The sequence below is a fragment of the Gilliamella sp. wkB108 genome (assembly GCF_001690195.1).
GTDB classification, from domain to species: Bacteria; Pseudomonadota; Gammaproteobacteria; order Enterobacterales; family Orbaceae; genus Gilliamella; species Gilliamella apicola_L.
Genome location: NZ_LZGM01000032.1, coordinates 1 through 49,673 on the forward strand (window position 1 = coordinate 1; position 49,673 = coordinate 49,673).

General features: G+C 33.0%; 33 protein-coding genes and 1 tRNA gene. 19 read left to right on the plus strand and 15 right to left on the minus strand.

The features are described from left to right. Positions 1-163 precede the first annotated feature (163 nt). The 4 genes from A9G11_RS04115 to cmoA all read right to left on the minus strand — a co-directional run bounded on the left by A9G11_RS04115 (position 164) and on the right by cmoA (position 9,232). Positions 164-6,187: an alpha-2-macroglobulin family protein gene (locus A9G11_RS04115; protein WP_065618261.1), complete on the minus strand. Its 6,024-nt coding sequence runs from the start codon at positions 6,185-6,187 to the stop codon at positions 164-166. Between the two features lie 597 nt (positions 6,188-6,784). Further along, positions 6,785-7,153 carry an MmcQ/YjbR family DNA-binding protein gene (locus A9G11_RS04120; protein ID WP_065618262.1) on the minus strand — a complete coding sequence of 123 codons (369 nt, stop codon included), beginning with the start codon at positions 7,151-7,153 and terminating at the stop codon, positions 6,785-6,787. A 358-nt stretch (positions 7,154-7,511) separates the two neighbouring features. Next, the gene (cmoB, locus tag A9G11_RS04125) at positions 7,512-8,480 is read right to left on the minus strand and encodes a tRNA 5-methoxyuridine(34)/uridine 5-oxyacetic acid(34) synthase CmoB (protein ID WP_065618263.1); all 969 of its coding nucleotides are present in this window, start codon (positions 8,478-8,480) and stop codon (positions 7,512-7,514) included. A 26-nt stretch (positions 8,481-8,506) separates the two neighbouring features. Next, a complete protein-coding gene (cmoA, locus tag A9G11_RS04130) occupies positions 8,507-9,232 on the minus strand; it encodes a carboxy-S-adenosyl-L-methionine synthase CmoA (protein ID WP_218056037.1) in 726 nt (241 codons plus the stop codon). A gap of 78 nt (positions 9,233-9,310) precedes the next feature. Between cmoA and A9G11_RS04135 the strand changes: the two genes are divergently transcribed. Continuing rightward, positions 9,311-10,450, plus strand: coding sequence for a metallophosphoesterase (locus A9G11_RS04135; protein ID WP_065618265.1), 1,140 nt, complete (start codon positions 9,311-9,313; stop codon positions 10,448-10,450). Between the two features lie 27 nt (positions 10,451-10,477). After that, on the plus strand, positions 10,478-11,593 hold the full coding sequence (gene rnd, locus A9G11_RS04140) for a ribonuclease D (protein ID WP_065618266.1): 1,116 nt from the start codon (positions 10,478-10,480) through the stop codon (positions 11,591-11,593). Between the two features lie 233 nt (positions 11,594-11,826). Here the strand turns inward: rnd and mtnN are convergent, their stop codons facing one another. Continuing rightward, positions 11,827-12,534 (minus strand): 5'-methylthioadenosine/S-adenosylhomocysteine nucleosidase, encoded by a 708-nt coding sequence (gene mtnN / locus A9G11_RS04145; RefSeq protein ID WP_065618267.1) that lies wholly within the window; start codon positions 12,532-12,534, stop codon positions 11,827-11,829. A 98-nt stretch (positions 12,535-12,632) separates the two neighbouring features. Here mtnN and A9G11_RS04150 point away from each other — a divergent pair, with 98 nt between their 5' ends. Both A9G11_RS04150 and A9G11_RS04155 read left to right on the plus strand, forming a co-directional pair. Then, complete coding sequence (locus tag A9G11_RS04150; protein ID WP_065618268.1) at positions 12,633-13,403, plus strand: SDR family oxidoreductase; 771 nt, start codon at positions 12,633-12,635, stop codon at positions 13,401-13,403. A gap of 37 nt (positions 13,404-13,440) precedes the next feature. After that, positions 13,441-14,310 (plus strand): co-chaperone YbbN, encoded by an 870-nt coding sequence (locus A9G11_RS04155; protein WP_065618269.1) that lies wholly within the window; start codon positions 13,441-13,443, stop codon positions 14,308-14,310. 247 nt (positions 14,311-14,557) lie between these two features. Here A9G11_RS04155 and map read toward each other — a convergent pair whose 3' ends face one another. Next, on the minus strand, positions 14,558-15,346 hold the full coding sequence (gene map / locus A9G11_RS04160) for a type I methionyl aminopeptidase (RefSeq protein ID WP_065618270.1): 789 nt from the start codon (positions 15,344-15,346) through the stop codon (positions 14,558-14,560). A 213-nt stretch (positions 15,347-15,559) separates the two neighbouring features. On the opposite strand from map, the gene rlmC reads away from it, so the two are divergent. From rlmC to A9G11_RS04190, 6 genes are all read left to right on the plus strand, one after another. Further along, positions 15,560-16,705 (plus strand): 23S rRNA (uracil(747)-C(5))-methyltransferase RlmC, encoded by a 1,146-nt coding sequence (gene rlmC / locus A9G11_RS04165; RefSeq protein ID WP_065618271.1) that lies wholly within the window; start codon positions 15,560-15,562, stop codon positions 16,703-16,705. 482 nt (positions 16,706-17,187) lie between these two features. Beyond that, on the plus strand, positions 17,188-19,395 hold the full coding sequence (locus A9G11_RS04170; protein WP_065618272.1) for a TonB-dependent hemoglobin/transferrin/lactoferrin family receptor: 2,208 nt from the start codon (positions 17,188-17,190) through the stop codon (positions 19,393-19,395). A 31-nt stretch (positions 19,396-19,426) separates the two neighbouring features. Beyond that, positions 19,427-21,100, plus strand: coding sequence for an ABC transporter ATP-binding protein/permease (locus A9G11_RS04175; RefSeq protein WP_065618273.1), 1,674 nt, complete (start codon positions 19,427-19,429; stop codon positions 21,098-21,100). Between the two features lie 134 nt (positions 21,101-21,234). Then, entirely contained in the window at positions 21,235-21,756 is a 522-nt protein-coding gene (locus tag A9G11_RS04180) for a HugZ family pyridoxamine 5'-phosphate oxidase (RefSeq protein ID WP_081298412.1), read from the plus strand. Between the two features lie 330 nt (positions 21,757-22,086). Next, positions 22,087-23,649 (plus strand): glutamate--cysteine ligase, encoded by a 1,563-nt coding sequence (gshA, locus tag A9G11_RS04185; RefSeq protein WP_065618274.1) that lies wholly within the window; start codon positions 22,087-22,089, stop codon positions 23,647-23,649. Between the two features lie 2 nt (positions 23,650-23,651). After that, on the plus strand, positions 23,652-24,425 hold the full coding sequence (locus tag A9G11_RS04190; protein ID WP_065618275.1) for an endonuclease/exonuclease/phosphatase family protein: 774 nt from the start codon (positions 23,652-23,654) through the stop codon (positions 24,423-24,425). Here A9G11_RS04190 and A9G11_RS04195 read toward each other — a convergent pair. Together A9G11_RS04195 and rnhA are read right to left on the minus strand one after the other, a co-directional pair. Beyond that, entirely contained in the window at positions 24,412-25,530 is a 1,119-nt protein-coding gene (locus A9G11_RS04195) for a transglycosylase SLT domain-containing protein (protein WP_176701229.1), read from the minus strand. The two genes, A9G11_RS04190 and A9G11_RS04195, sit on opposite strands and share 14 nt — an antisense overlap. 380 nt (positions 25,531-25,910) lie before the next feature. Beyond that, positions 25,911-26,381 carry a ribonuclease HI gene (gene rnhA / locus A9G11_RS04200; protein ID WP_065618277.1) on the minus strand — a complete coding sequence of 157 codons (471 nt, stop codon included), beginning with the start codon at positions 26,379-26,381 and terminating at the stop codon, positions 25,911-25,913. Positions 26,382-26,597: 216 nt separating this feature from the next. On the opposite strand from rnhA, the gene dnaQ reads away from it, so the two are divergent. The 5 genes from dnaQ (at position 26,598) to A9G11_RS04225 (ending at position 29,667) form a co-directional block, all read left to right on the plus strand. Then, positions 26,598-27,329: a DNA polymerase III subunit epsilon gene (gene dnaQ / locus A9G11_RS04205; RefSeq protein ID WP_065618292.1), complete on the plus strand. Its 732-nt coding sequence runs from the start codon at positions 26,598-26,600 to the stop codon at positions 27,327-27,329. 115 nt (positions 27,330-27,444) lie between these two features. Further along, positions 27,445-27,521, plus strand: a tRNA-Asp gene (locus A9G11_RS04210). A 372-nt stretch (positions 27,522-27,893) separates the two neighbouring features. Next, positions 27,894-28,412, plus strand: coding sequence for a phospholipase D family protein (locus A9G11_RS04215; RefSeq protein WP_065618278.1), 519 nt, complete (start codon positions 27,894-27,896; stop codon positions 28,410-28,412). Then, positions 28,376-28,858 carry a hypothetical protein gene (locus A9G11_RS04220; protein ID WP_065618279.1) on the plus strand — a complete coding sequence of 161 codons (483 nt, stop codon included), beginning with the start codon at positions 28,376-28,378 and terminating at the stop codon, positions 28,856-28,858. The genes A9G11_RS04215 and A9G11_RS04220 overlap by 37 nt, the downstream gene beginning before the upstream one ends. Positions 28,859-29,298: 440 nt before the next feature. Then, on the plus strand, positions 29,299-29,667 hold the full coding sequence (locus A9G11_RS04225; protein WP_065618280.1) for a YbaN family protein: 369 nt from the start codon (positions 29,299-29,301) through the stop codon (positions 29,665-29,667). A gap of 106 nt (positions 29,668-29,773) precedes the next feature. Here A9G11_RS04225 and A9G11_RS04230 read toward each other — a convergent pair whose 3' ends face one another. After that, positions 29,774-30,829, minus strand: coding sequence for a dihydroorotate oxidase (locus A9G11_RS04230; RefSeq protein WP_065618281.1), 1,056 nt, complete (start codon positions 30,827-30,829; stop codon positions 29,774-29,776). A gap of 536 nt (positions 30,830-31,365) precedes the next feature. On the opposite strand from A9G11_RS04230, the gene A9G11_RS04235 reads away from it, so the two are divergent. The 3 genes from A9G11_RS04235 to A9G11_RS04245 all read left to right on the plus strand — a co-directional run bounded on the left by A9G11_RS04235 (position 31,366) and on the right by A9G11_RS04245 (position 36,685). Continuing rightward, positions 31,366-34,137, plus strand: a complete 2,772-nt coding sequence (locus tag A9G11_RS04235; protein WP_065618282.1) for a flavocytochrome c — start codon at positions 31,366-31,368, stop codon at positions 34,135-34,137. A 29-nt stretch (positions 34,138-34,166) separates the two neighbouring features. Continuing rightward, on the plus strand, positions 34,167-35,132 hold the full coding sequence (locus A9G11_RS04240; protein ID WP_065618283.1) for an FAD:protein FMN transferase: 966 nt from the start codon (positions 34,167-34,169) through the stop codon (positions 35,130-35,132). 92 nt (positions 35,133-35,224) lie between these two features. After that, on the plus strand, positions 35,225-36,685 hold the full coding sequence (locus A9G11_RS04245) for a DASS family sodium-coupled anion symporter (RefSeq protein WP_065618284.1): 1,461 nt from the start codon (positions 35,225-35,227) through the stop codon (positions 36,683-36,685). Between the two features lie 105 nt (positions 36,686-36,790). Here A9G11_RS04245 and A9G11_RS04250 read toward each other — a convergent pair whose 3' ends face one another. The 4 genes from A9G11_RS04250 to A9G11_RS04265 form a co-directional block, all read right to left on the minus strand. Beyond that, the gene (locus tag A9G11_RS04250) at positions 36,791-38,260 is read right to left on the minus strand and encodes a Ppx/GppA phosphatase family protein (RefSeq protein ID WP_081298415.1); all 1,470 of its coding nucleotides are present in this window, start codon (positions 38,258-38,260) and stop codon (positions 36,791-36,793) included. A gap of 56 nt (positions 38,261-38,316) precedes the next feature. Continuing rightward, positions 38,317-40,389, minus strand: a complete 2,073-nt coding sequence (ppk1, locus tag A9G11_RS04255) for a polyphosphate kinase 1 (protein WP_065618286.1) — start codon at positions 40,387-40,389, stop codon at positions 38,317-38,319. A 139-nt stretch (positions 40,390-40,528) separates the two neighbouring features. Further along, the gene (pykF, locus tag A9G11_RS04260) at positions 40,529-41,941 is read right to left on the minus strand and encodes a pyruvate kinase PykF (RefSeq protein ID WP_065618287.1); all 1,413 of its coding nucleotides are present in this window, start codon (positions 41,939-41,941) and stop codon (positions 40,529-40,531) included. 340 nt (positions 41,942-42,281) lie between these two features. Further along, a complete protein-coding gene (locus tag A9G11_RS04265) occupies positions 42,282-42,707 on the minus strand; it encodes an META domain-containing protein (protein WP_065618288.1) in 426 nt (141 codons plus the stop codon). Between the two features lie 72 nt (positions 42,708-42,779). On the opposite strand from A9G11_RS04265, the gene hrpA reads away from it, so the two are divergent. After that, positions 42,780-46,655: an ATP-dependent RNA helicase HrpA gene (gene hrpA, locus A9G11_RS04270; protein ID WP_081298414.1), complete on the plus strand. Its 3,876-nt coding sequence runs from the start codon at positions 42,780-42,782 to the stop codon at positions 46,653-46,655. Positions 46,656-46,733: 78 nt separating this feature from the next. Here the strand turns inward: hrpA and A9G11_RS04275 are convergent, their stop codons facing one another. Next, a complete protein-coding gene (locus A9G11_RS04275) occupies positions 46,734-47,768 on the minus strand; it encodes a YdgH/BhsA/McbA-like domain containing protein (protein ID WP_065618289.1) in 1,035 nt (344 codons plus the stop codon). A 50-nt stretch (positions 47,769-47,818) separates the two neighbouring features. Continuing rightward, positions 47,819-48,532: a helix-turn-helix domain-containing protein gene (locus A9G11_RS04280; RefSeq protein WP_065618290.1), complete on the minus strand. Its 714-nt coding sequence runs from the start codon at positions 48,530-48,532 to the stop codon at positions 47,819-47,821. Positions 48,533-49,673 lie beyond the last annotated feature (1,141 nt).

Genomic DNA, 49,673 nt, shown 5'->3' on the forward strand with positions numbered 1-49,673 from the left:
AATATATGAAAAATTATCAAATTTAAATATAAATAAGTAAGAATACACAATCACAGATAAAGCATTGTTTTTTTGAAATTATTTGTAAGAATCAACTAAACAAATAAAAGAAAAACGGGCTTAAAGCCCGTTTTTTGTTGTTAATGGTAAATGATGATATCTATCATTGTTTTGCTTCTACTACGATTTTTTGACCGCCAGTTGAAACCGCATGAATTTCTCTGTCATACATAGCTTCACCGTATGCAGGCGGAATAATGAAAGTTCCAACATTGGTCGCTTTAATTTGATATGTAAATTTCTGAATTTCATTATTTTGGGTAGAACCATAAATGATGACCCGATCTTCACGTACGTCAGTATATTCTGGATACCAAGTGTTAGCCCCCGTTCGAATAGCTATAGGTGAGTTCCAATATTGGTAACCATAATCGTCCGCATCATACTCTTCTTCTTCATAATCTTCATCACCTTGAATATATTCATCATTAGGATCTTGTTGAGGATTAACTGGTTGTTGTACAGCTTCAAAACCACCCGGTAATAGATCAACAATGGCAATATTATCGGCACCTTCTTCAGAGATTGTGCGAATTTGTACAGTCACATTGATTTTATCACCTAATTTAACATGATCGACAGGTTTGCCGTCTTCATCGGTAAATTCACGATAAACTTCAAGACCACGTTTAATTGGTTTTTCTGGTATTTTAGTATCAAAACCTTGTTCAGATAACATGTACCAAGCTGGTAAATCAGTTGTATTGACGAAATTTAAACTTGAGTATTGTGTGGCAAATTGGCCTTTAGCCAAAATACCTTTCAATTTAGCAATAATTTTTTCTTTTTCTCCATCTTTTTCCACTGCTTTAATTTGCAATGAATCTTCGTTGAGATCTGATTTCTTAATGCTAGTAGAGTAACTGTCTAAAGCTAAAATGGTCATTGCCGCTGATTGCGTAGTGTATCTTTGTTTATTCAACATAATAACCATATTTTCTAGCGCTTGAGCAGGGATTTCTTTCACTTTTTCAGGGAAGTGTTTACTGATTAAGTAAATTTTACCTGCATCAACTACTAATGGATCGTAGTAGTAATTAGTCCACCACGCTTTGTCATAAGCTTTTTCGAGTTGTTGCCAGATTGGTTTTAATATTTTATTCGCTTCTTTATTCATTTTGAGCATTTGATATGATGAAGCGATATACATAGCTGTGATATCTGTTTTCCAATCATTATAACGACTTTTATTAAGGGTATTTAATAAGGTCGCCAAATAATTCGTTGTTACCTCATTTTGACGTGTCAATAAATAGATTGCATAGGCTCGTACACGAAAACCATAGAGATCATCACGTTGTGATTCTGCAATAGTTTTTAGATATTTATTGGCATTGGTTAGCAATTTTTGCGGAATAGGTTGCCCAGCATCTTTAGCTTCAAGTAAGAAGTTAGTTACATACAAAGTAATGAAAGGATTAACACTATAGGTTGAATACCACAAACCAATTGCTCCTTCACTATTTTGACGTGATTGCAATACTTGATAAAGATCTGATAATGGTGTTATGCCTTGTTTCGAAGCCAAATTAAACTCACTGTATTTATTGGCAACTAAAATAGGTATCGCACGACTAACTATTTGTTCTGAGCAATAATGCGGATAATTTTCTAAATAAGTTGCTAATCCTTTGCTTAGTATGAATGGTGAGTAAGATGCACCTACTTCTCGTTTACTGAGAGAGGAGTACATATCTCTTAGATCGCTCAATGTTTGTTTATGCCCATCCATTCGACCCATTTGCGTTTGTATGCGATATTCGGTTGCTGGTCGCACCGAGATACCTATATTACGAGTTATATTTATATCTTTATAATGAGCAGTAAAGTTAATTGTAGCACTTCCAAGGTTATCGTTAGCTTTAAAATTAAATTTTACTACACCATCTTTACCCTTAGATAATTCAATACTCTTTTGGTTCTCGCCAATAATGGTAAGCTGAGGCGTTGTTGAAACGGTAATATCGATTGGCACAGGATTTTCACCAATGTTTTCAATCAGATTAGTTACACTAACCGGAATTTCAAATTCATCATTTGGTGCAGCAAAATAAGGAGCATTCGGATGTAACACAATGTCATTATGGACTGTGGTTGTCATCTGAGTGTGTCCCATAGTTTTATCACCGACGGAAACTGCCATGATGCGAATTTTCCCATTGAAATAATCCGGCACTTTATATTCAACGGTTTTATCACCGTCGATATCAATAATGCCTGACCAATATGCAACAGGTTCATCAACTTTACGTTTGAACGGGTTTAAGTGACTTGATAGTGAATCATCCGCGTCACCGTCACCACCTGGCGCAGAAAGTGTAAGAATATGTCGATATTCAGGCAAGATGAGATCCAGAATTTGTGATGTATTTACTGATAGTGCTTTTTTGCGTAAAAAGCTTGTTAAAGGATCTCTAAGTTTATAGTTTGAAACTTGTAAAATGCCTTCATCGACCGCAAAAATAACGGCTTTTTGTGGTGTGTTGGTGTGCAGGGTAATTGGTAACGTATCCCCAGGTTTAATTAAGGATTGTGCTTGTAGTACAATTTTGTCATTAAATTGTTCATTAGAAATTTTAAATGGAATCACACCATAACTTAATGGACTCATGAAAATTTCATCTGAATTTGGATCGCGGATAAATTGTACATTGATATAACCATTGCCACTGATATTTTCAGGTAGCTTTATTTTTTGTATTGAACTGGTGGTTGTGGTATGGAACCATTGCCATGAGTAGACTTTATCTCTTTCAATAGTAATCAGACCACTTCCTACATAAGGTGCATTGATAGACAATTCAATTTCATCACCAGGATTGTATTGACGTTCCTTGATCTTGAGTTCTAATTCAGCGTTACGATCAAGATCTCGTGTGACGTTGGCTGTACCTACAATAGAGTATGATCGTTTATAAAGAAGCTCATCATTTTTGTTTTTGATTTGAAGAATATAGTTCCCCGGAGTTTTGCTATCTAATTGATAAGAAGTAATATCTTGATTGATGGCAAATGGTTGCTCGGATACTAATAATTCTTTGCGACGAGATTCATATTTATATACATCTGATGGTTGTTTAACTAATACTGATAGGTATTTTTCTTCCAATATGACTAGTTTTAAATCATTTAAGGCAATTTTTTCCAGTGATGGATTAATAGCAATGAAATCTAAATGACGAACAGAGTCACGGTTAATATAATCTAAATAGCCGTCTGCTTTTGCACCAATGAGATAATCATCAGGCGATACAAATGTAGTTGCGGTTGCAGCAACACTTCGTCCACTATCAGGTTCAAAGACTTCGGTTAACATTTTCAGTGTATAGTTACCTTCGAAACTTTCCATGTTTTCGTAGAGATTTAGATTTAGCTTGCCGTTTTCATCAGTGGTTGCTTCATCTAATTCTACTTTGAAACGGTTACGTGAACCTGTAATTTTTTGATAAAAATTGTAATCTTCATATTTTGGGAAATAAGGTGCTGAAGGTTCAAGTATCAGTGTATTGGTAACGTTACGATCCGCCGCGACTGTACCAATTAAATTTTTAGCTTGAATTTCAGCTCTAACCTGTTCAGGTTTTAACCAACCATCTTTTATTTCTGGAAGTATTTTTAATGCGACAGTAGTCTTATCAGGTTCAAACTCACGAATAACTACAGAGCTGGTTCCTAATAAGGTTCGAGAGTCTTCATCTTCTTTATTATCATGTTTTATATAGAGGTTGATATACCACTCACCGGTTGGAGAAGTGTAATTGGTTTTATAGCTTATTTCATTAAAACCAGATTTATCAAGAGTAATTGGTTTTTTGAGAACTAAATTTGATTTAGGATCGTATATTTCAAGCTCTAAGGTAATACCGGCTAACGAACGCGCCCAGTTTTGCGCTCTGACAATAGTTCCGATATGGAATGTGTCTCCAGGTCGGTATATTCCACGATCGGAGAAGATATGTGAGCGTAATTCTCCACCTTCAATTGTTTCTCGGATCCCTCCAATATCGAAACGTGATAGGTTTAAATGTCGATCATAACTGTAAATCGGTAAAAATGACATATCTTTATCTTTTTCAACAACATAAAGAAGTGGTTTTATACCTTGGTAATATTCAGATAGTGGATCAAAATGTACATGCCCGGTTGCATCTGTATTCTTAGAAATAATGGCAATACCATTCATGCCTAACACCGACACTTTTGCATTACTGATTGGTTGCCCTGTGGTAATTGATTGAATAAATAGATCAGTGGATTGATCGAGTGATTTTTTAGTGATGATACCTAAATCTGTTACGACAATGAAGCGTGAACTCATAAAGTCATATTTGCTACTATTGGCTTTTTGACCATATAGTCTTAATAAAAAGACTCCACGATTTTTGTTACCATTGGTGTTGGCAGTTAAATAACGGGTAAGATCAACATCGTTATATTTGACTTCTTCAAGTGGCTCTTTAAATTGTTTGGTATAAGTATATTTTTCAACAAAATGATCGTTATCGAAGTCACCGAAATCCATATCTGCATACTCGTAACTTTGGTTAAATGATACTAAATGTTGAAGTTGTGAAGGGATCACACGATCAATTTCAAGTTTCATATCAGTGATGTTACGTGAAACGATAGGTAGTTTTTTCTCACCTGATAATGAAAGTAGTGAACCTTTTGCAGCGAAGTCTAAATAGGTTGGATAGCTAGGTACTTTCATCACATTTTGGTAATTATATTTTAAGAAATAACCATTTTGTGATTGTAGTGGTTCATTTACTTCAATATAGAGTTCAGAATTTTGCTCGGCTTTAAATTCAAAACTGATCTGAGTTTGGTAAGGAAGTTCAGTATCAATTGGTTTCAGTGGAATTGATTTAGCGGTGGCTAATATTTCTGAGGAAATATCGTAACCGGTTTTATAACTACGAGATAATTCATCATAATAAGAGAACTTTTCCAATTTATCCTTTGGTATGTTTTTAGGTAATTGCCATACTTTAATCGCTTTAGCCACATCTTCTGCTTTAACCGAATGAGATAATGATAAAATTAGAACTTGTTGTATCTTATCATTACTTTGATCAACAAGTGTTAGCTTAGCATTAGTTACACTTAAATTATATTTATCAGGTACACTTACCTTATTAGTTATAGTACTACTTGACGGATGACCTCCAACTGTCGATAGAACGCCTTCCTCAATCGTTGTCTTTAAATAACCCGGGTTTTCAAGTAATGGAATAGGGCTACTTTTTATATAAGCTGTAGTGTCGTTATCAATATAGGTAATAGTGAAGTCGATATTACTGATAAATTTATCGTCATCGTCTTTATTAGTAGCGCTTTCATAAAGTGCCAAATTTATATTTTTTTCGAAACTTTTTTTATCGACAGGATGAGAGAACGAGATTGTATTAATAACATTTCTTATATTGACTTCGGTTGGATCAGAATAGAGTTCACCATCACCTACGTAATGGTATTCGAAGTCTGGTGAAGTGAATGAATAATGAGAGGATGCCACAGTTAAAAAATTATTTTCGGCAAATAATTTAGAACTATCCAAAGTTACTTCATATTCTACCCCAAGAGGCCATTTTTTATCCTTTGGTGTAAACGCAATTGTTTTATCACTAGACCATACCCATTTACCTTCAATGGCAGGAGTAATAGTAATCCCTTCGGTGATCTCTTTATTTATTAATTCAAGAGGCGCGGGTGATCCAATTTCACCTGAAAAATTAATGAATAGTTTATTTTCACTGCTACGAGGATAAGTCATTTTTCCAAAATAAGTTTTGTTGATCACAGGTGCGGGTTCAATAGGTTTGGGACGATTTAGATACCAATGATAAGCATAATTTGCGCTGGAATATGCAATAAAACCAAAGATAATAGCCGAACCGATGAATGTTTTGGCTTTGTTTAGTACCGAGCCAATCGAGTAATAAATTGCTTTAATCTGTGGTAACCATTGTGGTGTTGACCATTTTATATCACCAACAATTGGAGCAAATAACCAAAGAATTCCTTTTACTAATGCAATTAAAAAAATAAGGAAATAGGTTATTATTTCCACTGCCTTTTGCAAAATATAAAAAGGTAATTGCAAGATAAATTTGAGTAATCCCATTATTAATTCCTTATTTTCCTATTCCCTGATCCCTAATTTCGCCATTTGATTTAATATCAATTATAGTTATATTTATACTTATACTTAAACGTATGCTTAACCTGAAACATCTTTACGCTTGTTTTGGTTACTATTTTATTATTGGTCGTAAACAATCAATTGTAGTAAATTGATACCAACTGATCTTTTATATTTTATTCGAATATCCTATTCGATTAAATCTGTTAATCAATTATACGTCTTTTTTGTGCTATAACATGGGCTATTTTTATCATTTTCACATTAAAGGATTGATAACTTATATAGCTAGCTAAACAAAAAATCATATAAGTCTTAGCCAATTGGCGAGCGTTCTTTAGCTTAATAAATTCTAATTAAAAAGATACTCAGCTATTGTAAGATGATATAACACGTCTAGTGAAAATACCATATTAAACGTATTGAATTTAGTAAGTTTTTTGTTTTGCAATACCATAAGTAAAATGCATGAAAGCTGATAAGAACAATATTTAAAACGGAAAATAAATGAACAAAATTTGATAAGAAATCACCGGAATAATGAAGAATCATTGTTATTATACTGGTAATTTAGTTAGATTAATGTATAAATTGCTGTTGCAATTTTTTAGGTAGTTTTGCCAGTACTAATTGGTAAGATTTTTTTAAAAGATCAATAACCATAGTTTGATCTAAAGGAGTTGGTGAATCTAGGATAATCGAAATCCAGTGTACTTTATTAGCATAATAACCTTCAGTAATACAATCATACATTTCAATCATTAAACGATTAGTGGCTGGATCGCCTTTGAGGGTTATGATATCTTGGCTATGGTTATTTTTGCTGGCATAAGCAAACATTTTATCGGCCACCAAAAATTGCCAAGCTTGCCATTCCGATTTATAGACAATTTTCGCACCTTTTAGTTTTTTTGCCTCATCCTCTAACCACTGATATTTAGCTAACATAGTTTGTTACCGAATTTACTGAGTGAATTAAAATTATATAACTTAATCTTAAATTTGGTAGATCAAAATGAAAAAGTTTCAAGAGATGGTAATAAATATATGGTTATGATTAAGTAAAAGAGTACCGCACATAGTTACAGATAGCTTCATGTCAGTAACTATTTAAATGATGAATATAATTGATAAATTTTAGATCAAAATATTTTAATTTCACTGTGCAAATAGATGGCTTAACTTCACTTCATCATTTTTTATGAAGTGAAGTTAACGTAAACCATGATTTTATTAATCTGTAATAGAATTTATCTGTTAAAGGTTGAGTAGTTATTGCTAATCTTAAATTAGCTATTTTGTTCAGTTATTTTTTTGCCGTAAAAACAGCTCGCATAGGAGCGGGATAACCTTCAATTGTTTTAGTTATATCATTCGGATCTAAAAAATCAGCGAGTGATTCAGATGTCATCCATTCGGTTTTACGTTGTTCATCTAAGCTAGTTTGTGAAATATCGACCATTTTTACTTCGGAAAAACCACACTTATGCAACCAGTTAATCATAGTTGGAACCGACGGAATAAAATAGACATTGCGCATTTGGGCATAACGTTCGCCCGGCATTAAGGCTTGATGTTCTTCACCGTCAATAACCAATGTTTCAAGGATCAATTGCCCACCATTAACGAGCTGATCTTTTAATTGAAATAGATGATCAAGCGGGGAGCGACGATGATACAATACCCCCATTGAAAATACAGTATCAAAAGCGTTTAGTTTAGGAAGTTCTTCAATCCCAAGTGGTAAAAAATAGGCTCTTTTATCATGCCCGAGTAATTTGCGAATCGCTTCAAATTGACATAAATAAAGTGCCATAGGATCAATACCGACGGCGATTTTTGCTCCAGCACCTACCATTCTCCAGAGATGATAACCACTATTACAGCCAACATCTAAAACGATTTTACCTTCTAAGTTATCGATATGGTTAATTAAGCGTTCCCATTTCCAATCCGAACGCCATTCAGTATCAATATCTACACCATAAAAATGATAAGGTCCTTTGCGCCATGGCATCATATTTTTTAATAATTGAGTAATTCTTTGTTGTTCACCAGTAGAGAGTGGTGTTTCTGTTTTAGCTGTTACACTGTGTAATAAGTCGATCTGATAAGGCGTAATAGAGGGTAAATGTTTTATGCTATTTAGCCATTGATTAAAGCGGTTATCTATATTTTGTTTTTGCCAATTTGCTAATTGTGCAGGCAATACTTCAAGCCAACTACTCAGTCTATTTTTTGCGATAATCTGGTAAAAATCACTAAAATCGATCATTGTGTTAATCCTTATTATTTAATTTACTATTTTATTGCAATAATAGAGCCGAAATTAAAACATTGAAACCAAGTATCAATGTGTTTAAAGCCAGCATCGGATAGGCGTTGTTTATGCGTTTCGATAGTGTCAGTTAACATGACGTTTTCTAGCATGTTGCGCTTTTGACTAATTTCTAATTCACTATAACCATTGGCTCGTTTGAAATCATGATGCATATTAAATAGTAATTCATTTATGGTTGTATCAGTAAAACTGAATTTTTCTGACAATACCAATATACCGTTAGGATTTAATGCCTGATAAATATTATTTAACACATATTGCCGATTTTCTGGGGTTAAAAATTGTAAGGTGAAATTAAGTACTATCATAGATGCATTGTGCATTTTTATATTACAGATATCTTCACAAATCACTTTAACAGGCGTCACTGCTTTATATGCGTCAATATGACGTTGACAACGTTCAATCATGGGTTGGGAATTATCGACAGCAATAATCTGACAGTTGTCTTGTTTAACATGACGGCGTATTGATAGCGTCGCTGCACCTAAAGAACAACCTAAATCATAAATCATGGAATTAGGTTGTACAAACCTTTCTGCTAACATGCCAATCATCGAAATAATATTAGAATAGCCGGGAACTGAACGCTGAACCATATCAGGGAAAACTTCAGCGACTTTTTCATCAAAAGTCCAATCACCTAATTTATCAATAGGTGCCGAAAACAATTGGTCTTTTTTCAAATCCATAAAAGTTATTGGTACTAAGAGAGAATAATTCTGTTATGATACCATTTTTTGGACTCAATTGATCGGATTATTATGAGTTTTGTTGTTCTTATCGCTATTGCTGTAAGTATTTTATTGGCAGTCTACTTAGGAAAACGTTGGCAATACTGGTTTAATTTTAATGTGACTGGTGGTTATCAAATTGCATACTGGATCATAGTCATAATCGCAGGATTATCACTGATTCTTAGTAGTGGGTTAAGTCGTTTTTCAAATTATTGGATACCGTTGCTTGGTGTTGTGATCTTTGGTTTAATCATATGTACTGTTTATGTTACATTGGTTTTTGATGCTATACGATGGATAAGTAGAGGTCGATTTAAAGCAAATTTATGGCTTAAGATCTTTTATATTGTTTGTGTGGTATCGCTGTTTATTTTTGGTCATGAAATGGCAATAAGCCCAAGAATTGTTTATTATCAAGTTAAGATCAATAAACCGGCAAATGTAGATCATTTACGTTTTGTTCAATTAACTGATATTCATGTTAATGAATTAACAACTCATAAATTTATTCAACAAATGGTTAATGATGTGAATAAATTTAATGCTGATTTTATTGTGATCACAGGTGATACGCTTGATAAACGATTAAAACCATTTACAGAACAAGGTTTTGATAAGCAATTTCAGCAACTTAGGTCTAAATATGGTACCTATATTATTTTTGGAAATCATGAATATTATGGGACTAGAGAAGCGAATAATCGCGAAGAAGATATCATTAAAGCCTTTAAACAAGCCAATATGAAGGTATTAAAAGATGATGTTGTGACTATGGATAATTTAGGCATTACATTAATTGGTCGTGATGACCTTTCTTCCTCTCATTATGATGTTACCCGAGCATTACTTTCAGATTTAGTTATGTTTACCGATACCAGTATGCCGATTATTTTGCTGGATCATCAGCCCCAAGATCTCGATGAACCCGCTAACTTAGGCGTTGATTTGATGATTTCCGGTCATACACATGCAGGGCAAGTCTTTCCGATCAATCTGCTTGTCAGTGCTATGTATAAAAATGCACGAGGAATGTATCAAAATATTGAAAAACATTTTACCAGTATTGTCAGTAGCGGTTATGGTTTGTGGGGACCACCGATTCGTTTAATGACGCGTTCTGAAATTGTGGTAATTGATGTCACTTTTGATAAAAAAGAAGATCAATAATAAGATTTTTAAAATAGGAAATTGACTTTGTCTTATCAATATATAACTAATAATGAACAGTTAGCCGATTATTGTCTAAAAATTGGAAATAGTAAGGCTATTGCGCTAGATACTGAGTTTGTCCGAACGCGGACGTTTTATCCTCATTTAGGATTATTACAAATTTTTGATGGTCATTTTGCTGCGTTAATCGATCCATTAGCGATAACTGATTGGCGAAATTTTATTGCTATATTAGAAAATCCGACCATTGAAAAATATTTCCATTCTTGTAGTGAAGATATAGAGGTTTTCCAATATTTCTTTAATTATGTTCCCAACCCAGTTGTTGATAGTCAAATTCTTGCTTCCTTTTTAGATAATTCAATAAGTTGTGGTTATGCATCCTTAGTTAAAAAATACTTAAATGTTGACCTAGATAAAAGTGAAACACGTACTGACTGGTTAAAACGACCATTAACCGATAGACAGAGACAATATGCGATTAATGATGTGTTATATCTTTTTCCATTAATCGAGAAGTTAAAATCACAATTGACTATATCTAATTGGTTAGAAGCAGCTTATTCAGAGTGTCAATTAATTGTTAGTCGTAAATGTGAAGTAATGGATCCAGAAGATGCCTATTTAAATATTAAAAATAGTTGGCAGTTAAAAGGTAAAAGTTTAGGTAACTTACAAAAATTAGCGAAATGGCGATATAACCTAGCTAAATCTCAAGATATTGCACTGAATTTTGTTATACATGAGGAGGTTTTATGGAAGATCGCTCGTTATTCACCCACTTCGTTAGCCGAGCTGGAAAAGTTAGGCATGAAGGGTAAAGAGATCCGGTTATATGGGCAGAAGATACTTGCTATCTTAGCAGAACCAGTACCTGATGTTCCTCCCATTCGCCGAGTAAATTGCTATCCGGATTATAAAAAAATTGCAGAGACATTAAAGCAAGCGGCAAATAAGATTGCCGAGCAAACAGGGCTTAATCCAGATCTGCTACTTTCTCGCAGATTAATAAATCACTATGTTAAATGGCAAGAAAAGCAGGAGAGTCAACTACCTGAAATTTTAACCAGTTGGCGAAAACCGTTATTTGAAAAGTATTTAACGCAATTATCGCCATTAAATGTTGGCCATTGCAAATAATGCTGTTATATAAACTGCGTGTTAATCTTAATAGCTATTTAATTAGGGTAGTTATTAAAACAGAGTGATGATTAGATTTGTATAGTGAAATTTAAAGATGAGTGATGAGAGATCCTGATAATCACTCATCAATAAGGCTGTGATATGGGGTTAAGGTTTAATGTCGTTGCATGATTTACTACCGCTAAATCCTTATTTATTATCACTGCCTTATGTGCTTTTAGTTTGTTTTGTTAACTAAATTCTTGTTTGGCAAGATCACTTAGCATCGATTCGACAATGAGTGATGATTGGGTTGCGGCTAATTTTAAAAAAGATTGAAAATCAATGGCTGATTCATTATCACCATTATCAGAAATAGCTCGTACAACCACAAATGGCACTTTAAATAACCAGCAAACATGACCAATTGCAGCCGCTTCCATTTCCACGGCAATGGCATTAGGATAGGTTTGTTTGATATTTTCCAGCTTAGCTTTGCCATTAATAAACGCATCACCACTACCGATAGAGCCTTCGACAGCATTGACACCGTGCTTTTCAATGCACGCTTTAGCTAATGTTTGATAATGCTGGTCAGCAGGAAAAGTAGCCGGGCAACCTGACATTTGTCCCGGTTGATAACCAAATGCTGTCAAATCAACATCATGATAAAAAACATCCTTTGAAACGATAATATCGCCAATATTGAGTGACGTGGAGAGTCCGCCTGCTGAACCAGTATTGATAACTGCATCTACCTGGTAATTATTTAGCAGTAGTGTCGTTCCTGATGCGGCAGCCACTTTGCCAATGCCTGATTGTAGTAATACAATTTCACAACCGGCAATTTGCCCTACATGAAAATCACAACCTAAATAACGTTCAACATGATAATTGGTAATTTTACTTTTTAATATAGCAACTTCTTCTTCCATTGCCGCAATAATGGCGATTTTCATATGTTCCTCTTGGCTTGTTTAAGTATCTTCAATTTAGATGTGATATCATAATTGCTGTGAATAAACTTGACAATATATGAATATAACGGAGCTTAAATTTGCGAACGATTTTTATTACAGGCTGTTCAAGTGGAATAGGGCTTATTTCGGCCATTGCTTTAAAAAAACGTGGTTATCGAGTCATAGTATCTTGTCGCAAAGAATCAGACCAACAAAAACTTACCGAGCAAGGTTTTGAAACGGTTTTGCTCGATCTTGATCATCCTGATTCAGTCAATCGTGCTGCACAAACGGTATTAACGTTAACTGAAGGTAAATTGTATGGGTTATTTAATAATGCCGGATTTGGTGTATATGGTCGATTATCCTCCATAAGTCGAGAACAATTAGAATCACAGTTTTCAACGAATTTTTTTGGAGTTCATCAATTAACCCAATTATTACTTCCAGCCATGCTTGAACAAAATGAAGGGCGTATTATTCAAACCAGTTCAATTGTTGGGATTGTGGCAACACCTGGGCGAGGTGCTTATTCAGCAAGTAAATATGCTTTAGAAGCTTGGTCGGATGTATTAAGACTTGAATTGGCTCATACTAATATCAAGGTCTGTTTAATTGAACCCGGACCGTTAACAACTTATTTTTCTAACAATGTTAATCAAACCGAAAAGGCAAATATCGTTAAAAATCCACCTATAGCCAAAAGATTTACCTTACCGCCAGAAGCGGTTTTACCAGCATTATTTGATGCATTAGAAAATTCTTCACCTAAGATACGTTACAGGGTAACAAAAATTACCAAAATAGCCAATCTTGGTAAACGTTTGCTTCCGGATAGATTAATGGATAAAATTTTAGTCAACAAATAACGAATTAAATAACTAATCGAAATTTTTAGGAAACTCTATGCAAAACCAATTTATTATCGATGTTAATGAACAAAATATTAAAGAGATCATCGAAGGATCTTTTAAACAACCCGTATTGTTCTATTTTTGGTCTCCAAGAAGTCCAAATCATGAAGCAATGACCCAAATCTTAAGCAAGCTTGCTAATGAGCATCATGGCCAATTTATTTTAGCCAGTGTAAATTGTGACGAGCAGCAAATGCTCGCCGCTCAATTCGGTTTACGAGCAATCCCAACGGTCTATTTATTTCAAAATGGACAACCGGTAGATGGTTTTCAAGGCCCTCAACCAGAAGAGACTATTAAAGAGTTTTTAACTAAGGTTTTACCTAATGAAGATGAACTAAAATTAATTGAAGCACAAAAGCTATTTGATGATGCCAACTATGAACAAGCTTTACCTTTGTTGAGACATTCATGGAAAACGTTGACAGATCACTTAGGTAAACCTAGATCAGATATTGCTTTAATGCTGGTTAAAGCGCAGATTGAATTGAAGCAACTTAGTGAAGCTAAAGATGTCTTAGCTACAATCCCTTTACAAGATCAAGATTCGACTTACCATGGTTTACAGGCTGAAATCGAGTTACTTGAACAAGCAGCAAATTCACCTGAATTACAGCTTTTACAAGCAGAATTCGCTAAACAACCTGATAATATTGAACTAATGATCCAATTATCATCTCAATTAATGCAAGTAGGGCGACACGAGGAAGCATTAGCATTACTTTATCAACCTTTAACTAAAGATCTTAATGCCGGTGATGGGCTAGTGAAAAAAACATTACTTGATTTGCTTGCCGCTTTGGGTACGAGCAATCCATTAGCAAGTACCTATCGTCGTAAACTTTATTCACTATTATATTAAGAGGCTGAGCAGATCTTAATAAGTGCAACTATTTGTATATATACTCATTATTTGACTATACAAACACTAAATGAGTAATGATAGCTGATTTTAATATGCATTATTAACAGAGATCATGATAAAAGTTGAATTGTTTATTTAATAAAAATTAGAACAATAGTTTTTGAGTATAGGATTATCGATAAAATAAAGCGCTTTAAACTGAAAAAGATTCAACAAAATCTCGTATTGTTGAATCTTTTTTTATTTAGTGTTCAATGATTCTAGGAAAATCTTCATTATTTCTTAGTGTTAATACTTCGACGCCATGGTCAGTGACTAAAACGGTGTGTTCATATTGCGCAGAAAGACCATGATCTTTAGTTTTCACCGTCCAACCATCTTTCATAGTACGAGTACGCCAATCACCAGTATTAACCATAGGTTCAATAGTAAATGTCATGCCTGATTTTAAAATTACACCACCGTCATCGGCATCATAATGTAATACCTGCGGTTCATCATGATAAACTTCACCAATACCATGACCACAATATTCACGTACCGAAGAAAAGCCAAATTTATCTACATATCTTTGAATAGCTTTGCCAATCTCTCTTAAACGAATTCCTGGTTTAATAATTTTAATCGCTTCGTATAGACTTTCTTGAGTAACTTGACATAATTTTTCACCAGCTACAGTTGGTTTCCCTGCAATGTACATTCTGGATGTATCGCCATGATAGCCATCTTTAATCACTGTTACATCGATATTTAATATATCACCATCTTTTAGTTTTTTGTCAAAACTAGGGATACCGTGACAAACTACATCATTAATCGAGATACAACTAGTATGTTGATAACCATGATAACCAATATTGGCAGGAATCGCTTTTTGAACATTAATAATATGGTCGTGGCAAATTTTATCTAATTCACCCGTACTTATTCCCGGTTTTACATAGGGTTCAACTATTTCTAATACTTCGGCTGCTAATTTGCCTGCAATGCGCATTTTTTCAATTTCAGCTGGGGTTTTTAACTTAATAGACATTAAATTGTTCCTGTAATGTTAATCGCAATATCCTATCATATACCGCTATTTCGTCAAATCATAGCTAGATATTAACGAATAAGACTGATTCGTTTGGTTAGGTTGTAAAGATGTTTCAGGTTAGCTATACGTTTGAGTATATGATTTAAAACTACTGCCTGTTTAAGCAGTTTAAGTATATAATAATTTATTATAAAAAGAGGTTTTATTACAATGCAATGTCGCTATTATGAGCAACAAAAGTGTTTATCTTGTCACTGGATTGAGCATCCCTATCAAAAGCAACTTGAACAAAAACAGCATAAATTATTACAACAATTAATTGATTTTAACCCTCAGGAAGTTAAAGATCCTTTTGCTAGTCATCAGTCAGCTTTTCGTAATAAGGCTAAAATGGCGGTACTTGGTACAGTTGAAAAACCTGTATTAGGTATTCAAACTGGTGAATGGGTTGTGGATTTATGTGACTGTCCGCTTTATTCAACTCCTATGCGAAATATTCTTAAAATTGTGCGTAGTTATATTCGTAAACAAGGTTTAGTACCTTATAATATTAATAAGCGCAAGGGTGAATTAAAGTTTGTGATTATTACAGAAAGCGCCTCTTCACAAACAAATGGTTTTATGCTTAGATTTGTATTAAAGTCACATAAATTTGTGGAAAAAATCAAAAATTCATTTAAATCTTTGCAGGATAAAATAGGTAATTTAGACGTTGTATCTATCAATATTCAACCGAACCATGCTGCCATTTTAGAAGGGGATGAAGAGATTGTTTTAACAAATACCCCATTCTTACCGATTACTTTAAATCAGATCCCTCTTTATATAAAATCCCAAAGTTTTTTCCAAACTAATACTTATGTAGCTGAAAATCTTTATAAAACAGCAAGTGACTGGGTCACAAATTTGCCTATTCATTCTATTTGGGATTTATTTTGTGGCGTTGGTGGATTTGGTTTGCATTGTGTGAATCATTTACATAATCATAGTATTGAATTAACGGGCATAGAGATTAGTCCTGATGCGATTGAGTGCGCGTCGAAATCTGCTCATAAACTTGGTTTTGAGCAATTATCATTTAAATCTTTAGATGCTACTCAATATGCAATCGCTCAACAAAAAATCCCTGATCTTGTGTTACTTAATCCACCAAGAAGAGGAGCAGGAACTCTTTTAATGCAATATTTAGAACAGGTCAAACCAAACTATATTTTGTATTCTAGTTGCAATCTCAATTCACTGGTTGAGGATTTAAAGATATTACCAAATTATCAACTCACTAAAGTTCAACTTTTTGATATGTTTCCTCATACTGCACATATGGAAGTGCTAGTATTATTGACACTGAAGAAGTAAATAAATTTTAAAATGGCAACAGATGATTGATCTACCTATTTTAGATTAAGTGATTATCATCTGTTGTTATCTCATTTTGTTAATTATTGGTTATTTATCCATTCGAATTTTTGCATACCCATATCAATCTCATTGCTATTAGTCGCATTAATAATATTAATAACTAATTGATAGTTATTGATATTATTGTATCGCACTTATTTTAATACCGCTAAATAGTGATTGAATAAAATTTATTTTATTTCGGCCTCATAAATTTTTTTGTCATTAATCAATTTTTTTAATTATCTGATTTATTTGGTTATTTATTGAATTAAATTATAATACAGTTAAATGATAACCATTATCATGCGTTAATAATTATCATTATCGTTGATCATCTAAATATATTTTGTTAGATTAAATAAAAATAATAACAATTATCAATTGTTGAGAAAATTAATTAAATAATTCAATATTGAAGAATCTTGAAGGATGAAAAAGTGAAGTTAAATAAATTGTTATTTTCAATGCTAATTGCTTCTGTTACTACGCCTGTATTTGCTGATGCTGAAAAAAAAGATAATGACTTAGAAACAATCACCGTTACCGCCAGTAGACAACAGAAAGATAAATTAGCTGTGCCTGAAACGGTTGACGTAGTTTCTAAAAAAACGATCGATGATCATCATATGTCAACAATGCAAGATTTAGTGCGATATTTACCAGGGATCTCGGTTGATAGGCAAACATCAGGTACAGATCCTTTTGGTAATTTAGGTGGAATAAGAATTCGTGGTGTTGCAGGCAATCGTGTTCAGATGCAAGTTGATGGTGCAAGAGTTATCGAGAGTCTACAAGATGGAAATCGTAATTTTATTGATCTATCAACCATTAAAGCTGTTGAAATTGTACGCGGACCTGGTTCAGTATTATGGGGGGCGGATGCGTTAGGCGGTGTGGTTGCATTTAAAACCCTAGATCCTAGCGATTTGTTAAAAGGTAAATCCTATGCAGTACAAATGGATGGGGGATATGATAGCTTAAACAAGCAAAAGTCGAAAACAGGGATGTTCGCCATCGAATTTATGCCAAACTTAGAAGGGTTAGTTGCTTTAAGTCGTCGTGATTATGAAGAAGCTAAGTTAAGTAAAGCCAAAGCCAACGGCGGTATTTGGGGATGTCCAAGAGGTGTTGACTCGATTCGTTGTAATAAACTTAACCCATTAGATGCTAAAGCTGAAAATATGCTAGCTAAGTTAGTCTATCATAATGATTATCGTGAAACGAAATTAACTTTAGAGAAGTTTCGTTCTAATTCTTATGTTAGGCAGATGTATGATTATGGATTACAGTCATCCGGTGCTTTTAATGGCGATTATTTGCGTACGCAAATTCAAACTAGATCGCGCATCGCTATTGATGATGCTTGGACACCACAACTATCTTTTGTCGATCAAATCAAAACCATGATCTCCTTCTCGCCACAACAACGTTATTTGAAATCACATCGACAACAAATCGATAAAAATGGTAAGCATACTTATACCTATACCACGAATAAATATAAGGAAAATTTTTGGCAACTTGATTTGCAATTAACGTCTAGCTTCGATTTTTTGCAAACAGCTCACGAATTAATATATGGTTTTCAAGGAGATATTACTCATGCTGATTACCGTAATATGAGTTCTAAAAATGGTAAAAAAACTATTGGCGGTGGATTTAATTTTGCTAATGCTAAAACGCAACGAGCTGATATCTATCTTCAAGATGAAATCAGTTTAGCTTCTGACCGTTTGAAAATTAAACCCGGACTGCGTTATGCCACTTACCAAATTAAACCGGATATTGACAGCCATTATGCCGTTATACCGGGTAAAGAGCCGCGTAAGTTAACTTCTAAAAGATTGATCCCACAATTAGGGATGATATTTAGTTTAACTGAACAGTATTCTATTTATGCTCGGTATGCTGAAGGTTTTAAAATGCCAACCGCACAACAGCTTTATACTTCTTTACCTTCTTCGTCAATGAATTTGATCCCTAATCCAAATTTGAAACCTGAAAAAGTAAAATCTTATGAAACAGGTGTTCGAGGTGAGTTTACTGACGGTTGGTTTACTTTTGGTGGCTTCAAAGCCGATTATAACAATTATATTAAAAACTTTATTCAAGTTGGACCGAAAGATTATACCTATAAAAATTTATCAAAAGTAAATATATGGGGGCTTGAATCTTCGGCTGAATGGCGTTTTTTAAGTAATTGGACTTTGAATGGTTCTGCATCTTATCAATATGGTAAAAAACAGGAATCACCGGGCGAGAAAAAATCTTATTTTAATGATGCAATGCCTTTACAAGGTACTGTGGGTATAAAATGGCATCAACCTGATCTAAATATTGAAACTGAATTAGTTAGTACGTTTTCAAAAGCAGTAACCAGAACCTCAAAAAGTGATACTTCTTCTGGTGAAGTATTTAAACCGGGTGGTTATGCTGTTTACGATGCATATTTTAATTGGCATGCGAATAAGAATATTACGTTCAGAGCATCGGTATTAAATATCTTCGATCGTCGTTATTTTAAATGGCCTATGTTTACTACTTATTACAAAAATCCACAAAGCAATACAAGAGCAACTAACCCATTGGAATTACAAACTGCACCGGGTAGAACATTTGGTTTAGATGTTCAAGTTAACTTCTAATAGATTGGTATTATTAATGAGAGCATAGGTTGTGCAGACGTTAAAAAATATATTTTCACTAATTAAAATTTGTTTTAATTCAAAACAAGGAAAAAAAGGGTTTATTTACGCATTTTTAGTGATCGGTTTAAATATTGGTCTGATTCAGATCAATTTGGCAATGATAACTTGGAATAAGGATTTTTATAATTCTCTTGAAAAATATGATTTACATGGCGCTTTGACCCAAATTGGTGTGTTTATTTTACTCACTTTTTTAGGAGCAATAATGTATTTAGCCGCAGAATATATTCGTAAAGTACTTGTCATTACTTGGCGTAAAGTTCTTAACGATACCATTTTGGATCATTGGCTTAACAATAAAGTTCATTGGTATTTGAATAATAATAAAAATAGTATTGATAATCCTGATCAACGTATCGCAGAAGATTGTCGATTGTTTTTTGAAAAATTAACAGACGACGGTTTTTTACTGATTATAAAAATTATAGGTCTGTTTTCTTATTTTTCCGTACTTTGGCAAATTACCAATACTTTCGTTTTATCATTTAATTTATTTGATATTAACATTAGTATACCTCATTACCTGATTTGGCTAGCACCTTTATATGTATTAATTAGTTCTTTTATCACACATTGGTTAGGTAAACCATTAAAGAAATTATTGATACAGCAACAACATAAAGAAGCTAACTATCGTTTTACTTTAACGCGTTTTCGAGAATCTAAAGAACCCATTGCTTTATTAAATGGTGAACAAGTAGAAAAGGCGATTTTACGACAATATTTTCAAGAAGTGATTAAAAATTGGCATTATTTGATTAAACGGGAATTTTGGTTAGGTTGTTTTACCAGACCTTATAATTTAAGTGTTTTTTATATTCCTACTTTTTTGGCTTTACCTATCTATTTAGTTGGCAAGGTTAGTTTAGGAACATTGATGCAAATTAGTAAAGCTTTTAGTAATGTTGCTATTAATTTATCATGGTTTATTTTTAAATATAATCAACTTGCTGAACTTATTGCATGTAGTCATCGTTTGAATCAATTTATTCATCAAGCAGAGTTTCTCACTCAAGCACATTGTCGATGTGCTATACCTGTAACTCAACAAGATCAATTAATTATTAACCACTTAGTGATTAAAAATCCGCAAGGTAAGGTATTGTTTAAATTAGATAAAATTGAGCTTAATCACGGTGAGTCAGTTGTTTTATCAGGTGTTTCAGGAATTGGTAAATCAACATTATTAAAAATATTAGCTGGCATTTATCCCTATTTTGAAGGTAAGGTTCAATTACCCAATACCAGTAAATTATTTTTATCTCAATCCGCTTATTTCCCGATAGGAGGGTTAGCGCATGCGGTTGCTTATCCCTTACCTTTAGTAGAAAAAGATTTGCCTGAAATTAAGCAAATTTTGGGTGAGGTGGGTTTTAACAAGGAATTTATTGAGCAGAAATTACTTGATTATGATTTAACGCAACTTTCTGGTGGTGAAAAACAGCGTTTAATCATTGCACGTGTATTAATGCATAAACCAGCTTGGGTGTTTATGGATGAAACAACTAACGCCCTTGATAAAGAGTCAGAATATCAATTATTGCAACTTTTACAAACTCGATTAACAACGACGAGTTTTATTATCATTTCTCACTCCAATGTGGCATCTTATTTTAAAAATTGCCATCAAATAAATTTATAATTTAGTGAGTTAAGATGCGTGATTGGTTAGATAAAAGTTACATTAACAACAATTGTAAAACGTGATTTAAATAGGTTATTTAATTTTAAATAACTTTATATGAATAAAAGTAAATAAATAATAAGGAGATATTAATGGCAGAGCCAAAAAATGAAACCGTTCAAAGGACAATCGATAAACTGCATGATACCGTATTGTCGGTGATATTATCCACCATAAATGAAGATGGTACGTTGGAGACGAGTTATTCTCCTTACGTATTTAAAGATGGTCATTATTACATATTAACTTCTGACTTAGCGCCACATAGTAATAATATGAAAAATAATCCTAATATCTCTTTTTTAATAATTGAGGATGAAGCAAATACCACCAATATGCATGCTCGTTTGCGTTTATCTTATCGTGCTACCGTAGAGATGATAGATAGAGAATCGAAAGAGTTTAATCAAGTGATTGCCGCATTAAAAGAGCGTACAGGCAGAACAGTCGATTTATTAGTCTCTATAGCTGATTTCAATTTATATAAAATCACACCAACGCAAGGTAGACTAGTACTAGGTTTTGGTAAGGCTTATTTGATCAACCATCAAACTAACGTGATCACTCATGTTGATAAGGATTATATTGCTAAACAAAAAGAGATAGCTCACTAATACACAGCTCTCTATCATTTTTATTTATATTCACTGAGACTTAATGCAATGAGTCTTGGTGAAACTTCTAATTGAATGATTATATATGAGTATTTTTTGTTTATAAAAAATTACCCTTTCATACAATTCATTTTTTGAGCAACTAATCGGTTACTTATTCTGAGAAATTTCCAAGGTTATTAATTCAAAAATATTGATGTGTATAGCTATCGAACAATGAAGGTACAAAATTAATTTTTTCCTTCTCAGATCGTATTAAAATTGCCTATAGTTAGGTATAAATTATGTTAATATACACCAATTAAAATTCAACGTAGAGAACGTGAAATTATGATTCCTGATCTATCTAAAGCACTCAATTGGTTAGAAAAACACTATACCATTTTACAGGGTATTCAACGTGGAATTGAGCGAGAAACCTTACGTATTTTACCTGATGGTTCATTATCAAAAACGCCTTTTCCTACCAAAATAGGTGCTGCACTTACACATCCATGGATCACAACTGATTTTGCTGAATCTTTATTAGAATTTATTACGCCTGTCAATACCAATATAGATTATATGTTGACATTTTTACGTGATTTACATCGTTATGCCAGTGTCAATATTGGTGAAGAGATGATGTGGCCATTAAGTATGCCATGTTTTGTGGCCAACGAAGCTGATATTATTTTAGCCCAATATGGTAATTCAAATGAGGGGCGTTTTAAAACGACTTACCGAGAAGGGCTGAAAAATCGCTATGGTGCCATGATGCAAACCATTTCTGGTGTTCATTATAATTTTTCATTACCAATGGCTTTTTGGCAAGCGAGAGATGGCGTTAAAAATACCGAAGAAGGTAAAGCCGTTATTTCTGAAGGTTATTTTACGCTAATTCGCAACTATTATCGCTTCGGTTGGGTTATACCATATTTGTTTGGTGCATCACCTTCAATGTGTTCTTCCTTTATCCAAGATCCGCAAAAAGCCAAAGCCTTTATTGAGCAAACGAATGGCAACTGTTATCTACCTTATGCGACTTCATTACGATTAAGTGATATTGGTTATACCAATAATGCACAAAAAGAGTTAGGTATAACCTTTAATCATTTAGATACCTATGTGGAAGGATTAAAACGAGCAACACATACCAAATCAGCTGAGTTTAGTCGTTTGGGTATAAAAGTAAACGGTCAGTATCGTCAGTTAAATGATAATATATTACAGATTGAAAATGAGTTTTATGCTCCGATTCGTCCTAAACGTGTTCCTAGAGCTAACGAATCACCTTCTGACGCACTGTTACGAGGGGGAATTGAGTATATCGAAGTGCGAGCTTTAGATGTGAACCCTTTTTCGCCGGTTGGTATTACTGAAGAGCAAATTCGCTTTATTGATCTCTTTTTAATTTGGTGTGCGCTTGCACCAGCCCCTGAAATGAGTAGTGAAGAGTTAGAATGTACAAAACTAAACTGGAACCGAGTTATTATGGAAGGGCGCAAACCTGGTCTTGAAATTGGTATCGGGTGTGATAGTTACCGTGAACCTTTAGCAAAAGTAGGGCATGATCTGTTTAAAGATTTATTACGTGTTGCCGATGTTTTAGATCATCATGATGATCTAAAGCAATATCGTAAAGTGTGTGAAAGACTTGATTTGATGTTTGATCAGCCAGAATTAACACTGTCAGCCAGAACGTTACAAGCTATTAGTGATTTGGGTACTGCAAAATTTGGTTTAGCATTAGCTAATCAATATAAACAACAATTAATAACAGAACCTCTCACATTATTGACCGATAGTGATTTTTTACAACAACGTGATTTATCAATAGAAAAGCAAATCAAGAAAGAGCAGAGTGATACTTTATCATTTGATGAATATTTAAAACAAAAAAATGAAATATAAAAATGTTTAAGCAACGAGATTATACATTACGATATAAGGCAAATTGTGATGTTGAGGTGATCTTGCCAAATCATCATGTTATGGTTAATCAGCCATTAATCGATCACACCTCTTTTGCCGTTCTGGTTTGGAATATCTTTAAACAAAAAAGGGCAGATTGTATTCACATTTTAGAAGAATATGCACCTTTAACTAAGTTGATTCTATTACAAGAAGCTCAAACATCTGTACAATTACTAAACTTCATTAATTTAAATAACAAAATCGCTGATCATGTGCCGGCCTATGCTTTTAAAGATATTTATGCCGGTGTAATGACTATGTCCGATACGCTGCCAACTGCACTTTTATCTTTTAAAGAGAAAGAACCACTTATTCGAGTACCAAAATCAGCTTTAATTACTGTTTATCCAATTAAAAACTCAACTCAACAATTGTTAATTGCTAATATTCACGCTATTAATTTCAGTATAGGTGTTAAAATTTATCGACAACAAATGTATATGTTATTAAATCGTATAAAAGAACATAATGGACCGGTGATTTTAGCAGGGGATTTTAATGCCTGGAGTCGGCAACGTTTGAATTTGTTATATCATTTGATTCGGTCAATAGAGCTTAAGCCTGTCAATTTTAGTATTGATATTCGTAAGACTTTTATGGGAAGGCCGTTAGATTTTGTGTTTTACCGCGGATTACAATTAGATGAAGCAAAAATAATTAGCACTACTTCATCTGATCATAATCCGTTATTGGTAAATTTTAGATTGGATTAGTACTTACAAGGTTTATTGTTAAAACATCACCTTCTTTGATTCTTGGATTTTTCAATTTATTCCACTCTAAAATATCAGTTATTTTTACCCGATAATTTTGAGCAATAGAATAGAGATTATCCCCTTCTTTAACCAAATAAGTAATCTGTTTTTTGGAATTATTTCCTTGTACAAGTGGTGTACCATAACTATTATTTCTAATACCGCTATATTGAATAGTTGTTGATTTAACTTCAAATGGCATAGTGGTATGTGGAACATCTTGTAGAAGTTCAGTTATTTGTGTCGTAACCAGATTTTCAGCTAGTAACTTTTGATATAAGTCTTCTGCATATACATAAGGAACAAGTAGATGGAAAGGACCATTTACTGTTTGCTGAACATATCCTGCATTAAAACTTTTTAAGTCACTAAGAGGAATACCTGCGTATTTGGCGATTTTAGCTAGTGAGATATTTTTAGATATATCAATTCTTACAAGTGAATTTTCATAACTACAATCAGGTAGTTTGATACCATATTTTTGATTATTTCTAACAATGTCGATAATAGCTAAAATTTTTGGTACATAATGCATCGTTTCTTTCGGTAGATCTAGCGACCAATAGTTTACTGGTAAGCCATTAGCTTTATTTTTTTCCATCGCTCTTCTTACTCTGCCTTCACCAGCATTGTAAGCAGCTAAGGTTAATAACCAGTCACCATTAAAACGGTTGTTCAAATTTTGTAATAGTGAAATAGCTGAAGTTGTTGACGCAATAAGATCACGACGAGCATCAAATGAACTGCTTCGATTTAATCCGTATTCTTTAGCTGTAACAGGTACAAATTGCCATAATCCAGCAGCTTGAGCTGGTGAAGTAGCGAGTGGGTCATAGGCACTTTCAATTAATGGAACCAAAGCTAACTCAACCGGTAAATCATTTCTACGAAGCTGATTAATGATATAGTAGACGTAAGGCTCAGAACGTAATGCGATATTTTCAAATCCTTGCGGATTACGTAATAAACGTTCTCTTTCAGCCTTAACCCGACTATTTTCAGGTACACTTACATTAATTTGACTTAGCATATACTTCCATGGATTTTGAGTCATAGAAGTCATTTTAATGCTACCACCATTAACTATTGATTTTGAGTTATGCAATTTATAGACACTATTATGTCGGGAACTATGATTTTGGCATCCACCCAAAAGCAAACTTAACACTGTGAATATTAATAACTTTTTCATTAGTCTGTGATTATTTATTAAAAACATAAGTTGAGTATTATACCTAAAAGTTGTCCTTTTGGCTTCAAAAAAAAACAATTAAATCTAACTCATTGTTAATTATTGATTAATTTTTGAATATAGACTACTCAAATCGCAAAAATAAGTTGAAATACACACTTTTTTACAATTCAGAGAGCAAATTGATTAAAATTTAGCACAAAAATCTAAATTTGCGATTTAAAAGGACTGTTTTTAGGTTACGTTTTTGGTCAGATCTGAGTTTGTTCAAACACAGTATCTGACAATGTTGGCGATTCGGCCTCAGCTTTTGCAAGAAGATCACAACGTTCATTTTCTTCATGTCCAGCATGGCCTTTAACCCAAAACCATTTAATTGTATGCATTTGAGCAAGTTCGTCAAGTTTTATCCATAAATCGACATTTTTGACAGGTTTTTTATTAGCTGTCATCCAGCCATTTTTTTTCCAACCATTGATCCAATTTGAAATGCCATTACGTAAATATTGACTATCTGAATATAAATCAATTTGGCAAGGTTGTTTTAGTTGTTGCAAAGCAACGATAGCGGCTAATAACTCCATTCGATTGTTAGTGGTTTTAAAAAAACCTTGTGAAAGTATTTTTTCATTTTGTTTGTATTTTAATATTGCAGCATAGCCACCCGGTCCAGGATTACCAAGGCAGGAACCATCTGTATATATTTCTACTTTTTTTTGCATATTTAATTATCTTGTTAACTTATTGAGTTAAATACTCACTTGATTTTCATTAGAAAATAACGTTTAAAGGTGAAATGTACAGGCTGTTTTCATAAATAATTTTAGTAAACCGTACAATATCTTCATTTGTAGTAGGTATCAACATTACAGAATTTTGGTGCTAGACTATAACACTAAATTATTATTTTCCCAATACTGAAAAAAGAGAATCAAGTGATAAGTAATGCTACTCGCCAAATTGTATTAGATACAGAAACAACAGGTATGAATCAAGACGGTAATAATCATTATGAAGGACATAAGATTATTGAGATTGGTGCTGTTGAGGTGATTAATCGCCGTTTAACCGGCAATCATTTCCATGTTTATATTAATCCTGAACGCCATATAGATGAAGACGCATATAAAGTTCATGGCATTAGTGATGAGTTTGTAAAAGACCAACCAATTTTTAAAAATATTGCGCACGATTTTATTAAATTTATCGATGGTGCTGAACTTATCATTCACAATGCGTCGTTCGATGTGGGGTTTATGGATTATGAGTTTCGTCTTTGTGGTTTAGGGTTTAAAACAGCCGATCACTGTCTTATTACCGATACATTGGCGATGGCCAGACGACTATTTCCCGGTAAACGCAATAACTTAGATGTCTTGTGTGAACGCTATCAAATCGATAATTCTCATCGTACACTGCATGGTGCTTTACTTGATGCTGAGATATTAGCAGAAGTTTATCTTGCTATGACAGGTGGTCAAACCACGCTATCTTTCAGTGCTGATGAAAATAATCCTTCTTTAATGGAAAATAGTAGTGTAAAGAGAATAGAGCGAAATGGTGTGCAATTAAAAGTGATTAAAGCGTCAGAAGATGAGCTATCTGAGCATGAAACTATTTTACAGAAAATTGATAAAAAAAGTGGTGGGGCGCTCTGGCGTTCGTCTTAATGATGATTTAATATTCAATTGATCGCATTTGTGAAAAATTTTATTGACGAAAATAAAAATAATCTTTAACATCACGCCTACTTTAATGTTCTAACATTAAAACTATCAATAAAGCGGAGCGGTAGTTCAGTTGGTTAGAATACCTGCCTGTCACGCAGGGGGTCGCGGGTTCGAGCCCCGTCCGTTCCGCCAATTCTTAACAGTATATCAATCAATTCGTGAGAACTTTCTTTTATTAGAAAAACGCTTTGTGTCAAGTTTGTAGTACATTTTGATAATGTGTTTTCCGATGCTATGCATAAATACCTTAATAGAATATATATGCCCATATATTATATATTCTAACCGTTTGGTTCTAGGTTTATAAATCTTTTATGATATGAAGGATATGTACTATTTATCGAGGATACCAAATTACCTAATTGCTTACTTTTAATCACTGTCTATTTTATTTTTATAAAGCAATTCCCAATACTGACAATATTAATCGCTTCTTTAATTACATCATTAATTGTATCGTGATATAGTAATTTATCTAAAAATGATTATTAATCAGTCAATAATATGCATATTCTTAATAATGATAAGACATTATCTCAATATTTATCAGAAGTAAAAGACCAAAATATCTACATAGTCTCTGCGTTTGCAAATGGCACAGAGGATATAATAAAAAAACTAATTGACCAAAATAAACATGTGGAACTTATTATTGGTACTATCAATGCATTTTCATCTGTTGACTTTATTAAGTCTTGTGTTAAAAAAGCAAAAAACAATGAAAAATTTGATTTTTATGTCGATTTTAGATATGAAAACAGTGTTCATTGGAAACTATATACAGTATCACCAAATTTAATTATTATTGGTAGTGCGAACTTAACTATCAAAGGGCTGTCTCTTTCACGTGATACGTGTATTTCTGTAAAAAACCAAGTTCTTTATAACGATTATTTGAAAAAAATACCTGAAGTCATAAACTCAAAATCATCAGATTTTTCTGATAAATTAAATGAATATAAAGAAGCCCACAAAAAAACAGCTTCATGCCATATATATATAATCCTCCAGAACTATCCTTAAAAAAGTGGTTGAGTTCGGAGCATTGCTATGATTTACCTCTATTCATTTGGGACTCTTATTTAACTGAGGATCAGGTAGACTATATCACGACAGAAGTTGAACAAATAAGTCCTAATCAAAAGTTTGATCCGGATAAACAATGTTTATGGATCAATAAAAAGTACGCTAAAAATTATCCACAAGGCAGTATTATTTTAGCTATGAATAAAAACGGTAATTATATTTCATTTTTTAAGTGTGATGTAATCATACCCGATTCATCAGGTACTGATTTATTTCTTATTGATTTTTCCGAAACAACAAAAGATCCATTTAAATTAGAACCTAATATAAAGCGCAATTTGAAAAAAAAGGCCTCTGAGTGGTATTCAAATGACAAACATCAACTCAGTCGTAAAGATTTGAAAAAAATTGATAGAGTAAGCTGTGTTCTTACAAAGAAGTAATAAAATTGCGCGTAAAAAATCAATACAAATAATATACACAGGCAATTTAAATTAATGTTAGCTCCATAGCAAAGGAATTAACAACAATTGTAGGCTGAGCGTTAATCTATAGTACAGCTTACATCAATGGTCATATAATAATATCGTTAGTATGAAGAATGAGCGTTACCTCTTGCTGTTTTGATTGTAGATTTAACACCTAATATTAAAACGGATAAAGCGTTATTTTGTAAGACCTTTGTCCTATTTAGTCGGAACTAGTACATGTTATTTTACCTAAAAATTACGCTTTAGCGTTCAGCCAGTCACGTTGGGAATAGCGAGTTCAAGTTCTGTACGTCTTACCACTGCTTTCTTCATTCTTTATTCGTTTTTTGTCTTTGTTTGTTATACTGTTCTTTTTTAGTTTAGATCCCAATGATCGAAGGGTTATTCTTATAATGTTAAAGAAATGGTTATATATTATTTTAGGTGGTGTAACTTTTGTCCTTGGAACGGTTGGCATTTTTGTTCCTCTTTTACCTACCGTGCCATTTTATTTATTAACCGCTTATTTTTGGCTCAATAGTTCAAATCGTCTTTATAATTATTTTACGCATAGCCGTTATTATCAAACTTATATCCAACAGATGATCCTTGAAAAGAAAGCAACAAAATCTAATTTACTTAAAATGCTTATCATGGTTTTCATCGTTTTGTTAATCCCTTTTATACTGTTTAATTCTTTACATGTCAGAATTATGTTAATCGTTGTTTTTTTAGCACACCTTATTTTTGGTTATCTTTATTTTCGCAAAACAAAAAAATAGCATTTTAATCAAGAACTGTTTGATTATTCAATAGAATAAACAAATACAGGGCAAGCCCTGTATCGATATCAAGAGTAGTTAATTATATAGATTGAAGTATGTTGTGCTATTTTTGCAGACTTTTCTTTATTTCAATAGCGAGTAATGGGTTCCACATTGCGCCTGTAGCACTCATCACTGCATTCGCCCCATTTTTTATAAATTGATGATAATGTTCACTATTACTCACGCCACCAACACCAATAATAGCAAATTTTAAGTCCATTTCCCGGCGATATTTAGCTAAACGAGCAACCATATCTAAACCTGCCCAGCGAATAGCATCTCCACAAATTCCACCTTCAGGTCTTTTTTCTCCTAATGCAGGATGACCATTAGCGTCAATAGGTTTTGCTGAAAGTGTATTTATTGCACTTAATCCATCGATGATTGAACCAACTCGGGTAAGTAATGAAATGATTCTTTCATCATCAGGGAAGTAAGCCAGTTTTAAAATAAGTGGTCTATCTGGAACAGCATTTTTGATCTCATTAACAATACGCTCAACTCTACCTACATCAAAACAGAGTAGTTTACTTGCACCTTCGTTAGGACAACTTAAATTTGCCTCTAAAATCGGAGCATTGGTTTCTCTGACTAATTTTGCGGCTAATGCATAATCTTTTTCGATTTCGCCGTTACCTTTTGTTCCTTGGAAGCTTCCAATGACATATTGTCCATGTCCTGCTGATTTTACCGCATCAGCCATGTCTGGTTGCCATATATCTGGTGCAAAGGAGGGTACACCAAAAGAGTTAGTGATAGATAATGGTTGATTATAATTTGTATCGGCTAATACGGTATCAAGGTTGCACGTTAGCTTACCTTTAGGATGAACAGATAAAACATTCGGTAATGGGTGACATTTTTGAAATTGTGTTCTTACTGTTTTATAGACGCATAAATCAAATCCATACGCAAAAGCAGCTTTAATATACTTGGCGTTTAATAACGGACCCGCAGGCTGACCAAATGGTAAATTTACATCAAGATTTAAAAATTTGGTCGGTTTAGTGGTATTTTGTTCTGCTTTATCTAATTGAGCGAACAGTCCAAAAGGTCCTTGGGCATAATTATCTTCATAACTGATACTTGGGTTATAAAACGGAATCAAAGGTTTCATATTGTCTCCTGTTGCTAAATGGTATAGAAATGGTTTTGATTAAAAAGATGAGCTGGAAATGAAATGGGCATTTTTTTAAAGCAAAAAAAATCCTCCATATAGGAGGATCAATAAATAATAAGATTAAAAGAGAATGATATCGTTGTTTTGATTTTGAGTTGTGCATAACTATCATAACCGTCTTCTCTTTAAAGTGAGCTGACAGGCATTGTAGCTTAATAAAAATAAAGTTCAAGCCTAAATTGTTTAAAAATATATAAGTAAATGAAATAGTTATAATGTTTTTTTTTAGATTTTTAATTACTCTCCAGTTTAAATAATCATCAGTTTAGGTAATAAATAGTCAATACTTTATTATTCAAATATTGAATAATTAGCTAAAACATTAATAAATAGATAAAATTTGCTGTCGAAAAAATGATACTCGTTAAGGATTAATAGGTTTAATGTAAGTAATGTAAGTAGAGAATGATAATAAGTAATGTTATTATTACCGGTAACACAGAATTCCAAATAAAATAATTAGGTATATAACAATGCAAAATAAAAATATTTTTAAATCGTTAACGTTACCAAATGGAGTTGAATTAAAAAATCGGATTATGATGGCGCCGATGACGACATGTTCAGGATTTTATGAAGGATCTGTTACAAATGATTTAATTGAGTATTACCGAGCCAGAGCTGGGGAAATAGGTACAATTATTGTTGAATGTGGTTTTGTTGATGATAAAGGATTAGCCTTTCCTGGTGCTATCGGTTTAGATAGTGATGATAAAATTGAAGGTTTAGCTAAAATCGCCCATGCTATAAAGGAAAAAGGTTCAAAAGCCATTATCCAAGTTTATCACGGAGGGCGTATGGTTGAGCCGAAATTAATTGGCGGACAAACACCAGTAGGACCTAGCGCTATTGCCGCACCCCGCCCTAATGCTCCAACCCCAACAGAATTAACCGCCGATGAAGTTGATGATATGCTTAATAAGTTTGGGCATGCAGTTCGTCGAGCTATTCAAGCCGGATTTGATGGAGTAGAGCTTCATGGAGCAAATACCTATTTAATTCAACAATTTTATTCACCTAATTCTAATCAAAGAAAGGATAAGTGGGGTGGAAACCGTGATAATCGAGCAAGATTTCCATTAGCTGTATTAGAGCTTACTCATGATATGGTTAAGCAATATGCAAACAAAGATTTTATCGTCGGTTATCGATTCTCACCAGAAGAATTAGAAGTGCCGGGTATTCGTTTTGATGATTCAATGTATTTATTAGAAAAGCTCGCTGAAAAAGGACTTGATTATGTCCATTTTTCTATGGGAGCGATTCTTCGTCCATCGATTGTTGATACTCAAGATCCAACACCTTTGATAAATAAATATGTCGCTATGCGCTCAGCGACTTTGGCTAAAATTCCCGTTGTTGGCGTTGGAAATGTTGTTAATCAAAGTGATGTAGAGGCTGCATTTGAAAATGGTTATGATTTAGTAGCTGTAGGACGAGCATGTATAGCTTATCCTGATTGGCTTGATCGGATTAAACAAGGTGAAAAATTAGAGTTAGCGATTAACAGTGATAAACGTGAGGAACTCAATATTCCAATGCCTTTATGGCATTTTCCTCTTGTTGAGAGCTTAATTCGGGATGTCAATCTCACTGTTAAAAAATTTAAACCTGGAAATTTTCAAGAGAAAGTTAATGATGAGTCTTATGAATTTTTGATTAATGTTGAGCTAGGTAAAGACTTTATTAAGGATATGCAATTAGTTAACGCCAAAGAGTTTAATCATGAAATAAGTGATAATTTTTCGGTTATTAAAAATAAAATTATTGAATCAAACAGTCCTCATGTTGATGCTATATCAGGTGCAACGACTCAATGTGAGGCCTTCAAAAAAGCAGTCACTAAAGCAATGGCTAAATCCAATAAAGAAGCTATTTTGGCTGAAGGTGGTGATCCTAATGATAAAACCTATGACATTGTTGTGGTTGGTAGCGGTGGAGCAGGACTTGCGGCAGCTATTCAAGCCCATGATTTAGGTTCCAATGTCGTTATTGTTGAAAAAATGTCTATAATTGGTGGTAACACCAATAAGGCTTCAGCTGGTATGAATGCAGCCGAAACAAAATTCCAAAAATTAAAAGGTATTGTCGATAGTAAGGATCTTTTTTATAAAGAAACCATGATTGGTGGTAAAAATAAAAATAATCCTGATTTATTACGTTATTTTGTTGAACATGCTCCTGATGCAATTGATTGGTTAGATAATAATGGTATTGAATTAAGTGGTATTACTACGACCGGTGGGATGAGTATTGATCGAACTCATCGTCCGGAAAGTGGGACGGCGGTAGGTGGTTTTCTAATCAGTGGATTAGTGAAGAATATTAATAAACGAGGTATTGAAGTGATGTTAGATACCTCTGTTACTGAAATTTTGACTGAAAATCATAAAGTTATTGGTGTTAAAGCTGTTGATGAAGACGGCACTATCCAGACAATAAAAGCAAAGGCCGTTATTATTGCAACAGGTGGTTTTAGCGCTAATAAACAAATGGTTGAGAAATATCGTCCAGACCTTAAAGGATTTGTTACCACCAATCATAAAGGAGCGACGGGTTCAGGCATTATGATTTTAGAAAAACTTGGTGCTGGAACTGTAGATATGAGTGAAATACAAATCCATCCAACAGTTGAACAAACTACTTCATATTTAATTTCAGAATCGATTCGAGGTGGTGGTGCTATTTTGGTTTCCCAAGCGGGTAAGCGTTTTGTAAATGAACTTGATACACGCGATAAAGTTTCTGCTGAAATTATTAAATTACCTGAACACTATGCCTATATTTTGTTTGATCAGCAAATTCGAGTAGAAAATAAATCAGTTGAGGAATACGTATCACATGATTTAGTTATCCAAGGTGCAACGATTAGTGAATTGGCACAAAAATTATCTATTGATGCTCAAAGCTTAACAAAAACAGTTGAACGTTATAATCAATTTGTTGATAAAAAACAGGATCAAGATTTTGGTCGAACTACTGGTATGCGACATCAAATTTGTAAGTCACCTTTTTATGCAATTAAAATTGCACCTGGTATTCATCATACTATGGGGGGAGTAACTATTAATACCCAAACACAAGTTTTAGATACTGATAAACATGTGATTCAGGGAGTTTTTGCCGCCGGTGAAGTTGTAGGTGGGGTACATGGTGCAAACCGTATAGGTGGAAATGCGGTTGCTGATATTATTATCTTTGGTATGCAAGCCGGTAAAAAAGCATCAGATTACATTAAAAATTAATTAACTGTTGTTATTTGAGTTTGTTTGATATGGTGAATTCAACTTACCAATATACCCAAACTTTGCTGGGAACTACCGTTTCTTTGATACTTATAGAACCCAATGAAACGGTAGCTCAAGTTGTTTTTGATACCATAACACAACTTGAAAATAGACTGACCGTTAATCGGCCGATTTCAGAAGTTATGTTAATAAATTTAGCTGCTGGAGAACATTCGGTTGTAGTGAGTCGATCAGTTTTCTCTTTAATAGAACAAGCTCAAAAAGTGAGTCTATATCCTGATAGTTGTTTTAATTTTGCCATTGGGCCGTTGGTTAAACTTTGGAAGATTGGGTTTAAAGGAGATCGAGTCCCCACCGAGGAGCAAATAAAACAACAGTTATTATTAACAGATCCAAAGGATATAGTGCTTAACCCTGAAGATCATTCCATTTTTTTAACAAAAAGAGGAATGGAAATTGATTTGGGAGCAATAGCCAAAGGCTATATAGCAGATGTCGTAAGATTAATTTTACATCAACATAATATAGATCAAGCCATCATCAATTTAGGGGGAAATGTTCTGACATTAGGTCAATCACCTTTAAATGATGATGGATATTGGCATGTAGGATTGAGAAAACCATTTTCCGTAACTAATGAATTAGCTGGAATTATTAAAGTTAAAAATAAGTCTGTGGTGACATCGGGTATTTATGAACGTTTTTTTATCCAGAATGATCGCCTCTATCATCATATTTTTGATCCTTTGACTGGCTACCCATTAGATAATGAATTTGAAAGTGTCACCGTTATTTCGAACTCTTCATTAGAAGGGGATATTTATTCTACTTTTTTATATGGATTAGGTTTGGAAAGAGGGCGAGATTTTTTGAAAAAACATCAACATTTATCAGCCGTTTTTTTGTTGAAAAATAAAACAATAGTACTAATAAATTCTGAAAATTTCTCTTTCCTGTTACTTGATAAGCAATATGCAATGAGCTTTAGCTAATCAATCAATATAACTCTTTTATCACTTTTATTAACAGTGTCTATATTTGATTATGAATAAAATTCAGTGAATTAAATTAAAAGGAAACTACTATGAATATAGTGAAAAAACCACCAGTAAAATGGTTACCACTAATCATTATTGCTGCTATTTCGGCAGTATTATGGTTATTTGTTCCTCCTCCGGAAGGCATAAGTATTGAAGGTTGGCATACAAGTATCATTTTTGTAGCAACTATTGCTTGTATTGTGGCTGAAATAATGCCTATTGGGGCTATCGGTCTATTGGCGATCACTGTGTTTGCAGTACTAAGACCTTCAGGTGCGACGAATGCAACTGATTCGATAAAAATCGCTTTGAGTGAATTAAATAGTAGCCTTATTTGGCTAATCGTTATTGCATTTATGATCGCTCGAGGTTTTATAAAAACAGGATTAAGCAAACGTATTGCTTATTATTTGGTTAAGATTTTAGGCAAAAATACGTTGGGATTAGCTTATGGTTTATCAGTCACCGATATTGCTTTGGCGCCTGCAATTCCAAGTACTACAGCTCGTGCCGGGGGAGTTATTTATCCTATTGCTGAGGCCTTATCGATTAACTTTAATTCTAATCCTAAAGATGAGTCAAGAAATCGAATTGGTACTTTTTTGATGTTAACGATTAGTCATGTCAATGATATTACTTCGGCTATGTTTTTAACTGCTTTTACCGGGAATTTATTGGCAGCCAAACTAGTGACAACGTCACTTGGTATCACTTTAGGTTGGGGACAATGGTTTATTGCGGCTATAGTTCCTTGCTTAGTTTCATTTATTGTTATTCCTATTGTCATTTATTTATTAACCAATCCAGAACTTAAAAAAACCCCTCAAGCACCTAAATTAGCGGCTGATGAGTTAAAAAAAATGGGCAGAATAAGTCTTAAAGAAACTATTATGGGACTAACTGTTATCTTATTACTGGTATTATGGATTTTCGGTAATAACTTTGGCATTGAAGGAACAACCACAGCTTTTATTGGTTTAACTATACTAATATTAACTGGCGTATTAAGCTGGGATGATATAAAAGGTGAGAAGGCAGCATGGGATACACTGATTTGGTTTGCCGCTTTATTAATGATGGCAGGTCAAGTGAATAAACTAAATGTAACTAGATGGTTAGGTGACACAATTGGTAAAGCCGTCCAAGGTCATTTAGGTGAAAGTAGTTGGGTTGTTGTTTTGATTATTTTATGTGTAGCTTATGTCTATTTACATTACTTCTTTGCTAGTGGTAATGCACATATTGCCGCATTATTCCCTGTATTTTTATCTGTGGCAATTGCACTTGGTGTGCCTACATTCATAGCTATTTTTGCATTAGTTATCTGTACTAACTATTTTGGCTCAATTACCCAATTTGCTAATGCCAGAAATCCTTTACTTTTTGCCGAAGGTTTTGTTCCAGTAAAAACATGGTGGAAAGTAGGTTTTATCTGTAGTGTAGTTAATTTATTAATTGTGTTTACTGTAGGTATTTTGTGGTGGAAGATTATCGGACTAGGTTGATAATTACTGCTAAAAATCTATTTTGCAATATATCTGTTTTTATACCGCCAACTGTCATTGGCGGTATTTTTATTGTTTATATAGTGAATTCATATTGTTATTAAATTAGCAGGTTTCAATCGATAATTTCCAGTCATTAACCGATTTCCAATATTTTTGTTCTTGCTCTAAATCAAGTAAAATCAATTTATTACTTTCAACAAATCTTTTATTGATTTTCAATGTGATTTTGCTTAATTCCTTATTTGCTATTTTTAGTTCAAAAGCTTCAATGTTGAGATCAGCATTGCGTTGGTTATTAATTAAAATAGAAAGTCTAAGAATTTGTAATAACGGAATAATGTGTTTGTATTCAAATAAGCTAAAATAAGGAAAATCACTCATATTTATTGATTTTCTATGATAACGTACCAATGTCGATAACAATAATTGTTGCTCTTCATTAAACCCGGGTAAATTACTATTTTTCAAAATATAGCTGGAATGTTTATGAATAGAAGAGAAGTTTATTTTTAATCCTACTTCATGTAATTGTGCCGCCCAATATAATATGGCTTCTAAATTAGGAGGGATAGAAATTGATGCTTGATTTTTCCATTGATTGAATAGATATTTTGCAGTTTTAACCACTTGTTTGGCATGGCTTTCATCAATATTATAGTGTTGAGAAAGTGATTCAGCCGTATTTTGTCTGACATCACGGTAATTAGGACCATCAATTAGTTCATATAAAACACCTTCACGTAATGCACTTGGACTGTAATGTACAGCTTCTAAACCTAATGCATTAAAAACGCCACTAAATATTGCTAATCCGCCGACAAAGACGTTTTTTCTTTCTTTAGAAAGAGAAGGGTAATCAATATCATGAAAAGATTTAAACTCTAGAACATAACTAATCAGGTCATTTAATCGTTGCGAGGTGATAATACCGTCACTCACACCGAGATCTAATAAGATATTGTAGATACTTTTAAATGTTCCTGATGTACCAAAAGCAATTGTTATATTTTGTTTTTTTATGGTATTAACCATGCCTTCTATTTGCTGTTCTGCAGCTAGCTTTGCTCGTTGAAATGATGCTTTGTCGATGCGTTGCTCAGGAAAAAATTGTTTGGTATAAGTTACACATCCCATAGGCCGACTACCTACAATCACGGGTTTTAAATCATTACCTTTTCCTATCGCAATTTCAGTTGAACCTCCTCCAATATCCATGACAAATTTCGTATCCGTTGCCGAAGTGGATTCGGTTGTCATGGTACCTAAGTAAATAAGACGAGCTTCTTCTTGTCCTGAAATAATCTCAATTGGATAGGGTAGTACTTTGGTTGCTTCATTTAAAAATTGCAGTCGATTTTTTGCAACACGTAATGTATGAGTGGCTACAATTCTTACGTTTTCAATTGGAAAACCAATTAATCTCTCTGCAAATAAATTAAGACATTCAATTCCTCGTTTGATACTTGATTCACTTAATTCTAAATCAGCATTTAATCCAGTCGCTAAATGGATATTTTGCTTATTTTTATAAATAATTTGTGTAGCACCATTAATACTGCGTACAATAACCATATGAAAACTATTTGAACCGAGATCAATCACAGCATATTCATTAAATTCATTCACTTTCAAACATCCTTATTAAAGGTTTCTAATTGTTTTAAATAATCATAAATGACACGTTGCGCTCTTATTTTTTTCTTATTACCTCTTTGTACATAGTTATTCATATTATCTTTATCAATAATGCGTGCTTTGACATTATCATTGCATTGAATGTTAAAAATATCATGGATAGTTGATTTTATCGTTGGATCAAAAATTCTTACACCAACTTCAATACGGTTATCTAAATTACGGGGCATCCAGTCTGCCGAAGAGATGTAAGTATCTTTTTGGCCATCATTTTCAAAGATATAAACCCGCGCATGTTCTAAATACTGATCTACAATACTTGTGACATAGATGTTTTCACTTAAATTAGGAATTTGTGGAACTAAGACACAGGTACCTCGTACTATCATTCTTATTTTTACGCCGGCACATGATGCACGATAGAGTTGATCTATCATCTCTTTATCGGTAATTGCATTAAGTTTTAAGTATATACCTGAGGTTTTTCCTGCTTTGGCATTGGCTATTTCCCGTTCAATAAATTCGTAAAATCGTAAACGTGTATTTTGGGGAGAAACAAGCAGATAATTAAATGATACTGGTTTAAAGGGATTTTCAATAAAATTGAATACCTTTATAACTTCATTAGTAATAGCTGGATCTGCCGTTAGTAGTGAAAAGTCAGTATAGATCCGTGCGGTTTTTTCGTTAAAATTACCTGAACCTATATGAGCATAGCGCACAATTTTATCATTTTCTTTACGATCTATTAAAAATAGTTTGGCATGAATTTTCAATTTAGGTTGGGAATAAATTACCTTAATGCCACTACTAATCAATCTTTTAGCCCATTTGATATTAGCTTCTTCGTCAAAACGTGCTTGTAGTTCAACGACAACGGTAACTTTTTTACCATTGTTTGCCGCGTTGATAGCAGCATGAATAAAACGCGAATCTTTTGCTACTCGGTAAATATTCATACGAATATGTGTCACCGTTGGATCAAAAGAAGCTTGTCGCATGATTTCTAAAACATGACCAAATGAATAGTAAGGGTAATAGAGCAATACATCACGATCTTTAATGGTGGCAAAGGCATTTCTAAACTGTTTGAATCGATTATATGCCAAGCTATGTAATCGTTTGTTTAATAGATTTTTACCACCTAAGTCGGGAAAGCGAACTAAATCTTTAAAATTAGGATAACGGCCACCAGGCATAGCATCTTGTTCAGTTAATCTTAATTTATTAATTAACAATTCAAATAAAGCCTTAGGCATATCTTTTTGGTAAATAAAACGTACCGGTTGTGCTGTTAAACGTTGTTTTAAACCTTGTGACATTAATTCAAGTAGACTATCTAATTCAGTATTTAATTCGTATTCAGCATCCCGATTGATATTGATTGAATAGGCATTTAACTCTTTAGCATCAAAAAAGACTTTAAAAATATCAGATAAACAATAGCGCAGTATGTTATCTAAAAAGATGATAGATTTATTTTTAGTTGATGTTTCTGAAGGCAGCAAAACAAACCTTGGAACATGATCTGTCGGAAGTTCAATTAGAGCATAACTAATGCTATCTTCACAGATGATTTCAACAGCTAAATAAGCATGGTCATCTTTCAAAAATTGAATGAGTTCAGTATGGCTATCAAGGAGAATAGGGGTAATATATTGTCTCAAATTTTGTTTATAATAATTTTTTATCCAATTCTCTTGATATGATGATAATTGTCTCTCATTGATTAAAAAAATCTGGTTCCTAGCCATTTCAAGTAGCAATTCGTTATAAAGCTGGTCAAACTGTAACTCAAGTTGAATAACTTTCTGATTAACTTGTCGCAATAATTGATGTTTTGCGTTTGATGTAGAGGAGTGCGATTGTTCTTGTTCAATCAGTACATATTTTTTTAAATTGGCAAATTGAACTTTATAAAATTCGTCAAGATTGCTGGAATAGATCCCTAAAAAACGAATTCGTTCGATAAGTGGATTACTTTTGTCTGCTGCTTCTTGTAAAACACGTTGATTAAATGCCAGCCAACTAAGTTCTTTTGGTAAATACACTTTTTCTTCAATCATTTTTATCTCTTACAATCTTTATAATATTTTTTTATAACAGGATAACTTAAGTTAAAAAAAAAGCTAGCATATAGCTAGCTTTTTATTTTTTGAATACTTAAGTATAATTTAATACACAATAAGTATGGCATTATAATAGTTAAATGCGATGAACCGATGTTGTATTAGTTGTTCCACTAGGTACTAATGCACCAGAAACCATTACAATAATATCACCTTGTTTAAGACCACAGTTTTTAACTGCCATCTCTTTACCTAAACGATAAAAATCATCAGTAGAGTTAATTGAGTCAATCAAAATCGGTTCAACACCTTTTGAAACTGCTAATTGATTAACCGTTTTTTGACTAGATGAAAGTGCTAAGATACGTGCTTTAGGGAAGTAGTGACGAACTTCACGAGCAGATTTACCACTACGAGTTGCTACAACGATTAGTGGTGCATTTAAACGTTCAGCGATTTCAACTGCACCACAACATACTGCTGAGGTAATGCTTAAAGTACCTTCTTTTGCATTTAACTCTAGTGAAGCAGGAATTGTTTTGTCTGTACGTTGACAAATTGTTGCCATGACGTTTACTGTTTCAAGTGGATATTTACCTTTAGCACTTTCACCTGAAAGCATAACTGCATCAGTACCGTCAATAATCGCATTAGCAACATCGCCAGCTTCAGCACGGGTAGGGCGTGGATTTTTGATCATAGAGTCAAGCATTTGTGTCGCAGTAATAACAGGTTTTGAAGCCTTATTACATTTTTTAATCATCATTTTTTGTGCGAAAATGACTTCTTCAACAGCAATTTCAACACCTAAATCACCACGTGCGACCATAATACCATCAGAAGCATCTAGAATTTCATCGAAATTATCTAAACCTTCTTGGTTTTCAATTTTAGAGATAATTTTGATATCTTCGCCACCATGTGTTTTTAAATGTGCGCGGATATCTTCAACATCAGAACGCTTACGTATGAATGAAGCAGCAATAAAGTCAACGCCTTGTTCACAACCAAAAATAAGGTCATTTTTATCTTTTTCTGCTAATGCAGGTAGTTTGATTGAAACGCCTGGTAAATTAATACCTTTGTTTTCACCTAAATCACCATTATTTAAAACGGTACAGATAACTTCGTTACCTTTAATTTCTTTAACTTCCATAGCAATTAAACCATCATCAACTAATACTCGATTGCCTGGTTTAAGATCATGGGCAAAACCTTCATAAGTAACAGCAACTCGTTGAGAGTTACCAACAACAGTTTTATCTGTTGTGAAAATAAATGTTTGGCCGGCAACAAGTGAAACATCATTACCACCTTCTAATTTGATAGTACGAATTTCAGGGCCTTTGGTATCTAACATGATAGCCGCTTTTAAGCCTGTTTCTTGCATCACTTCACGTAAATTTTTAATGCGGTTACCATGTTCTTCATAATCACCATGTGAAAAATTTAGACGCATTACATTCATGCCGGCATTTAATAGCTTAGCTAGCATCTCTTTTGATTCGGATTTTGGTCCAATGGTACAAACAATTTTTGTCTTTTTCATAATATTATCTACTATACTAGTTGTTAAGGTTAATGTTTAAATTTTAATTAAACCAAGGTTATATAAAACCAAGGTTAGAGTATTGGTATGATTGGTAAATAAATGGGCAATAGTAACTGAAGAATAGTTACTGAAATCACATAAAATGTTTGAGGAATAAGCTAATTTCATCAATAATATGGAGCCATAAAATTTAGACGTATTATAGTCTTAACCTTTTTTTAAATAAAGTTTTTTATGCATAAATATGATTCATGTTTGAGCAAATAAGTGACAATTGAAATACCTTAATCTAAACACTAGTTTGTCAAGGTATTTTCAGGAATAAACTACGTTTTAATCACATCAGATCTTTAAGTTTATAAATAAGCTCATTATCTTTATTTTTTAAAGTCAATAGATCTTTATCTAAGCTAACTTCTGCGCCTTTGGTAATAAGTTGTTCTATTATAGAATCTAATTTATCTAGTTGATCATCATTGCAAAGTGTTTTAGTCATTGTCATTTCGGAACTTTTAATTATATTGTTATTTAACTCAACACTAGCTGCAAAATCATTACATATTTTACCGGAAATGTTCATATTCTCACCAAATTGTAATTCAATTTGTTTATCCGGTGAAATATCTTCTCCATTCGCTTTAATGAGAACAAAACGATGATGCATAAGATCTTTTTCCATTATCTTGGTAGAGGTAGAGTCATTACATCCTGTTATAAAAAATGTAACAGCAAATAAAATAATTAGGGAAATCGTTTTTTTCATATAAACTCCTAAGATAAGTAAAATTTGCTATAATTAATCCCAATACAAATAAAAAAATATACTAGACTCCTTATGTTATCTCAACAACACTCAAAACTCTTAGAATCAACAACTTATTACGATAACCATAGAATAATAAAGTTAGCGCGAAAAAGTCGCAATCTTAGCGAGATTGATTCGTTTATTCAGCAAGCTGTTAACCATTATCAATCTAGATTATTATCCTTTCCAAAGCAAATTGATTTTCCGGATAATTTACCGGTAGTAGAAAAAAAAGCTGATATTTATGAAGCTATCAAAAATCATCAAGTCGTCATTATCGCTGGTGAAACAGGTTCTGGAAAAACCACGCAAATTCCGAAAATTTGTCTAGAGTTAGGATTAGGTCTTAAGGGCTATATAGGTCATACTCAACCTCGTAGACTTGCAGCACGTTCAGTTGCTACTCGTATCGCTCAAGAGTTGGGAACAGAAATAGGGCAGATCGTTGGTTATAAAGTCAGATTTTCCGATCATGTTAATGAGACAACTTTAATTAAATTAATGACAGATGGAATTTTGCTTGCAGAAATTCAACAAGATAAACTGTTATTGCAATATGACACTATTATTATTGATGAAGCGCATGAACGTAGTTTAAATATTGACTTCATATTAGGTTACTTAAAACAATTATTACCAAAACGACCCGATCTAAAAGTAATCATTACATCTGCAACTATTGATGTTGAACGTTTTTCTAAACACTTCAATCAAGCTCCGATTATTGAAGTTTCCGGTCGAACTTTTCCTGTTGAAGTCAGATATCGCCCTCCGTATTATGACGAAAACGATAATGAAAGTGAAAAAAATAGCAATTTTCAGCCTATCATTGATGCAATTGATGAACTCTCTAATGAAAGTCATGGAGATATACTGATTTTTTTAACCGGTGAGCGGGAGATTCGGGATCTGGCTGATAGCTTAAATAAATTAGAACTTCGTCATACTGATATTTTACCTTTATATGCCAGATTATCTGTATCTGAGCAAAATCGTATTTTTCAATCTCATACTCATCGACGTATCATTCTTGCGACTAATGTGGCAGAAACTTCGTTGACTGTACCCGGAATTAAATATGTAATCGATCCGGGTTTGGCTAGAATTAGTCGATATAGTTATCGAACAAAAGTACAACGTTTACCTATTGAACCTATTTCGCAAGCTTCGGCTAATCAGCGTAAAGGTCGTTGTGGTCGAACATCAGATGGTGTCTGTATTCGTTTATATGATGAACAAGATTTTTTATCTCGCCCTGAATTTACTGAGCCAGAAATCTTACGAACTAATCTTGCTTCAGTTATATTACAAATGACCTCATTAGGTTTGGGGGATATAGCTGCTTTCCCATTTGTTGAGTCTCCTGATTCGAAATACATTCGTGATGGGATTCGCTTACTTGAGGAATTAGGAGCAATATATACCAAACATCAGCAATATCATTTGACTGAAATTGGACAGATTTTATCTCAGTTACCTATAGATCCTCGTTTAGCTAGAATGCTAGTTGAAGCAAGACGGTTAGCTTGTACTAAAGAGATCATGATTATTACCGCGGCTCTATCAATTCAAGATCCGAGAGAACGTCCATTTGATAAACAACAAGCCTCTGATGAAAAACATCGTCGTTTTGCTGATAAAGAATCTGATTTTATATCACTTATTAACTTATGGAATTATATTAAGGAACAACAAAATACGCTGTCAGGCAATCAATTTAGACGCTTATGTCAAAAAGAATTTTTAAATTACCTGCGTATTCGAGAGTGGCAAGATGTCTATACACAAATCCGACAAACTATTAAACAATTAGCTTTTCCAATTAATAGTCAAGTAGCTGATTATCGTTCATTACATGTTGCTTTACTTAGTGGTTTGTTATCACATGTCGGTATGAAAGAACTCGAAAGACATGAATACATCGGCGCACGAAATATTAAATTTGCAATTTTCCCAAATTCAGCACTTTTTAAAAATCAACCTAAATGGTGTATTGCGAGTGAATTAGTTGAAACCAGTCGATTATGGGGAAGGACAGTTGCTAAAATAGAAGCTGATTGGATTGAACCGATAGCCAAGCAATTGGTTAAATATAGTTATAGTGAACCTAGGTGGTCTAAAAAGCAGGGGACTACGATAGCCAATGAAAAAGTAACATTATTTGGTTTACCAATTGTAGCTAGCCGATTGGTAAATTATAGTAAAATTGATCCAGTATTGAGTCGTACGCTTTTTATTCGTCATGCGCTTGTTGAAGGTGACTGGGTCACAAATCATAAATTTTATAAACAAAATCAAAAATTGATTGAAGAAGTTGAAGATCTTGAACATAAATCTCGCCGACAAGATATTTTAATTGATGATGAAGATTTGTTTAATTTTTATGAGCAACGAGTAGATAAGACAGTGATATCCGCTAAACATTTTGATACTTGGTGGCGTAAAAAGCAAAAGTCTGATCCTAATTTTCTTGATATTGAAAAAAATATGTTGATCAGACAGTCGGCACAACTGTTTAATTTAAATGACTTCCCTGATTTTTGGTATCAAGATAATTTAAAATTACCATTAATTTACCATTTTGATATAGGTCATAATCGTGACGGTGTCACAATTAAAATACCAATCAATGTGTTAAATCAAATAAAAAATAGTAGTTTTGATTGGCAAGTACCAGGATTTAGACATGATCTTATCGTATCATTAATTAAATCACTTCCTAAATCACTTCGTCGTAATCTGGTACCGGCACCAAATTACGCTGACGCATTTTTAGCAAGAATAAGCACAACAGATCAGCCTTTGTTAGCTACCTTGGCAAATGAATTTAGAAAAATGACCGGTGTGAAAATTACCGAAGAGGATTGGCAGTTAGATCAAATTCCTGATTATTTAAAGATGACATTTGTCATTGTTGATAACGATAATAAAGAAATAGCCTCTGGCAAAGATTTGACTATACTTAAAGAGCAACTTAAGCAACAAGTTCAACAAGCATTGTCATCATTAACAAGCAAAAAAAGTGTTCAATTAGAACAAAACAATCTGACTGACTGGAATTTTGGATCATTACCAGCCATTTATGAAGAAAAACAAAAAAATTATACAGTAAAAGCTTATCCCACTATTATTGATAATCAACATTCAGTAAGTATAAAATTAATTGATAATCAACAGGAACAACAGCGATTAACCAAATTGGGGATCAGGCGATTACTTATGCTAAATATTCCTTCGCCTATTAAGTATTTACACGAAAAGCTACCTAATAAATCTAAACTAGGACTCTATTTTAACTCATTTGGTACGGTTTTAACACTTATCGATGATTGTATTGCATGTGGTGTTGATCATCTGATTGAAACAAATAATCAAATCATACACAATGAAAATCAATATCATGAACTACTTAATTATACCAAAGTACACATAAATGAAACTGTCGTTGACATTGCTAAACAAGTTGAGGCAATTTTGACGTTGCATTTTGCCATTAATAAAAAATTAAAAGGACGTGTTGATTTATCTTTGGCCTTTGCTTTATCAGATATAAAAAAACAACTTAGCTGTTTAGTATATAAAGGTTTTGTGTCACAAACGGGGTACAAAAGACTTAATGATATTTATCGATATTTATTGGCCATCGAAAAACGGATTGAAAAACTTTCAGCCAATATCGCTAAAGATAGACAATCAATGGCTATAATTGAAGATGTTGAAAAACAATACGAAAGTTGGATGAATACTTTGCCGGAAATTCAAAGAATACAAGAAAAGGTAACTAATATACGCTGGATGATTGAAGAGCTTAGAGTCAATTTATTTGCCCAACAAATTGGAACGCCTTATCCAGTATCAGCTAAACGAATTAAGCAACAAATTGATTCTGTAAAATCTGAATTATGATCTAATAAATCGATTGGGAAGATTTACATAGATACATAGGAATAAAAGAGGGGCGCAAATGCGCCCAATTTTTTAAAATTATCGATAGAGATCAACAAAAACAGTAATATTTGGACCATTGGTATCTTGAGCTATGCGAGCTATATGATAATATTTAGCACCTTTATCAATTGCTCGTTTACCTGCTTGATAAGAAATTTCTTGATCTGTTACATAGTAACCTCTGAATTTTACTGTATCAAATGCGACCATTTTAGCTGCAGTGGCATCATTTAATTCTTGAATCTTACGTCCATCAGGAAGTGTTACAGTGTAACGTGATACTCGTTGCGGCTCCGTTGCAACAGCAGGTGTTGATGTTGCTTCAGCACTAGACTGTGTTGTTACATTATTTTTTGAGGTTTTATCAATAACTTTATTATTGAATTTCTCAGCATAAAATTTTTCATTAAATGCCGAAGGGGAATAATACCCCGGACGTTCTACTTGCATAGCTGCTTCGCCACCTTTAGCTAAGGCAAGTTGTCCTGCCTCTGAGTCATACGGTATGGCATTTTCAGGTTGGATTTTACGTTCAGGTGCATCTTTCTTAAATAAATAAGCTGCAACTTGTAAATTACTGCCTAATTCAGAACGACTATCAATATAAAATCCGTAAGCACCTTTAGCAGAAGCTTCTTTTGCTATGGCTTGGTTTATGTCAACTTCACTTGGGAAGTAACCACGAATACGAACAATATCAAAAGGTTCAAGTCGAATTGCTTTTGATTTAGGATATTCATAAACACCTTCGAAACGGCGAAGATTCTCTGGTTTTTCTACGGCCTTAGGTGCATCGGCTTTATATAAATTAGCATAAACAATGCGTAGGGTATCATTAGATGGGCTAATATTTGTCGTTGTTATATAAAAAGCAGCAGCACCTTCTTTATCTGCAGCTCTAGACATTGCCATTACATAATCAGTGTCAGTATAAAATGCCCCACGAACAGAAATTTGTTTAAAAGATTGTAAGCTACTAGCTTGTTCTTCATTTAATTGTTGTGCAGCAAAAGAATACATAGGAATGATTGCAATAGTCGTTGCAATAAGAGTTTTCTTTATACTTGTCATATTTAATAGACCTTACAGTAAAATTTTAGTTATTTTAACACATAATAAATTCAATTACCTAAATCGATTAAGGCATTCAAATTTTTGATAACAATATATTTACCTCTTGCAGATAATATATTTTTCTCTTGAAATTTGGATAAACTACGACTAACTGTTTCAATAGTTAATCCTAAATAATTAGCAATATCAGCTCTACTCATTGCTAATTTTATATTTAGCGACGAATGACCACGCTGTTCATAACGTAAATAAAGAGAGTGAATAAAAATAGCCAAACGCTCATCGGCTTTGTATTGCGAATAACATAACACTAATTTTTGATAATTATAAATATCATTACTTAATAATTTAAAAACCAAGTCTCTAACATTCTTATTTATCTCAATCAAAGACATTAGTTCTTCATATTTAAGTTCACACACAGACGTATCGGTTAACGCTTTTATATTATTATTATATTTTTTAGTAGAAATACAATCTAATCCAACAATATCACCTGGTAAATAGAATCCATTGATTTGTTCATTGTTATCTGCGGTTGTGATGTAGGTTTTTACTGCTCCAGAGTGGATAATATAAAATCGAGTAAATTCGGTATTTTTTGATACTAAAATTTCGTCTTTCAAGTAAGACTTTTTGCGATCTAAAACTGTTCCTAATTTGTCATTTAACAATAGAGGAATACATAACGAGCCAATACTACATAATTCGCAAGGAACAGAGTAGCTGTTCGATCGTAATGGCTTATGAATGCTTTGCATGATGATATATCTTTAATTCTAATTTTATGTGTTAAGATTACCATTTTTGGGTTAAAACAACAATTATTCCGAATGATTATTTTTTATAAATGATCTAATAGATCCTTTTTGTTTTTACGATTTATACAAATTGCTTAGTTATAAAAATATAGGATTTATCTAAGATAATTTGAAAATGTTTTTTTTCATATCAATACAATTTTTATAAAACTATTCGTATTAGTGATCTATCGAAGTCATTTAATGAAACGAATTATATAAAAATTATTTGTAATAATAAGTGAGAGTAGAAGTGGTAACTAATTTAAAAATATTCAATATATTAACAATAATTATCCAATTTAACATAATATACATTATGCGCACTTATAAAGAATTTAGATGCGTTAATCAATTTTAATCAGGATAATTCATCTCATTTTTTAAATTTTCATTCGTGTTGGTTTTACAATACTTTTATGTGAGAGCAATATTATTATCACAAGGTAAATTAACTGAAGTTGACACTTCTGTTTTTTAATAACTTCAAAAATTCAGATTTACTATTGGTTAATGATGAGCATGATAAAATGATAGAACTTTTTATCATGCAATAAATATACGGCAACAATTACTGTTTTTGTGACACATAATTTACTATGAGTTAACCTTAGGATTCGTATCAACGTCTGTTTGTGTTTGTTGATAAATGTGTTTGAGTATCTTTTAAGCCGTCAACTTAAAATGTATCTTATGAGCTAAGATTACCAAAATGAAAAATTGCCATTTTTCCCTAGTTAGCAGTTAGGTTGTTATTGAATTTAATTCCTTCTGACGTAACTCTTCATTATTGCATCTATGATTTGATTATTAATATGAAGCTGTGTATTACCTATAGTGGTTTTGATGATAAATTCTATACTTACTTAAAACTGGTAATGCTCTTTTCATCTTTTTAAGTAAGTTGTTTATAATTATCTTTCAATAATTATCCTTAAAGCACTTTAGTTTAAAGCTGACTATAACCAATAAATTTATTGGGTTTACTCATTGCATTATCAGTTTTTGTATACTATCACTTAGTTTAGATCATTGAATAATACATCTTTAAAAATAATCTATTAAATATCAATTAGTTAAAGTTACAATAATGTATATTATG

Bases quoted from the DNA above. Each gene is read 5' to 3' on its own strand.
- A9G11_RS04115 (WP_065618261.1), bottom strand. From the start codon at position 6,187: ATGGGATTACTCAAATTTATCTTGCAATTACCTTTTTATATTTTGCAA.
- A9G11_RS04120 (WP_065618262.1), bottom strand. From the start codon at position 7,153: ATGTTAGCTAAATATCAGTGGTTAGAGGATGAGGCAAAAAAACTAAAA.
- cmoB (WP_065618263.1), bottom strand. From the start codon at position 8,480: ATGATCGATTTTAGTGATTTTTACCAGATTATCGCAAAAAATAGACTG.
- A9G11_RS04135 (WP_065618265.1), top strand. From the start codon at position 9,311: ATGAGTTTTGTTGTTCTTATCGCTATTGCTGTAAGTATTTTATTGGCA.
- mtnN (WP_065618267.1), bottom strand. From the start codon at position 12,534: ATGAAAATCGCCATTATTGCGGCAATGGAAGAAGAAGTTGCTATATTA.
- A9G11_RS04155 (WP_065618269.1), top strand. From the start codon at position 13,441: ATGCAAAACCAATTTATTATCGATGTTAATGAACAAAATATTAAAGAG.
- map (WP_065618270.1), bottom strand. From the start codon at position 15,346: ATGTCTATTAAGTTAAAAACCCCAGCTGAAATTGAAAAAATGCGCATT.
- rlmC (WP_065618271.1), top strand. From the start codon at position 15,560: ATGCAATGTCGCTATTATGAGCAACAAAAGTGTTTATCTTGTCACTGG.
- A9G11_RS04180 (WP_081298412.1), top strand. From the start codon at position 21,235: ATGGCAGAGCCAAAAAATGAAACCGTTCAAAGGACAATCGATAAACTG.
- gshA (WP_065618274.1), top strand. From the start codon at position 22,087: ATGATTCCTGATCTATCTAAAGCACTCAATTGGTTAGAAAAACACTAT.
- A9G11_RS04190 (WP_065618275.1), top strand. From the start codon at position 23,652: ATGTTTAAGCAACGAGATTATACATTACGATATAAGGCAAATTGTGAT.
- A9G11_RS04195 (WP_176701229.1), bottom strand. From the start codon at position 25,530: ATGACTTCTATGACTCAAAATCCATGGAAGTATATGCTAAGTCAAATT.
- rnhA (WP_065618277.1), bottom strand. From the start codon at position 26,381: ATGCAAAAAAAAGTAGAAATATATACAGATGGTTCCTGCCTTGGTAAT.
- A9G11_RS04215 (WP_065618278.1), top strand. From the start codon at position 27,894: ATGCATATTCTTAATAATGATAAGACATTATCTCAATATTTATCAGAA.
- A9G11_RS04220 (WP_065618279.1), top strand. From the start codon at position 28,376: ATGCCATATATATATAATCCTCCAGAACTATCCTTAAAAAAGTGGTTG.
- A9G11_RS04225 (WP_065618280.1), top strand. From the start codon at position 29,299: ATGTTAAAGAAATGGTTATATATTATTTTAGGTGGTGTAACTTTTGTC.
- A9G11_RS04230 (WP_065618281.1), bottom strand. From the start codon at position 30,829: ATGAAACCTTTGATTCCGTTTTATAACCCAAGTATCAGTTATGAAGAT.
- A9G11_RS04235 (WP_065618282.1), top strand. From the start codon at position 31,366: ATGCAAAATAAAAATATTTTTAAATCGTTAACGTTACCAAATGGAGTT.
- A9G11_RS04240 (WP_065618283.1), top strand. From the start codon at position 34,167: ATGGTGAATTCAACTTACCAATATACCCAAACTTTGCTGGGAACTACC.
- A9G11_RS04245 (WP_065618284.1), top strand. From the start codon at position 35,225: ATGAATATAGTGAAAAAACCACCAGTAAAATGGTTACCACTAATCATT.
- A9G11_RS04250 (WP_081298415.1), bottom strand. From the start codon at position 38,260: ATGGTTATTGTACGCAGTATTAATGGTGCTACACAAATTATTTATAAA.
- ppk1 (WP_065618286.1), bottom strand. From the start codon at position 40,389: ATGATTGAAGAAAAAGTGTATTTACCAAAAGAACTTAGTTGGCTGGCA.
- pykF (WP_065618287.1), bottom strand. From the start codon at position 41,941: ATGAAAAAGACAAAAATTGTTTGTACCATTGGACCAAAATCCGAATCA.
- A9G11_RS04265 (WP_065618288.1), bottom strand. From the start codon at position 42,707: ATGAAAAAAACGATTTCCCTAATTATTTTATTTGCTGTTACATTTTTT.
- hrpA (WP_081298414.1), top strand. From the start codon at position 42,780: ATGTTATCTCAACAACACTCAAAACTCTTAGAATCAACAACTTATTAC.
- A9G11_RS04275 (WP_065618289.1), bottom strand. From the start codon at position 47,768: ATGACAAGTATAAAGAAAACTCTTATTGCAACGACTATTGCAATCATT.
- A9G11_RS04280 (WP_065618290.1), bottom strand. From the start codon at position 48,532: ATGCAAAGCATTCATAAGCCATTACGATCGAACAGCTACTCTGTTCCT.